This window comes from Clostridia bacterium (genome assembly GCA_034926675.1).
GTDB lineage: Bacteria > Bacillota > DTU025 > DTU025 > DTU025 > JAYFQW01.
Map to the genome: position 1 here is coordinate 1 of JAYFQW010000049.1, position 50,232 is coordinate 50,232.

General features: G+C 60.3%; 38 protein-coding genes, 1 tRNA gene and 1 riboswitch. Of the genes, 2 read left to right on the forward strand and 37 right to left on the reverse strand.

Going from position 1 to position 50,232, the window contains the following annotated elements:
- Positions 1–302 precede the first annotated feature (302 nt).
- From VB144_11790 to VB144_11815, 6 genes are all read right to left on the reverse strand, one after another.
- Complete coding sequence (locus tag VB144_11790; GenBank protein ID MEA4884311.1) at positions 303–626, reverse strand: cyclic-di-AMP receptor; 324 nt, start codon at positions 624–626, stop codon at positions 303–305.
- Position 627: 1 nt separating this feature from the next.
- On the reverse strand, positions 628–1,980 hold the full coding sequence (locus tag VB144_11795; protein MEA4884312.1) for an MFS transporter: 1,353 nt from the start codon (positions 1,978–1,980) through the stop codon (positions 628–630).
- Positions 1,981–2,144: 164 nt separating this feature from the next.
- Positions 2,145–3,071 carry an ABC transporter permease gene (locus tag VB144_11800; GenBank protein ID MEA4884313.1) on the reverse strand — a complete coding sequence of 309 codons (927 nt, stop codon included), beginning with the start codon at positions 3,069–3,071 and terminating at the stop codon, positions 2,145–2,147.
- Entirely contained in the window at positions 3,068–4,144 is a 1,077-nt protein-coding gene (locus VB144_11805) for an ABC transporter permease (GenBank protein ID MEA4884314.1), read from the reverse strand. The genes VB144_11800 and VB144_11805 overlap by 4 nt, the downstream gene beginning before the upstream one ends.
- The gene (locus tag VB144_11810; protein MEA4884315.1) at positions 4,141–5,691 is read right to left on the reverse strand and encodes an ABC transporter ATP-binding protein; all 1,551 of its coding nucleotides are present in this window, start codon (positions 5,689–5,691) and stop codon (positions 4,141–4,143) included. Before VB144_11810 ends, VB144_11805 begins: the two co-directional genes overlap by 4 nt.
- A 68-nt stretch (positions 5,692–5,759) precedes the next feature.
- The gene (locus VB144_11815) at positions 5,760–6,794 is read right to left on the reverse strand and encodes a BMP family ABC transporter substrate-binding protein (protein MEA4884316.1); all 1,035 of its coding nucleotides are present in this window, start codon (positions 6,792–6,794) and stop codon (positions 5,760–5,762) included.
- 192 nt (positions 6,795–6,986) lie between these two features.
- On the opposite strand from VB144_11815, the gene VB144_11820 reads away from it, so the two are divergent.
- The gene (locus VB144_11820; protein ID MEA4884317.1) at positions 6,987–7,250 is read left to right on the forward strand and encodes a DUF2619 domain-containing protein; all 264 of its coding nucleotides are present in this window, start codon (positions 6,987–6,989) and stop codon (positions 7,248–7,250) included.
- Here the strand turns inward: VB144_11820 and VB144_11825 are convergent.
- The 19 genes from VB144_11825 to VB144_11915 form a co-directional block, all read right to left on the reverse strand.
- On the reverse strand, positions 7,228–8,349 hold the full coding sequence (locus tag VB144_11825) for a radical SAM protein (protein MEA4884318.1): 1,122 nt from the start codon (positions 8,347–8,349) through the stop codon (positions 7,228–7,230). The two genes, VB144_11820 and VB144_11825, sit on opposite strands and share 23 nt — an antisense overlap.
- Positions 8,342–9,565 (reverse strand): ABC transporter permease, encoded by a 1,224-nt coding sequence (locus tag VB144_11830; protein ID MEA4884319.1) that lies wholly within the window; start codon positions 9,563–9,565, stop codon positions 8,342–8,344. The genes VB144_11825 and VB144_11830 overlap by 8 nt, the downstream gene beginning before the upstream one ends.
- 16 nt (positions 9,566–9,581) lie before the next feature.
- Positions 9,582–10,805, reverse strand: a complete 1,224-nt coding sequence (locus tag VB144_11835) for an ABC transporter permease (protein ID MEA4884320.1) — start codon at positions 10,803–10,805, stop codon at positions 9,582–9,584.
- Between the two features lie 14 nt (positions 10,806–10,819).
- On the reverse strand, positions 10,820–11,758 hold the full coding sequence (locus tag VB144_11840) for an ABC transporter ATP-binding protein (protein ID MEA4884321.1): 939 nt from the start codon (positions 11,756–11,758) through the stop codon (positions 10,820–10,822).
- Between the two features lies 1 nt (position 11,759).
- Positions 11,760–12,605 carry an FAD-dependent thymidylate synthase gene (locus VB144_11845; GenBank protein ID MEA4884322.1) on the reverse strand — a complete coding sequence of 282 codons (846 nt, stop codon included), beginning with the start codon at positions 12,603–12,605 and terminating at the stop codon, positions 11,760–11,762.
- A gap of 21 nt (positions 12,606–12,626) precedes the next feature.
- Positions 12,627–13,106, reverse strand: a complete 480-nt coding sequence (gene rlmH, locus VB144_11850; protein MEA4884323.1) for a 23S rRNA (pseudouridine(1915)-N(3))-methyltransferase RlmH — start codon at positions 13,104–13,106, stop codon at positions 12,627–12,629.
- A gap of 76 nt (positions 13,107–13,182) precedes the next feature.
- Positions 13,183–14,337, reverse strand: coding sequence for a trypsin-like peptidase domain-containing protein (locus VB144_11855; GenBank protein MEA4884324.1), 1,155 nt, complete (start codon positions 14,335–14,337; stop codon positions 13,183–13,185).
- A 187-nt stretch (positions 14,338–14,524) separates the two neighbouring features.
- Complete coding sequence (gene cobO, locus VB144_11860) at positions 14,525–15,142, reverse strand: cob(I)yrinic acid a,c-diamide adenosyltransferase (GenBank protein MEA4884325.1); 618 nt, start codon at positions 15,140–15,142, stop codon at positions 14,525–14,527.
- Complete coding sequence (locus tag VB144_11865) at positions 15,135–16,037, reverse strand: ABC transporter ATP-binding protein (GenBank protein ID MEA4884326.1); 903 nt, start codon at positions 16,035–16,037, stop codon at positions 15,135–15,137. Before VB144_11865 ends, cobO begins: the two co-directional genes overlap by 8 nt.
- Positions 16,038–16,118: 81 nt before the next feature.
- Positions 16,119–17,195 (reverse strand): iron chelate uptake ABC transporter family permease subunit, encoded by a 1,077-nt coding sequence (locus VB144_11870; protein MEA4884327.1) that lies wholly within the window; start codon positions 17,193–17,195, stop codon positions 16,119–16,121.
- 128 nt (positions 17,196–17,323) lie between these two features.
- Positions 17,324–18,382 (reverse strand): cobalamin-binding protein, encoded by a 1,059-nt coding sequence (locus VB144_11875; GenBank protein ID MEA4884328.1) that lies wholly within the window; start codon positions 18,380–18,382, stop codon positions 17,324–17,326.
- A gap of 188 nt (positions 18,383–18,570) precedes the next feature.
- A riboswitch (cobalamin riboswitch) is annotated at positions 18,571–18,791 on the reverse strand.
- Between the two features lie 23 nt (positions 18,792–18,814).
- Positions 18,815–20,812 (reverse strand): selenocysteine-specific translation elongation factor, encoded by a 1,998-nt coding sequence (gene selB, locus VB144_11880; protein MEA4884329.1) that lies wholly within the window; start codon positions 20,810–20,812, stop codon positions 18,815–18,817.
- Positions 20,809–22,338, reverse strand: coding sequence for an L-seryl-tRNA(Sec) selenium transferase (gene selA, locus VB144_11885; GenBank protein MEA4884330.1), 1,530 nt, complete (start codon positions 22,336–22,338; stop codon positions 20,809–20,811). The genes selB and selA overlap by 4 nt, the downstream gene beginning before the upstream one ends.
- 28 nt (positions 22,339–22,366) lie before the next feature.
- Positions 22,367–23,455, reverse strand: a complete 1,089-nt coding sequence (gene selD / locus VB144_11890) for a selenide, water dikinase SelD (GenBank protein ID MEA4884331.1) — start codon at positions 23,453–23,455, stop codon at positions 22,367–22,369.
- Between the two features lie 28 nt (positions 23,456–23,483).
- A tRNA-Sec gene (locus tag VB144_11895) sits at positions 23,484–23,580 on the reverse strand.
- A gap of 90 nt (positions 23,581–23,670) precedes the next feature.
- A complete protein-coding gene (locus VB144_11900) occupies positions 23,671–24,840 on the reverse strand; it encodes a D-alanyl-D-alanine carboxypeptidase family protein (protein MEA4884332.1) in 1,170 nt (389 codons plus the stop codon).
- Between the two features lie 132 nt (positions 24,841–24,972).
- Entirely contained in the window at positions 24,973–25,407 is a 435-nt protein-coding gene (locus VB144_11905) for an RQC domain-containing protein (GenBank protein ID MEA4884333.1), read from the reverse strand.
- 1,456 nt (positions 25,408–26,863) lie between these two features.
- The gene (locus VB144_11910) at positions 26,864–29,434 is read right to left on the reverse strand and encodes a M28 family peptidase (protein ID MEA4884334.1); all 2,571 of its coding nucleotides are present in this window, start codon (positions 29,432–29,434) and stop codon (positions 26,864–26,866) included.
- Positions 29,431–30,561: a LiaF-related protein gene (locus VB144_11915; GenBank protein MEA4884335.1), complete on the reverse strand. Its 1,131-nt coding sequence runs from the start codon at positions 30,559–30,561 to the stop codon at positions 29,431–29,433. Before VB144_11915 ends, VB144_11910 begins: the two co-directional genes overlap by 4 nt.
- Before the next feature lie 126 nt (positions 30,562–30,687).
- On the opposite strand from VB144_11915, the gene VB144_11920 reads away from it, so the two are divergent.
- Positions 30,688–31,800 (forward strand): PRK06851 family protein, encoded by a 1,113-nt coding sequence (locus VB144_11920; GenBank protein MEA4884336.1) that lies wholly within the window; start codon positions 30,688–30,690, stop codon positions 31,798–31,800.
- A gap of 13 nt (positions 31,801–31,813) precedes the next feature.
- On the opposite strand, the gene VB144_11925 is transcribed toward VB144_11920, so the two are convergent.
- From VB144_11925 to VB144_11980, 12 genes are all read right to left on the reverse strand, one after another.
- Positions 31,814–34,366 carry a DEAD/DEAH box helicase gene (locus VB144_11925; GenBank protein MEA4884337.1) on the reverse strand — a complete coding sequence of 851 codons (2,553 nt, stop codon included), beginning with the start codon at positions 34,364–34,366 and terminating at the stop codon, positions 31,814–31,816.
- 896 nt (positions 34,367–35,262) lie between these two features.
- The gene (locus VB144_11930; protein ID MEA4884338.1) at positions 35,263–35,496 is read right to left on the reverse strand and encodes a MoaD/ThiS family protein; all 234 of its coding nucleotides are present in this window, start codon (positions 35,494–35,496) and stop codon (positions 35,263–35,265) included.
- A gap of 270 nt (positions 35,497–35,766) precedes the next feature.
- Positions 35,767–37,620 carry an aldehyde ferredoxin oxidoreductase family protein gene (locus VB144_11935; GenBank protein MEA4884339.1) on the reverse strand — a complete coding sequence of 618 codons (1,854 nt, stop codon included), beginning with the start codon at positions 37,618–37,620 and terminating at the stop codon, positions 35,767–35,769.
- A gap of 1 nt (position 37,621) precedes the next feature.
- Positions 37,622–38,023, reverse strand: a complete 402-nt coding sequence (locus VB144_11940) for a 4Fe-4S binding protein (GenBank protein ID MEA4884340.1) — start codon at positions 38,021–38,023, stop codon at positions 37,622–37,624.
- A gap of 120 nt (positions 38,024–38,143) precedes the next feature.
- Positions 38,144–39,109: an L-lactate dehydrogenase gene (locus VB144_11945; protein ID MEA4884341.1), complete on the reverse strand. Its 966-nt coding sequence runs from the start codon at positions 39,107–39,109 to the stop codon at positions 38,144–38,146.
- A gap of 297 nt (positions 39,110–39,406) precedes the next feature.
- Positions 39,407–39,781, reverse strand: a complete 375-nt coding sequence (locus VB144_11950) for a hypothetical protein (GenBank protein ID MEA4884342.1) — start codon at positions 39,779–39,781, stop codon at positions 39,407–39,409.
- Positions 39,782–40,001: 220 nt separating this feature from the next.
- On the reverse strand, positions 40,002–41,387 hold the full coding sequence (locus VB144_11955) for a tryptophanase (protein ID MEA4884343.1): 1,386 nt from the start codon (positions 41,385–41,387) through the stop codon (positions 40,002–40,004).
- 106 nt (positions 41,388–41,493) lie between these two features.
- The gene (locus tag VB144_11960) at positions 41,494–42,315 is read right to left on the reverse strand and encodes a hypothetical protein (GenBank protein MEA4884344.1); all 822 of its coding nucleotides are present in this window, start codon (positions 42,313–42,315) and stop codon (positions 41,494–41,496) included.
- Positions 42,316–42,975: 660 nt separating this feature from the next.
- Positions 42,976–43,617, reverse strand: a complete 642-nt coding sequence (locus VB144_11965; protein ID MEA4884345.1) for a hypothetical protein — start codon at positions 43,615–43,617, stop codon at positions 42,976–42,978.
- A 99-nt stretch (positions 43,618–43,716) separates the two neighbouring features.
- Positions 43,717–47,067 carry an Ig-like domain repeat protein gene (locus VB144_11970; protein ID MEA4884346.1) on the reverse strand — a complete coding sequence of 1,117 codons (3,351 nt, stop codon included), beginning with the start codon at positions 47,065–47,067 and terminating at the stop codon, positions 43,717–43,719.
- Between the two features lie 413 nt (positions 47,068–47,480).
- On the reverse strand, positions 47,481–48,134 hold the full coding sequence (locus VB144_11975) for a hypothetical protein (protein MEA4884347.1): 654 nt from the start codon (positions 48,132–48,134) through the stop codon (positions 47,481–47,483).
- A gap of 96 nt (positions 48,135–48,230) precedes the next feature.
- The coding region (locus tag VB144_11980; GenBank protein MEA4884348.1) for a hypothetical protein at positions 48,231–50,232 on the reverse strand (2,002 nt) is incomplete at its 5' end.

Here is a 50,232-nt window from a genome sequence, read left to right on the forward strand (position 1 = left end):
GTCAACCTGGGTCAGAAGCGCCCATCTCCCGCGAAAACCTGGTCGCTCCGCGTCCAGGTTGCACCTGGATACCGTGTGGGGTATGCAACTCTCGCGAATCCGGGAGGCAACTGGGACTCTGTGAAGGACGGGGCCAGATGCCGCCAATTGGGAAAGACGCATATACATTCCCATCCATGGAATAACCCCCTCGGGCTCTGCCCGGGGCACGCATGGAAACGGCACTTCATTCCCTGAATCGCCTGCCCTGAGCAGTTCAGGTGGTGAAGTGCCTGCGTCGTCCCAGGTCTATTTCCGGTCAGTCAGATCCTCTCGAAATGCGCCACATCCACCACGAACACCGTGGCGCCTCCGGCTATCACCTCAATCGGAGGAGCGGCAAGCCCCGGCGACATCGGCATCGGCTGCGGCGTGATCAGCTCCTGCCGCGTGCGGCAGCATCCCCTGATGATACGGAGCACCGACTCGGTCTGGCCATCGTCCACACCAACCAGAAGCGTGGTATTGCCCTTGCGAAGAAATCCCCCAGTCGACGCGAGCTTAGTGTAGCGGTGGCCGGCATCGGCCAGCGAATCCTGAAGAATCTCCGAGTAGTCGTCTCGCACTATAGCGATTACCAGCTGCACGTCAGAGCACCCCCTTAGCTTTTCGGTTCAGCCTCCGCCTGCGCAGAGCAGAAGGCGACACCATGCGATGGAGCTTTCCGAACGTCTCATCTACTCCCACTGCCTTGATGAATATCACGCATCCCAAAATCCTCACCAATGTGGATAGGATGAAGGACGGCATGATGCCCCACCGAGACACCACCGACGTGGCAATGAACGGCGCGATGATGCCCGTCGCGTTTATCAGCATGTTGAACACAGCTATCCCGTTCGCGCTTTCCGTTGGGTTCACATACGCGAGTGTGAGGTTGAACAGGGTGAAAGCAAAACCCGCATTGAAAAAGCCAACCGCGGCCTGCAGCGCGATGAGGTAGCCCGGTGACCGGGATAGGCCGTACATCACAGGAAACAAGGCGTATGCCAGAATCGAAAGCGTGTACACGGCTGCGTCTCCCGCGCGCCTGGCAACCACTCCCCACATAGGGTAGGCCAGCACCGCAGTGAGCCCCCCAGCAAGGGAAAGAGTGCCGATGATGCTGTTGGATAGATGCAACACCCTAACGTGATAGATCGTGTACACCGGAACCGCTATGTTGATGCCTAGGTGCAGAAGCAGTGCACTCGCAGTGAATACACTGAACTTCCGCCCGTGCTCTTTGTCGACAAAGGGCCTCCTGAGCCTGGCCGATAGTGGCAGCCTCACAGAGGCGGCTTCGCTCATCGGCGTCTCCTTCATCAAGGAGAGATAGTGGAGCGAAACCATCGACGTGAGGAACGACACCACAAACAGCGCTGCGTAGTTCGCAGGATACGGAACCCGGTCCAGCAGGATCCCGGCGAGAAGTGATGAAAGCAATGCAACCAGTGAACAGAACATGCTCCTCATGGAGAATACCCGTGCCCGCTCCTCAGCGGGGAACGTCTCTCCCATCAGGGCAGTCCAGGCCACAGCAGTGACCACTGCCGGAATAGTCTGCAAACCTATGGCGGCCACCAGTATTGTGGCCCTGTACTTCGCCCACGGCAGGAATGGCACAAACGCCATGAGGAGATAGAAAACGCGGGTGAATAAGGCGCCCGTAACCGAGGTGCGGAGTTTGCTCCGCCTCCGTTCAACCATCCCCGCCGCTGGAAGATACATTATCGTGTTCACGAGAGCCGGAACCGCGGTGATCATACCGACGACGCCGTTGGTTGCGCCTAAGCTCAGCGCGAACACGGCCAGGAATGGGTTCACCATACCCATCGCCACACTCGCGAACATGCCATCTAGTGTGCTTACCTTGAAGTTCCAGCGCAACCGCCAGCTATGGTCCCGCCGCCGCTCCGGCCCGGCCCCAGTTGCACCAGCCCCTACCACGCCATCCTTCAACTACTTTCCCTCTTTCTCGGGCTAACCCGGGCAAGAGCATTATAGCACCGTACAAGGGGCAGAGGCCAATCCCGCTCCGACGTGATATCCCGCTCCGACGTGATTTCCCGCTCCGACGTGATATCCCGCCCCGCACCTCATTGCCTGTCGACGCCGCGGCCAAGTCACTCCCTCTCGTAGGGCAACCCCAAGGCCTCCGGCGCGCGCGAACTCCTTTTGGATGCTGTTGCCGTCACTATGATGAGCACCGCTATTGTGAACACATAGGGCAGCATCTTGAGGAAGAACGATGATACTCCTGAACCCATCACCTGAATTCTGAAGCCGAGAGCGTCGACCCCTCCGAACAGGTAGGAGCCTATCATTGCTCTCACAGGATCCCACACCGCGAATATCACGAGGGCGACAGCGATCCACCCGCGCCCGGCAGTCATGCTCTCTATCCAGCTCGGAGCGTACGCCATGGAAAGGTACGCTCCTCCCAATCCGGCAAGCATCCCGCCTGCTATCACCGAGACATACCTGATGGCGAAGACATTCACGCCGAGGGCGTCCGCGGTTTGAGGGCTCTCTCCCACCGCCCGAAGATGGAGCCCAGGGCGCGTCCTGTACAGCAGATACCATAGGGCAGGCACGAGTATGAAGGTGAGATACACCATGAGATCGTGGCGGAAGAGAATCGGCCCAAGCACTGGAATGCTTGAGAGCCCCGGTATGGCCACCGCACGGAACTGGGCGGGAAGCGGGACCCCGATCACCGATTTCCCCAGAAACCCACTGACTCCGGTGCCGAACAGGGTCAGGGCCAGGCCTGACACCACCTGGTTCACCCGAAGGGATATGGACATGAACGCGTGTATCAGCCCCATCAACCCTCCGGCTGCCACTGCCGCCATCACTCCAACCCATATGTTCCCAGTTCGGACCGTCGCGAGGAACCCGCTCACCGCCCCCACGAGCATCATGCCCTCCACTCCGAGGTTGAGCACACCCGCCCGCTCGCATACCAGCTCTCCGAGGGCAGCGAACAACACCGGGGTTCCGGAGCTAACCGCTGCTGCCAGAATCGAGATCAACATGCCTCCACTCATTCTTCTGCCTCCGCCTCCGCCTGCCGCACAACTCGCACCCGGTACCGCCCCGCCGCCTCCACGGCTAGGACGAAGAAGAGCATGAGCCCCTGCAGCATGTTCACTGATGCAGCCGATACCCCGATGAACTGAGCGGAGTAGCCACCCACTAGCAGACCACCGAACAGCACCGACACGATGACCACCGCCCATGGGTTCAGCTTGGCAAGCCACGCCACGATGATGGCGGAGTATCCGTATCCGGGTGAGAGTTGCCTGGTCATCCTGCCCGCGATCGCTGAGACCTCCGCCATTCCAGCCAACCCCGCCAGGGCGCCTGCAAGGCACATGACGAGCACGACATTGCGCTCGATGTTCATGCCTGCGTACCGTGCTGCCTTTGGGTTCTCCCCGATAACGGTTATCTCATATCCCCACTTGGTCCTCGACAGGACCACGAAGATGGCTGCGGCCGCCACAAGAGCGAACAGTATGCCCGCGTGCACTCTCGAACCGAACAGCGCGGGCAGACGCGCCGCATCTGAGAAAGGCGCCGAAAGAGGGAAGTTGAGGCTGCCCGGGTCGCGCCACGGCCCATGCACCAGGTACTCAACCCAGTATATCGCCACGTAGTTGAGCATCAGGGTCGTGATGATCTCATTCACACCCAGGTAGGCCCTTGGGATGCCCGGAATAAGAGCCCATATGGCGCCGCCCGCCATTCCCGCCATGGCCATCAGCGGAAGCACCTGCCACGCGGGCGCCTTTGGCATCGACAGAGCAACCGAGGCGGCCGCGAACGCTCCCATGTGAAACTGGCCCTCAGCTCCCACATTCCATAGCAGCATCTTCGCTGCCAGCGCAATTCCCAGTGCGCACAGCATGATCGGGATGGCAGTCACGAATGTCTCTGACACTCCATAAGCGTCGCCGAACGCGCCCCACCACATGGTGGAGTAAACTTTGAGCGGGTTGAGCCCTGAGGCCCACAGAAATGCCGCACCGAAGAGGAGTGAGAGCAGAACCGCGGCAAACGGCGAGAAGAACCGAAATGCCTGCGATGTAGTCTCCCGTTTCTCAACTGCCAGCCTCATCGCGATTCATCACCCTTCTCGTCGGCCTTGGGGGCCACCCCCGCCATCATCAGCCCCATCTCCTCCACATTGATCGCATCCCGCGAGACAGTGCCCATGATGCGCCCTTCATACATAACAGAGATGCGGTCGGCAAGCGCCGCCAACTCCTCAAGGTCCTCAGATATCAGGAGTGTGGCCACTCCTTCGGTTCTCTCGGCGAGGAGTATCTCATGCACCGCCTCAGTGGCGCCAACGTCCAGCCCACGAGTGGGGTGGACCGCCACTACAAGCCTTGGTTTGCATGTCGTCTCTCTGGCGAGCAGCAACCTCTGGGAGTTTCCGCCCGAGAGAAGCCTTACAGCTGTCTTGAGATTCGGCGTCTTGACCCGGAACCTCTTCACCAGCTCGTATGTCCAGGCATTGGCCTGTTTCTCGTCTATCATCGGACCCGAGAACATCTCGTCGCTCCGGTATCGCTTCATGATCGCGTTCTCGGTTATGGCCAAGTTGGCCGCAAGTCCGACGCCGAGCCGGTCCTCCGGGATGTGGCTCACTCCGGCGTCGATAACCTGGCGGGGACTATGGTTCGTCATGTCCTCGCCCTCGATCAGCACATGCCCGCAAGTGGCCTTCCGCAGTCCCGTGATCACCTCTGCCAGTTCCCTCTGGCCGTTTCCTGCAACCCCCGCGATTCCAAGTATCTCTCCCGCCTTGATGCATAGGGTGATCCCGGCGAGGGCCTTCTCGCCCCGATCACCCTCGGCTGTGAGCCCGCGCAGTTCCAGAACGGTCTCTCCCAGCTCCACCTGGGGTCTGTCGTGTTGAGCAGCGAGTTCTCTGCCCACCATCTTGGAGGCAAGCTCCCTTGGGCTAGTGTCAGAAGTGTTGCAGGTGAACGCGTTACGGCCTCCACGGAGAACCGTCACCCTGTCGGATATGCTCATCACCTCGTCGAGCTTGTGGGTGATGAACACGATGGCTTTCCCCGAGGCCGCCATCTTTCGGAGAGTCTCGAAAAGCTCACGAACCTCCTGCGGTGTGAGTACGGCTGTTGGCTCATCCATGATCAGCACTTCCGCGCCGCGATAGAGCGCCTTGAGGATCTCGACCCGCTGCTGTTCGCCCACTGACAATTGCCAGATCTGAGCGCGGGGATCCACGGCAATCCCGTACTCGGCGGAGAATCTGCCGATTTCCTGCTCGATCGGGGCCATGTTGAGTGCAAACCTAGGAGTGGGCATTCCGAGGGTGACATTCTCAGCTACTGTGAAGGTCTGCACCAGCCGGAAATGCTGGTGAACCATGCCGATGCCCATGGCGATTGCGTTTGAAGGCGACCTGAGCTGCACCTTCTCGCCCCGTATGAGAATTTCGCCGGAATCCGGGTGCAGAAGGCCCGTGAGGATGTTCATGAGGGTGCTCTTGCCTGCCCCATTTTCGCCCAGCAACGCATGGATCTCGCCGGGACGGATCGCGAAGCTCACGTGATCGCTTGCGAGCACGCCCGGGAATCTCTTGGTAATGCCTCGCATCTCAATGACATATGGCGCGCAATCCACTTCCATGCCTCCGAATGAACATGGGCGGCCAGCTTCCACTACCGGATGCCGGCCGTCCCATCGTATTGAGCGGTCTACTTAGGCAACACACCGTCAACACCCTCGACGAACCAGTCGAAGCTGAGAAGCTCCGCGTCTGTCATCGTGGTTCCGGCGGGAACCCGCAACTTGCCGAACTGGTCCTTGATTGGGCCGGCGAACGGATGGAACTTGCCAGCCACGATCTCGACCCTCTTGTCGGCGACGAGCTTCTTGAGAGCTTCCGAGACCATCGAACCATATGGCGCCAGATCGACGATGCCGTCCACTACTCCGCCCCAGTATTCTGTTGGCTTCCATGATCCATCCCGGGCTTCCTTCACGCGCCGCACATAGTACGGGCCCCAGTTCCACACAGGACCAGTCAGGATGGCATTCGGGGCGAATTTGCCCATAGGCGAGTTGTAGCTCACGCCGTACTTCCCGCGCTCAGCGGCGGCCTGCATCGGGCCAGGGGTGTCCTGGTGCTGAGCTATCACGTCGGCGCCTGCATCGAGGACAGCCTTGGCAGCTTCCTTCTCAGTGGCAGGATCATACCAGGTGTTGGTCCATACGACCTTCACTTTGGCATTGGGGTTCACATAACGCACCCCGCGGGTGAAGGCGTTGATGCCCCGCACGACCTCCGGGATCGGGAATGCCGCTACGTACCCAAGGATATTGCTCTTGGTCATCTTGCCGGCAACCATGCCAGAGAGGAACCGAGCCTCATAGATGCGGCCGAAGTAGGTCGCAACGTTGGGAGCGGTCTTGAAGCCTGAGCAATGCTCAAAATAGACCTTGGGGAACTGCTTGGCTACGTTCTGAACGTAGTCCATGTAACCGAAACTGGTTGCGAAGATCACTTTGCAGCCCTGCCGCGCCATCTGCGTCATGATCCTCTCCGACTCCGACGTCTCGGGAACTGACTCCACGAACACGGTCTCCACCCAAGGCAGAGCCTTCTCTAGGTACCTGCGCCCTTCATCGTGGGCAAGGGTCCAACCTGCATCTCCCACTGGGCCGATGTACATGAACCCGACTTTGACCTTCTCCTCAGCAGCCATAGAGCTGCCACTGAGAAGGGCCATCCCAGCGAGCAGCGCCACTGCGGCGGCTAGGACTGCAACCTTCCGAAACCTGCTCATCATGATCCCTCCCTGATTCTCATAGTTATGTGGTGTTTAGGACTACCAGTCTATATTCGTCGGGCGCAGGGCATATCCTTCCGGCGCTGTCCGGATGCAGCCAGCGGATGAACAGTCGGCGAAGGGGGAACAGCCGTGAACGAGATCAACGCTGTACGCGGGATGGCTGCACTTCGGGCAGTAGCTGGATCTCTTGAGGTGTTCGCTGCAGTGCTGATGCTTCACTCGGGCTCAGTGATGCATGCGATGAGGATAAACGCGTTTCTGGCACTGGCTGGACCGGCTTTCCTGTTCGCAGTGAGCGCAGTGGGTTTGCTTGGAGCAGCCTCAGGCCTGTCCCCGGCAAAAGTGCTGCTCATAGCATGCGGAGTCGCGCTCATCTACGCTGGGACTCGCTGAGCAGCGCAGCGACCAGCTCACGCCTTCGAAAAAGGGCACAACCGCCAGTCGTTTCGCCGAGCTCTTCGTGGTGGTCGCGTATGGATTTCAGAAACGAAGAATTCAGTGCATCCTTCAGAGACATCCCCCCGAGGCTCGCATCGGAGTACGGCGCGAACGGACACGGTTCCACATCTCCCCCGGAGCTGATGTGCACGAACCCACGGCCTGCCGCAAGGCATCCGCCAGTGGCCTCCTCATCTCCTGGAAAGGCCACGAAAAGCGCGGGCATCCGCGAACGCAGTGATTCGACTCGAGCCATGAGTTCTCCGCGCTGATTGGGGGTGAGCTCCCACTCCTGGGTTCCCTCCTCCACGGGCACGTACTCCACAAAGAAGAAAATGCGGCACCCGCTGGATACGAAATCAGATACGAATTCGTCGCTCGTGATCATGTTTACAGTGTCTCGCCGCACAGTGAGAGAGGCGCCGAAGAAGACCCGCGCCTGCTGAAGTTGTACGGCAGCGCGAGATATCCTCGCCCACACACCGTCGCCCCTCCGGTCGTCGGTAACGTCCTGTCGGCCCTCAACGCTTATCACAGGAACTACGTTCCTAAGCCTCCGCAGGCGATCTGCCATGGCGCCATCGATCAGCACGCCGTTGGTGAACATGGGGAAGATGATCTCTGGATACCGCGCGGCGACATCAAGCAGGCCCTTGCGGACCAGGGGTTCGCCACCTGCAAGCATAACCACGGATATGCCAAGCTCGCGTCCTTCATCAAGCGCCCGAGTGAGCGTGGCGTCGTCCATGTCCCCCTTCTCCGCGCGAGCCTGAGCATGTGCATAGCAGCCCTTGCAGTGAAGATTGCAGCTAGATGTGACGCTTATGATCATGAAGGGCGGAACATGAACGCCCTGTTTCTCCCATCGAGCCCGCGTGTCCTGCGCCCTCCGCTGCCAGTTCATGACCTTCAGCATATACGCTGCCTGGCTCGGGTCCTTAGCGCAGATCCGCGCCGCAGTCCCGAGCAGGCTGATCAGCCCGTCGTTATACGGCGCCAGGTAGTCGAGTTTCTCACCTGCACCCACGTGTGTCACGCTCCCTGCTCTACTCATATTTCACCGCCCGAGCGCCGAAGGCGAGGAACGCCGCGGAGAAACCTAGCAGGATCAGGCAGCTTCGCAGCACCTCCGGGCTAGGTCCGCTCTTCTTCACAATTAGGTCGATTAGAGCCGCCACGGCGTGCCGCTGGGGAAACAGCACGGCCACGCGCTGCACGACCGTGGGCATTATCTCAAACGGCCAGTAGACTCCGGCAAGCATGGACGTTGGCAACAGCACGATATTAGTGAACGTGACAACCTGTGCATGGGTCTTGGCGTATGCTGCAATCAACAGACCAAGGCCAACTGAGGCCAGTATCAGGCTTGTAAGAACCAACCACACCCATACCGGCGAAGAGCCCCACTCCACCCGGAACAGCCATCTGCCTCCCAGCATCAGCACTGCGCACTGCAGCCAACCTATGGAGAGCAACCCCAGGAGCTTCCCGAAAAGCACCACTCCGCTTCCGGTCGGGGTGGAAAGCAGCCTGCCCCAGGTTCCCTGCTTCTTCTCCACCAGTATCTCTCCGGCCCCGATGGCTGCGCCAGCCATGACGAACATGACCAGGAACCCAACTGATGTCTGTTCCAGTGGACGCTGAGGCACACTGGCATTTCTCTTCTCAGCCCCGCCCGACACCGGCATCTCCTCCAGCGCCACAGGCGGGCCGTCGTTCCATGCTGCATCCACCGCCGCTGCTGCATCCGCACTGATTCCCTCCGGCGCCTGCACCGGAAACCCACCGCCAGGGTCAGCCGCCGCATCCGCCGCGGCAACGCTCGATCTGAGCCGCAACACCACCGCTCTCACGGTGGACTCTATCGCGTGTCCTTCCCCGCCCGCCCCCTCTGGAATCACTACAAGCACTGCGCAGGGACGCAGCTCCGAAAGCGCCTCGTGGAACCCGACCGGCGCCACTATCGCTGCATTCGCCTTGTTATCCCGCACCATCTCCAGCGCTGCCTTCTCTGAGGGAACAACCTCCACTCTGATGGATGATGGAAGCAGCTCCGCCAGCCTTCGCGAGGAATCCGACTGGTCAAGATCTGCGAGCGCGACCGGAACGCCCATCGGCGCCGAAGCTGAACCTGGCCCCCAGCTTGGGGCTAGCATCAGCCCCACAAGCCCAGTGAAGAGCAAGGGAAACAGCACAAGATTCACAACGGCAGATCGGTCACGTATGGTGTCAATCAGCATCAGGCGTGCGATTGCAAAGGCCTTGCGCATCCTCTGTGCATCCCCTTCATTCAAGCCTCAACCTTGCAGTTCCGATTCCGAACAGTAAAACCCCAATCGCGGCCAGGGAAATGCAGTTCGAACCTATCTCAGAGAGCCCCGCACCTGCGAAAATCCGTGAGAATCCATCCATCGCCCAGTAGTTCGGCGTCAATTTCGCGAGGGCAATCAGCGCCTTCGGGTAAACCGCTATCGGGATCATGCTCCCGCCCAGAAGCGAGATAACCTGTATCGCGATGGAGCTGATGGTGTTCACACCACGCCGGGATTTCGACACAGTCGATAGAAAAACGCTCAGCCCGGCGCAGCCAAGGATGGTGCACGCTGATAGGGCGAGAAATGCCCAGGGTGCGCTCCCCCACTTCACGCCGTACGCGAGCCTAGTGAAGACCACAAGAACACCCCATTGCGCCGCCCCGATAGCGAAAACGGATACGAGTTTTCCCGCGAGTATCTCGCTCTTCCGGGTTGGAGTGGACATCAGCCGCATCAGAGTGAAGTCATCCCGCTCGTCGAGAAGCGACTTCGCCCCCAGCATCATGCTGAACATGAGGTACATCACACCCATGCCGGCTGAGTAGTATTCGAATGAACTCACGGCCTTTCGGGTGCTAACGGTCCGGGTGACCACCTCAGGCCCAAACGCGCTCATCCTCGCCCACACCGCCCTGCCAGCCTGCGCAGCGAGGGAAGCTGCCCATTCGGGGTCGGGCGCTCTGCCAGCTCCCGCGGCGGCCTTGATCCACTCCTGCGCCACTGCCCCCGTGGCTATCTCCGTGGCAGACACCTGTGTGGCGAAGGATCCGACTACACCGCGCAAAAGTGGCGCGACAACCTGCGAAGCAGGGTCGAACAGAACAGTCAGTGCGGAATCCTGGCCAGTTGTGACCCTAGCCGTGAAGTCCTCCGGTATAATGATAGCCGCTTTCAGCTTGCCTTCGAGAATGCGCGACCTTGCCTCCTCCTCCGTGAGGCGCACCTGCGTGAACATGGCGGAGAGCTCCGGGGCGCCAAGGAACTCATCGAGAAACACCCTTGCCAGTTCCCCTTCGTCCAGGCGCACTATTCCGACATCTGCCTGTATGGCGCCGCCTCTTCCCGAGAACATCGGCCCAAGGGCGAATCCGAGCACAAGGATGATGATCATCGGCTGGACGATCATCATGGCCAGAGCATGCCGGTCCCTGGCGATGTTCCTGATATCCTTGAGGATGATGGCTGCCGCTCTCATGGTAACCTCCTTGGTCAATCCCGCAGGGATTTGCCGGTGAGATGCAGGAACACCGTCTCCAGGTTCGGCTCGCGCACCTCGATTGAAGAGATCGTTGCGCCCAGATCAGCCAGGGAAGTGATGACCTGTGCAAGCACTCGCCTCCCGTGATCTGCCCATACCACCACTTCGCCTGGTGTTTGTGTGAACCTGGATACACCCGCCACTGCCGTGATGCACTCGGATGCATCCGGGGCGCCTTCGGCCACCTTCACCCTGATCATGTCGAGATCCCCAACCAGAAGCCTGAGATCGCTCAGGCGCCCGCAGGCCATGATCTTGCCCAAGTCCATGATGGCTATTCTATCGCAGAGGAACTCGACCTCCTCCATGTAGTGGCTCGTGTACACGATGGACATGCCCTGGTCGTTAAGGGATTTCACGGTTTGCAGAATGTGGTTCCTCGACTGAGGGTCGATGCCCACAGTGGGCTCGTCCAGGATGAGCAGGCGAGGCCTGTGCAGCAGGCCCGCTCCGATGTTCAGGCGCCTCTTCATCCCGCCGGAGAAGGTCGCGACCCGGTCGCCGGCCCGATCCGAAAGGCCCACCGTATCGAGAACCCACGCTGCGCGCTCCGCGAGTTCCGCTCCTTGCAGCCCGTACATGCGGCCCCAGAACGCCAGATTCTCCGCGGCGGTTAGGTACGGGTAGAGCGCGATCTCCTGCGGCACGTACCCGATGGTCCGCCTTACCTCCATGGGCCGCGATTTCACACTCGCGCCAGCGACGCGCGAGTCGCCCGACGTGGGCTGAATCAGGCCTGCGATCATCGATATGGCAGTGGACTTCCCGGCGCCGTTCGGACCCAGAAGCCCGAAACTCTCGCCCTCGCTCACTGAGAATGATACATGATCCACGGCTACGCGATCCCCGAAGGAGCGGCATAGCTCTGATGCCTCAAGAATCGCGGACATCTCAATCCACCTCCGGCTCGCAGCCATGATCTGCGTCGTTCGTCCGTCCGGCCCCTCTCAGAAGAGCCTCAATGGTGGGCGCTTTGCCGCAGCACGCGGCTCCTTCCGGGCAGTAGCCGAAGTCATCGCATGACGCTCCCGCCCGCCAGAATATGTTAGGCGCGATCTCCTTGTATGCGCAGAGCAGACCGTCAAAGAGCCTACGTATCTCCCATTGAGCCCTGTTGCAGCATCTCAAATTGAACATGTGCCTGAGCTGGCGTGCATTTGTGGTGATCACAAATCTGGTCTCAGTCGCATTGGAGAGCCCGAATCGCACATCCTCCGCGGGGAGCTTCGCGACGGACAGTCCATACCGCTGCAGTTCCCGTATCTCATCCTGCAATGCACGGAATCGCTCCAGGAACTCCTGATGCGTCTGAAAGCTTGGCGGGGTCACATACCGAAACCCGTCTTCGCGGACATACCGCTGCGACTGCTGCAGCTGAGCCACATCAGCCGATCCCTGCTCTGGGCAGTTCTCCCACACTCCGGGATCTTTGAACGTCTTGATCAGCCTGTGCCTGTCATTCTGCTGGCTCGATATCCGCGAGTAGCCCTCGACGGCAAAACTCGTGGTCCAGTGCTCCAGGGCGCCCAGATGCCCTGAGCGGATCAGGTTGCGCACGAACTTGCCAACATGATCGTCGTGACCCGAAGCCTTCGCCCAGACCATGTCGTGCATGGCGTCGACGCCAATGGGCTTGTAGCAGAGCTTGGCCATTAGCAGCAACCGTTCTGTGTCGATCTCAGTGCCCATCAATGGGTAGTAGATGATTCTGAATTTGAGGCCCGCTTCCTGCTCCATTCCTTCTATCCCCGCTATTCCTCAGTAGTGGTATGGCTCGTTTCGGATTATTCTGAACGCGCGGTAGATCTGTTCCAGTAAGAACACCCGCATGAGCTGGTGTGGGAATGTCATCTTGGAGAAGCATATCCTGTCGTCTGCCCGGGCCAATGCGAGAGGTCCGAACCCCTGTGGCCCTCCGATGAGAAACGTGAGATCGCTGACTGAGGCAATCCCCAGGTTCTCGATGAAGGCGGCGAACTGCTCGGAGGTCATCTCCCTTCCGGCAAGATCGCAGGCGATCACGCGGGAGTTTGGGCGGATGCGCGCCAGCATCTTCCTGGCCTCCAACGCTTTCAGCTCATCCTTTCGGGCACAACTGTCCGACTCAGTGAAGGGTTCCTCTTGAACAATGCTCATTCCGAGCCGACAGTAGCGTCCGAGGCGGACGGAGTAATCCTCCACCGCCTCGGCTAGATGCCTCTCCTTCACTTTGCCAACTGCAACGATATCCACGCGCACCTGGGAACCTCCATGCGTCCCGTCTTGGGCGCCTCCCGCGCCGCTCCGTCGCGACCTGGAAGCAGCTCGCCTTGACCTACGGAGCCTCGGTAAGCACTACCTTCACATCGCGCTGACGCGCGCTGTAGCGCCCCACAACTGTGAACTTCAGCGTGTCGCCGATTGACGATTTCAGGACCGCTTTCCTCACATCTTCCACTGTGGCGACAGAACTATCGTTGATGGAGACGATAATGTCGTTTGGAGCCAGGCCTGCACGTTCAGCCGGACTGTGCCTCATCACAGATGCGATCAGTAGACCATGGTCCACCGGCAGGCCATACCTGGAAGCGATCTGCCTGTCGATGGGCACGACCTCCGCTACGCCCACGTAGGGCCTCCTAACCTTCCCATACTGGATGATCTGGGATGCCACCTCGCGCGCGGTGTTTATGGGTATCGCGAACCCGATCCCCTGCGCCTGCTGGATAATGGCGGTATTGATCCCAATCACCCGCCCATCCTGCGACACCAAGGCCCCGCCGGAGTTTCCCGGATTGATTGGAGCGTCAGTTTGGATCAGGCCTTCCATCGCAGGTTCCGATTGCCCGCGCTCTAGTGAGCGGTTCAAGGCGCTCACCACTCCCGCGGTCACCGTGTGGTCGAATCCGTATGGGTTTCCTATAGTGATTGCAGGCTCGCCCACAACGAGCTGATCCGAGTTGCCGAGGTCCGCCACAGGCAAACCGGCGCCTTCAACCTTCACCACCGCAATGTCGGTGAATGAGTCGCCGCCCACGATCTTGGCCGGGAACTGCCGGCCATCAGCCAGGACGACGGCGATTTCGGTCGTATCGGCGATCACGTGGTTGTTGGTGAGAATGTACCCAGAGGAGTCGATCACGACTCCAGAGCCAAGGCCTTCTCTCTCCTGCACCATTGGATGAAAGAAGAAGCTGTACACGACCTCTTCCTGCTTAGTCGCGATCTTAACGACCGATGGGCCCACTCGCTCAGCCGCGGTGGCCACTGAGTATGCCTGCGGGGTAAGCCGATCGGAAGGCGTCTGGTCACCCTCCTGCGCAGGCGCCGACCCAATCTCTGAAGGAGGCGCCGCCGGGGACGGAGTGCGCTGTGCGTAAGTGAGGAGCAGCGCTCCGACTACCAGTCCTCCGATTACCGCCCCAGCAAGGGCCGCGAAGAACAAACTGAACCTGCTCGCTCCTGAGCGGTCTCTCCAGTAGTAACTCATGGAACTCCACCTCGATACTGCCCATTCAGTGCTGTGTCAATGATGATGAACGAGCCAGCCCCAGCCCTGGTTCCCCGCCGGCGTCCAGACCCGCGGCCGCTTGCACGGATCAATAATAATTCGCCATTCATCCCGGCAAGACCTTCGGCCTGACGCCATTACTCGTGCATTCCGCACTGATTCGCGATCAGTACTCGATACCGTGCCTGGCCGGAATGCCCTGCTCAAAAGGGTGCTTCACCATCCGCATCTCGGTCACCAGGTCCGCAATGTCGATGAGTGGCTGTGGCATGTTCCTCCCTGTGAGAACCAGTTCCACCCCTCGGGGGCGACGCTCTATGAGCGCCACGGCGTCCTCCACACTGAACAGACCGAATACGACAGCATTCGCTATCTCATCCAGTATTACCAGATCAGCGGAGGCCTCATCCAGCGTTTGCGCGGCCAGATCGTAGGCTTGCCGCGCGAGCTCGATATCGAGCTGGGCGGAACGGCCCTTCCGAATGAAACACTCCCCGCAGCCATCGCAGGTCAGCTCGCCAGTCCTCATCGCCTCAGAGCGCTTACAGCCCCGGCCGAACTGGAATATCTCAAATCCCGGGCCCAGCCTGCGCGCGGTCTGGATCTCCCCGGTGTAACCGGTCCCCTTCATGAACTGTATCATCCGCACCTTGTAGCCATGCCCGAAGGCGCGCATGCCGAGGCCTATGGCAGCGGTGGTTTTTCCTTTGCCGTCTCCTGTGTAGACCTGAATCAGCGCGTTGGGAAAAGCGCCTGCCTTCACGTTCCCGGTGCTGTCAGTCATCTTGCTCACCTCCACGCCTTTCCTTTGCGTGCTCCGCGCGCTCTGCATGGCTCAGAGCCACGCCAACGCCGGAGCCGGAGCCAGAACCAGAGCCGGCACTCGCGCCAGCGGGGCTTCCCGACATCACGAACACCGCGGGCCGGTCCAGTTCAGGCCTGCGGCCAATCACTGCCCTGACTCCGTACACATCAAGGAGGTTCTCCTCAGTGAGAACGTCCCTCGGAACTCCCTCGGCGACAAGCTCCCCGGTGCGCAACATTACGATCCTGTCGCAATAGCGTGCCGCGAGGTTCAGATCGTGAAGAACAGCTATCGTGGTGATTCCGGACCCATGGGCAAGCCCGAGTGCGAGCTCCATCACCTCCACCTGGTAATTCACATCGAGATGCGCGGTGGGCTCATCCAGAAGAAGCGCCTTCGGCTGCTGTGCGAGGGCACGGGCTATGAGAACGCGCTGCCTCTCCCCAGACGAAAGCTCTGTGATTCTCCTCTTCCTGAGGTAGGCAACGCCAGTCTGTTCCATGGCCTGCCTCACGCAAGCCCAGTCCTCGGCTGTTTCCGAAGCGAACGGACGTATGTACGGCGACCGCCCCATCAGGACAATCTCTTCCACAGTGAACGCGAACGCCGTAGATTCCGAAGATGCAACGGCCGCAACCGTCCGAGCGGCCTCCTTGGGAGGCAGCTTCGAGATATCGCGACCGCCGTATGAAACCCAGCCCGAGCGCGGCTTTGCCACTCCGCCAATCACTCTTAGGAGCGTCGACTTCCCAGATCCGTTCGGGCCGACTATCCCGAAAAGCGTGCCTGGAAGCACGGCGAAACTCACCCCGTGCAACACCTCCGGACTCGACCTGCCGTAGGCGTATCGCACATTGTGCAGTTCAACTCTCATGCCCGTCCTCCCTCCTTGCCCGCTCACCGAATCCGGGATAGGCTGCTCAACCTCAATGCCGGCAGGCCCTGATCGGGGCCTTTAGAACACTCCGTCCCTCTTCCTCCTGCGCAGCAGGTAAAAGAAGAACGGCGCTCCTGCAATGGCTGTGATTATCCCCACCGGTATCTCTCGCGGAGGGATCGCCACCCGCGCGATAGTATCAGCCGCCACCATGAACGCAGCGCCGCCCAGGGCGGATACTGGGATCAGGCTCCTGTGGTCCGGGCCTATGAGCATACGCGCGACGTGTGGCACAACGAGGCCGATGAAGCCTATGAGTCCAGACGCGGACACGGCCGCGGCTGTAATGAGGGAACCGATGACAATCGCTGCCTTCTTGAACCTCTCCACATCCAGCCCCATGTATCTCGCAGGCTCTTCGCCCATGGCTATGAGGTTCAGACCCCGTCCCATGGCGGTGAGAGCAGCGATCCCGGCCAGCACGTACGGGGCAGCCATGGCCACATGGGTCCAGCTCTTTGCGGAAAGGCTCCCCATCAGCCACATGACCACCTTGGGGAGATCCTCTCCAGCGATCACCATGAGGAACGACACTACGGCCCACACGAACGAGCCGACCACAACACCCGCCAGCAGAAACGTATCAGTAGACACACGTCCGTCCGCCGCTGCAAGTGCATACACGAATGTGACGGTGACTACTGCGCCGACGAAGGCAAACAGAGGCACACTAGATGAAGGGCCCGCAAGAAACGAGATTCCAGACGACGCCGATAGCAGGATGCCTATGCTTGCTCCCAGTGCGGAACCTGACGACGCTCCGATGATGTATGGGTCGGCCAACGGGTTCCTGAACAGGCCCTGAAAGCATGCTCCTGTCACAGAAAGGCCCGCCCCCACCAGCAAGCCAAGCACGATGCGGGGAAGCCGCACCTCAAGCACGATGATCTCAGCGCTCTCCAGGTCATAGCGTGCTGCAAGCGCGGGGCCAGGCCTGAACAGCGGCCCGACCAGGGGAACCCTGGATCCCAGGATGCGCAGCGCGAGTTCGACCGGGACCCCTGAGGTCCCGGCTGATGCCGCACAGCACACAACCAGAATGACGACGGCTGCAAGCCCGGCGATCCGCGCCCTCCTGATGCGGGACGTTGGCATACGAGTTCACCATCCTCATGGACATCCATAGGCCCGAGAGTTCGGGAGCGCGCCGCCACATCCGCTGCCCCGCCACCGCGCGCGGGGCAGCTTCCAAGCGCAGCGCGCTCCCTCCCGCAGTCCGAATCCTACTTCGCCATCTTCATGCCACGAAGAACATCCCCGTGCAGTATGGCTGCGAGTGCCTCCAGCCCCTCAACAAGGCGTGGGCCTGGCCTCACCAGGATGTCCGGCATCAGCTCGTACACCTGCCCGCTCGCGATGGCGGGCGCCTTTCTCCACTCGCGCCTGGCCATCACCTCGGCCTTGTTGTAGCACGTAAGGATGATGCACTCCGGCTTCGAGGCTATGACCGTCTCCGGTGAGATCTGAGGCCATCCCTGCATCGAGCCTGCTATGTTGCGCCCGCCAGCCTTCGTGATGAGGTCATCCACGAAAGTGCCTGATCCTGCAGTCATCAGTGGGTCGTTCCATATCTCCACAAACACCGGCGGACGCTCATTCGCCGGAAGCGTTGCGAGCTGCCTCTCCACAACCTTCATTCGGGCCTGAAGCCCCTCTACGACCTTGCGCGCGTAGATTCCTTCACCGGCGGCATCGCCGATCAGCTCCATGGCCGAGAATACCTCGTCGATCGTCTTGGGGTTAACAGCCACCACAGTGATCCGCAACTCCCTGAGCTTCTCGATCACAGGCATCTGAAGGTCCGCCACTGCGAACACCACATCCGGCCTCTTGGCCACCACCTGTTCGATGTTGATGTTGTAGTCCCCGATCTTGGCGATCTTCTTCGCAGCCTCCGGGTAATCGCACGCAGTAGTGACCCCAACAAGCTTCTCGCCAAGCCCCAACTTGAACAGGATCTCAGTGTTGCTCGGGGCAAGGCTCACAATCCTCTCCGGCTCGCGCTCTATGCGGACTGATGCCCCAGTGCCATCCACAACGGTGATCGGGAATCTCCCTGCCAATGTCGCTCCTGCGGACCCCGCGGATACTGGCGACCCCACGGATGCCGCGCACCCCGCAGAGGCAGCGCACCCCGCAGAGGCAGCCGCCGCGACCGCCCCAAAAGGCGCACAGATCAGGGTCAAGGCCATTAGGATCGAGAACACGGCCTTAGCGACAGTGCTCCGGTTGGCGCGCATGCGCTTGACTAAGGCGCAGACCAGTGTTTTCTCAGATACCAATACTGACACCCTCCCTCTGAGCCGCACGCACGTCGCCGGCGCACCGGCCGGTTACGACCGGCGCCACGCTGCTGCCCAAATAAAAACACCCTGCTCACCACGGTGAACAGGGGATACTCCGGCGCGGTGCGCCCACATCAAGCTGAGCAACTGCCACGCCCTCCGAATCCCCCTCTGCCCCGAAGGTGGAGACGGCAATTCCGGAGGGCAGGTTTCCTGGCTCCCAGTTCACCATCTGGGCGCGTCTTCCCCGTGCGCGCGCACGAGTGACATACGTTGCACCCAGACTCCCTGGATACAGTGGCGGGACCACGGGCTTAGCAGGGCGGGACCAATGCGAGCCTTCCGCACCCAGCTGCCACTTCCCTTTTGACCCGCAAGAGCGGGCGCCCACCGGCATTCCGCTATTAAGGTGTCGTTGGATTCATACTATCATAATGGGCCACCTGAGCCAAGCACCCGCTCGTCACCGACTCGCCTCGTCACCTTGGACGAATCCAGGCACTCGAGGAGCGCCACTGCGTATTTCCGCGTTGAGCCGCACGCATCTCGGAATTCGGCCGCCGTAAAGGCGCGCCCGCCCGCGCCCAGCTCCTTCACGATGCTCATGGCTCTCTCCAGGGCATCTCGATGAAACAGCAGTTCAGGCCCTACTCGCATCAGCACTCCGGTGTCTATCATATAGTCGAGCACCGATTCGGCTGCCGTCACATCTGCCGAGCCCTGCCCCTGCGCCTGCCCCTGCGCCTGCGCCCGCCCCTGCACAGCGACGGGGGCAGCGATGGCGATGGCCGCCGCCCTTTCCGGAGGCGACATGAGGGCATCCCCATCGGAAAAGGCTGCCTCGAGCCGTTCTGCCAGGCTACGCTGTTGTGCAGTGAGAGTAACCTCGTGCTCAGGCAGGGACACGAGAACTCCGTTGTCGCGCATGAGTCCATCCTCAACAGCACGTGCGAATGCTACCGAGAACGCCTTTCCATCCCAGCCCGGGAAGGCCGCAGTCCTCAGTTGCTCCTTCGGCATCCCGGCCCGTAGCGGCGCCCGGGAGTGGTATCCCCTGAGAGCCTCCTCCATTCGTGCGCAAATGCCGTCCCAGTCGGAACGGGGCATGTACCCCCGTGACGAAGGCGATTCCCCGAAGGCAACCATCCCGCCTGCCGCTACATCCGATTCGAGAATCGCGCGGACCTCCGATTGCTCACGCACCATCTCCCTGGCCACGCTCTCGGCGGAGGCCGGAGCGGAGATTTCGGAAGTGATATGGGACGCAAACAGGCGTGCGAGAGCTGCTTCATCATCACCTGCGAGCACTTCGAACTCTCGGATTGTCGCTTCCTTCATCCTGCGGCGCCTATCAGACGCAGGCGCCAGTATGCGCCCGCCTCCGGCGGTGACAGAGGGAGAGTATGTGCGAATGATAAACCTGTCGCCCCTGGCAGCCACGCCATCCTCTTCAAGCTCCAACTGCACGTACGCCCGCTCTCCGGGAATCGCTTCGGCAGCCCCGATCACCCTGACCCTGCACATGACCTCAGCAGTGCCCATGTGCAACCTCATCCTGGTCCTGTGCTCCACTGGAATCGCAGACGGAAGGAGGTCGAGTTCAGCATCGTACATCCGCGAAGGCGAGAGCATTCCAGGCCGTGCCAGAACCATCCCTCGCTCCACCTGGTCCCGGTCGACTCCTGAGAGGTTCATCGCCACCCGCTGTCCATGCACGGCCTCGTCGGTAGGCGCGTCGTGCACCTGAACCCCTCGGACTCGGACCTCGCGCCGGGCCGGCAGCAGTTCAAGCTTATCCCCTGGCCTCACCGCGCCGCCGACGAGTGTGCCCGTGACCACAGTGCCGTGCCCAGATATGGCGAACACCCGGTCTATTGGAAGGCGCGCGAAACTCCAGCTGTCCGGGTCGGACATGGCTTCGTCAAGCGCTCGGTCGAGCGCCTGCAGGAGGAGGTCCAGTCCCTGCCCTGTGACTGCCGAAACCGGCAGTACGGGCGCACCCGCAAGGCGCGTGTGGGCGAGCCGACCACGCACGTCCTCAATGGCGAGCTCAAGCCAGTCCTCCTCAACAAGATCGCTCTTGGTTATTGCGACCACCCCGTGCCTCACTCCGAGCAACTCCAGTATGTCGAGGTGCTCTTCTGTCTGGGGCATCACGCCTTCATCTGCGGCAACAACCACCAGCGCTACGTCGACTCCTGATGCTCCGGCCAGCATGTTCTTGATGAAACGCTCATGTCCGGGCACATCCACTACCCCCGCCATCCTCCCGGATGGCAGCGTAAGCGGCGCGAAGCCGAGCTCGATGGTCATGCCCCTGTCCTGCTCTTCCCTGAGCCGATCGGTGTTCACTCCAGTGAGCGCCCTAATGAGAGTAGTCTTGCCATGGTCAACGTGGCCGGCAGTCCCGATCACCGCGTGCTTCATGCTCGGATCGCCCTCCCCACTGCGCGGGCAAGGCTCTCGAGGTCGCGGTCGAACAGAGTCCTCATGTGAAGCCTAACCGAGCCCTCCGCCACCCTGGCCACGACTGAAGGGTCGCCCCTCCTGAGCCGCAGCTGGAGTTCAGCCGCGGACATCAGCCTGGGTTTGATCGATAAGCTCACTCCGGGGATCATGACGGTGGGCATAGATCCTCCGCCAACTTCAGACGGGTCATCAATCACTTCGAAGGACGCCGCCTCGCAGCCTCCGCTTCCACCTGGCGCCGCGGCAACTGGAGCGGCTTCAGCTGCGGTGAGCAACTGCCGCTGCACAAGGGAAAGAAGACGGTGGGCCCTCTCCACGAGGGTATTGTGATCAGCGGTGAGCATGGCATGGACTGGGATAGACCGCAGCGCCTCGTCTGGGTCCTCCCATGCGGCTGCCACGGCAGCCAGAGCAATCAGGGTCAGCTTGTCTATCCTGAGGGCTCGAGCCAAAGGGTCCTTAGATATCGTTTCGATGAGGTCAGGCCTGCCCACTATGATGCCTGCCTGAGGGCCTCCGAACAGCTTATCGCCGCTGAACGTCACGATATCCGCACCATCCCGAACCGCCTGCCCAACAGCGGGCTCGGCGCCCTGTGACGGGCAGACTGCGCCGGTCATCAGTCCCGACCCGATATCGTACATCACGGGAACCCCAACTTCAGCTCCTAGCGCTGCCAATTCCGCAATGCTCGCCTCCTCGGTGAACCCAACCACGCGGAAGTTGGACGTATGCACCTTGAGCAGCAGCCCGACGTCGGGATCGATCGCCTTTCGGTAGTCGGAGATCCTGGTGCGGTTCGTAGTCCCCACTTCCACAAGAGCGGCCCCGCTCCGCTCCATTATCTCAGGCACCCTGAAAGACCCGCCTATCTCAACAAGCTCACCCCTGGAGACCACGACCTTTTTCCCTTTCGCAAGGGCATCGAGGCACAGAAGAACTGCGGCCGCGTTGTTGTTGACGACGTAGGCTGCGGGCGCGCCCGTGATCCTGGCCAAGAGCCCGGCGATATGATCCTGCCGTGAGCCGCGCAGGCCAGTGGCGAGGTTGAACTCAAGATCACAGTACCCGATGGCGCACTCCGCGACAGCCGCAGCTGCGTACTCCGGCAGTGGCGCACGCCCGAGGTTCGTGTGCAGGATCACCCCGGTTGCGTTGATCACAGCTCTGGGACCAGGCGCGGCGCACCTGGCCGCAACGGCTGGAAGGTCGGAGAGAACGCGCAGGAGAATCGCTTCCCTGGGGTCCGCAGACTCTGGAGCGTCGGCCCCAACTGTGGAAACCCGGAAGCTCTCCTGGTGCGCATGATGTTCCACGTGCGCATGATGCTCCTCACCGCGGGTGAGAGCTTCCCGCTCCCTCGCGATGAGTTCTCGTGCGGCATCGCGCACCGCCCATCGTGGGAGAGCATCCGACAGTTCCTGTGCGATTTGAGTGGACAGTACGTCGGAGACAGAAGGGATGGCGCGAAGTGAACGCCCCACGACTGCCGCCACCTCCTCCTGCCAGTGATTACAGGGATACCTCGATCAGCGGAGATCGGGCCGGAGAGCCCTCTCCGGTTTCGGTCGGCGCCAGCTCCATCTGGGCAACTGCATGGGCAACGACCGCGCTTGCCAAAGCACCAGACTCTCTGAGCCGCGCAATGAGCTCATCCGCGCTCTCCTGCGCCACCGCTATCAGGAGCCCTCCGGATGTCTGCGGGTCGAAAAGAACGTCCATGCTTTCCTCGGAAACCCCGGGCGCACTAATCCTGGATCGGAAGTGCGCGGCATTCCGCTTGGTTCCGCCTGGCACAAGCCCCATAGCGGCGTATTCAGATGCGCCCTCGATCATGGGCACATCGCCAACACTTACCTTGAATGCTACTCCAGAGGCCAATGCCATCTCGCACATGTGCCCGAGTAAGCCAAACCCCGTGATGTCGGTGCAACCGTGAGCCCCAACTGCCTGCATGGCGGCTGATGCCCCCAAGTTCAGCGCCGACATCACCTCGTAGGCCCGCTTCTCCGTCTCGGGAGAAGCCATGCCCGCACGCATGGCAGTGGAGATCAGCCCAGTGCCGATGGGCTTAGTCAGGATAATGACATCGCCGGGCCTGGCGCCGGAATTGAGCATCACCCTGTCTGGATGGACAAGCCCTGTGACCGCGAGCCCGTACTTGGGCTCCGCATCATCCACTGAGTGCCCTCCCACCAGAAGCGCTCCGGATTCGAAGACCTTGTCCGCCCCTCCCATGAGGATCTCGTGAAGAACATCCATCCCCAGAGAGCACGGATAACACACTATGTTCATTGCCACCAAGGGAACGCCGCCCATGGCGTACACGTCCGACAGAGCGTTCGCCGCAGCCACCTGCCCAAACTCGTACGGGTCATCCAGAATAGGTGTGAAGAAATCCACGGTATGAATGAGCGCAGTGTCGTCGTTGAGTTTGTACACCCCGGCGTCTTCCGACTTGTCGAACCCGGCGATCAGCCTCGGATCCGTGCGGACCCGGAGCCCCTCCACAGCAGCCATTAGGTCACCCGGACCTATCTTGGCCGCTCAGCCGGCTTTGCTCGACATCGAAGTGAGCCTTATCGACTCGCGCTTGTCCATGCCTATCCCCCCGCCGCGGGCATATAAATGGCGGGAGTATGTGGGAATCGAACCCACCGCGGCCAGGCTAGCTGCCCACCACTGGATTTGAAGTCCAGGCGGCCCACCAGGACCAATCTACTCCCGCGAATGCATCCCGTTACTCAAAACACATCACGTGCATTATACCCCAACCAACGAGCTTCGTCGAGATATGGACCGGCGCCCGACGCCGCTCACCGCCCGCCCACCCACGGCGCGCGCCCACGCCGTTTCGCAACGCCCTCAACGGCGTATAAAGGATACGAGCATATCTCCTCGCCGTCATATAGCACCCGAATCCGGCCCAATCCCTGGCCCGCCTGTACAGAGCGGGGCGCCCGCTCCGGAACCTCCGCACGCCACGTGAGCTTTGCGGAATCCGCAATCGCGAGCACGACTTCAACATCTCGAGTTGGAGCAAGGCCAACGGCACTGCCACGGCCACCTGAAACGAGCACCTCTGCCACCGGCTCGCCTCGCTTAGCAATGACGTGTCGAGTGAACCTGGCGAAGCCATATTCGAGCAGCGCTGCGGCATCGGCAAACCTAGCGCCCGACCGGAGCACCACCGCGATAAACTGAAGCCCATTGCGGGTTGCCGAGGCGGCTAGGCAGTGGCCCGCCTGGCTGGTCGTTCCGGTTTTCACCCCGTCCGCCCCGGCCATACTCCACAGAAGCCTGTTGGTGTTGTACACCAGCCTGCTTCCGCCCCCGAGTGGGGATGACCACAGCTCAGGGCAGCCAACGATGTCGGCGAACTTCTTCAGCCTGAAACCGGTCATGCACATGAGGGCGATATCATAGGCGGTAGTGTAGTGGCCTGGCGCTGATAGCCCGTGGGGATTCGCAAAATGGGTGTTCTTGAGGCCCATTGAGTAGGCGCGCACGTTCATCAGGCTGACGAAACTGGAAACCGACCCTGCAATGTGCTCGGCAATAGCTGTAGCCCCGTCATTGCCAGAGCGGAGCATCGTCGCCCGGACCAGCTCTTCGAGCTTGTATGTGGCTCCCGCCGATAGATGCAGGGATGACCCTCCCACCCTGGCGGCCCCGGCGGAAACCTTCACCGTGTCGGAGAGATCGCCACGCTCGATGGCGACAATAGCCGTCATGACCTTGGTTATGCTCGCAGGTTCGCGCACCTCATGCTCGTTTCTGGCGTACAGAATAGTCCCAGTAGTAGCTTCCACTAGTATAGCGGCCTTTGCGCTCACACTCGGACCAGACTGGCATCCATGGTAGTAGACTAGTTCAGGGTAACGCGAGGGATTCTCGTAGGGCGGAGCGAGCGCGGGCTCCGCGGCCCACCAAGCCAACTGTGCTCCGCCAACAACCAGAGCAAGGGAGATCCAAAGCCAGATCAAGGCTCTGGCCTCGCGGCGAAGGCGAGGAACCACACCGTACCCCCCAGTTCCACTCTGAGCTACTCCAATTCGTACTCAGATCTGGATGTAGGTAGAACGGTACGCAGACGGCAAGCCGCAGGCTAGAACACCTCACACATTGGAGCGGCGCGTTTCCATGTCGAACAAGCTGTATTCCGGATTATGGGGGCACTTTCTGCACCTTTCCCGCGCCATGAACATGCGCAGAGCATCAGGCACTTCCACCTCGGGCATGGCGCCGGAGACGATAGCAGAGCGCCCGATCGCCGACACCATGAGCACCGGCCTGCGCCCTCGGGACCTCCGGAGGCAGCCATGTCCTACAAGTTGCTCTATGACCGCCTCGATCTGCGCGATAGTCAGGCGCTGAAATGCTCCGTAATGCCTAACCCGAGCGAGGTCCAGCCTGTTCAGCTCCTTGGATTCGGATCCCTTCAAAAGACGCGCGATTTTCGTTTTGCCAACATAGCATGGGATGGAATCCACGCACTCGAGGACCGTGACGGCGGCCTGCCCGCCATCCATGAGCGAAGACCCGTGATTCACAGAACAACCCTCCCATGGTGTCGCGGTTGAGTTTTGCCCGCGCGAGGAGCACGTCCAGTCCAGGCAACGAAACACTGACCCGGGACCGCATGCGCCTATATATTACCATTGATGGATCTTGTTGTAAACCAAGATTGCGTGTGAACTCTGCAATCGGGTAGTAGGGGGCGCCTAGCCCCTGTTCTCCCACAAAAGCGTACGTACCGTCTGCTCTAGCAGGCACATCCGCAGGAAACGGCTGGTGCAGTTGCGAGGCAAGGAGTCTCTCAGACTCAGCCATCGGGCACGACCCGTCTCATTGCGTCCGCGAATTCACCGAGATCCCCCGCCAGCATGTTCACGGCAGCATGTGAAGGCGTTCAGGATCAAGGGCAGATCCATAGACGTTCTTTCACCCGAAATACTCGGAGCCGGACAAAGCGAGATAGGGATTCAGCAAGCTGCTGCGGGGAGCCGCATAGGGGGCTCCCGGGCTGCGCGCCCGCGCTGCCTGACGAGGCGCGACCGGCGCGACCGAACCTTGGGGCGATGATGTCGACGAGTCCAGCAGTGAGACGAGCTCAATGTCCATGGAATCGACATTGAAACGTCGATCATGTCGATGAAACCAGCATTGAGACCCTCCAAACGCGCGTTCCGGCGAGATTGGCGACACTGCGCGCGAGAGGGCGGGATCATGGCATAATGTGGCGCGGCTGACTCGCAGCTAGACGTGTTTCCGGAAATCGCCCGCGCGCGCTATGGAACCTGCGCGAACCTCGACCGCGGGAGTCGGACCGTCAATGTCGACCAAATGGACACTGACCCAATGGTCAATGTCCATTTGAGTCGCATTGATCGCGCGACAGTGCTGGTTTGGCCGACACTGACAGCCTGCGGGACCAGAATCTTGAGAACCACGGAGCCTCATCAGCGGCCATAAACGGCGTGCGAGACGTTGCCTTACGCGATGCCAAGGCAATGCTCCAGGTACAGATTACCTAACGAGCTCAGGGCTGCAGCGAGAACCGAGCGATTGAACGCCCAATGGTGCTGAACATGGGATAGACTCGCGCCCCGGTTTTGATGCGCCACGACTCCTTCGGCTTGCAGGCTTTGACGCTAGTATCTACACCGATTCTTCGCCGAATTGGTTGAGGGGCTCATCTCCGAATTCCAAGCTGGGAACATTTACATGCGGGATGTGAGATTGAGCACGCGACGATGCCGGTTTGATCGACATTGACCGCCTGCGAGACCGGAATCTCAGGAACCGTAGATTCGTTTCCGCGGCTGTGAGCGACGGGCGAAAGGGCGACGGGTGAATGGGCGGCGGGCGGGATGTTGCCCTCTGCGATGCCAAGCCAATGCTCCAGGCACAGAGTAGAGGACTTCAACGATTCGATGCTTGGGCGTACTCTGGACAAGATCTGGAACAGGCGAGCCGCAGGATTCTTGGATTTGCAGCCCGCGTTCTCTACTGGGCGCGAACAGGCTGAGAAAGGAAGAACCGATTGGATTCGTAGAAATGCTTCGCCGCCCCTGATAGCGCGATTCCGGCGGGATTCCTTAGGAAGCCTCCAGTGGCCTCCACACGCAGCCCGGCGCCCTCAGGCGCCGAGAGCTCCACTTCGACATCAACAGAGCCAGCTTCACCTGCAGTCGCCATCCTCACCCTCGCCTCGCCGTCACTCCTCACCACCTCGTAGGATCTGGAGCACTTGATCACCTGCAGATCCGGCGAGCCTACCACCTCCAGCACAGCCCATTCCATGGCATCTCCCGCGGTGAGCTGCGCCCGAAGCACTGTGCCTGCCATCGTCGCATGTAGCCGCACCGATGGGGCATTGAACCTGAACGGCACAGAGAACCGGGGCCCGCGCGTGCTGATAGTCTCTTGTCGAGGCGCCGCACCGCCTGAAGACATGATCACATTCCTGATGTTGTCGGTGCTTTCGAAAGCGATACGTTCCCCTCCTGAGTCGCCGAGGATCTGTGTCACCCGCACTAGCTGCGGATTTTCAGGGATGTAGCTTGGATAAGCGAACAGGATGCCAGTGGTGATGACGGCGAGCAACCCCACTGGCACAAGCGCTGCGTGGGGATTTGTGCTCCGACTGCTCGCCGAGGAGGACTGGGCGCCCAGACCGTATCTGTACTCCCGCACGATAGATCCGGCAGGCACATCGGAAAGCAGGTCGGCAAAGCTCCGCCTTGAACTCACTTGACGCCTCTGAACGGGGACTATGGCGAGAATTTCAAGTGCATATGGCAGTGCAGCTGCTGCAACCAATAGGCAGAGGATGATGGGGACCCCAAGGATGTCGCTGAGAAATTCCCTGCCCACGCCCATTCCGGCCCTCACCCCCAGCCACACCATTGGCACAGGCGCAGTCCACGCAAGGAACCGCCTTGCGAACCCCTCAGGCAGCTCAAGGGCAATTTCAGTAGCAAGCAGCCCGAGCGCAGGCAGGATGGACCCAACACGAAGGACTGCCAGGAAGAAACCAACGAGCCCCATCTGGAGGATCAAGGAGATCTGAACCATCGGAAGGCGTAGTTCCTCCCGTATGCTCACACCCATTAGCCTTGACACGAGCATAGAGAAGAACAGCCCTGCGGCAACACCTGCAATGGCGAAGGCCCCGGGATAGGCGCTCCAAGGCCGTTCCAGCCCCCGCCAGGCCCCTACCAGCGCAGACGGAAGGAAGAGCGTCCACAGCAAGACCGCAAGGATGACGAACACTGCCAGGGAGGTCGCCATGGCCGACGGAATGCTTGCACCGCGCACACGGGTGAGATCGTCGTACAGAGTCGTGCGGGCCACGGCGACCGACGCCACGCCGAGCAATACCGCAATCGAAGCTGCGACAATGCTGACAGTGTATGGGATCATGACTATCCATCGGAGGAAGCTGAGGACCATGTACGGTCGCTCAGGCCTGCCCAGGAGATCACGGCCGACCGCCCATTCCAGAGCCGCCACAGCCGCCTCTGAGGCCAATGCGACCGAGGCGGGTTCGATGGAGTCGATCGTGTCTCCTAGTAGAGGCACATATGCCTCAGGAGCATACGGCAGGGATGCCTCAGTCGTTATGGTGACAGCGGGAATCCCGGCGGCCAGCAGCGGGGAGTGATCCGCCCGAACCTCTGATAGCACTGCAGTTGTGGGGTCGAAACGGACGTGCGAACCCTGGACGGCGCCTACTGCCCGCATCAGGTCGACGAGATCCACCCGGGCCAGCGCCATTCGCCCTCCCCACGGAATGAGTGCAACCCTGGAGCCCCGGCCAACCGAATCCAGGTTCACCGCAAGCATGATACGGCCGAGTCCGCCCGGCAGTTCCTCAGGGTGCTCGACCAAGGACTTCGAACCAGAGCGGCCCATTCCCGTAGCGCCAAATGCCGCGAACACGACCCTATCCGAGAGGGGGGATCCCGCCAGAACCCTGGCGCACTCGAGCATGGCGGCCAGACCAGAAGCATTGTCGTTCGCACCCTTCGATTCCGGCAAGTCAGTGTCCAATGATGCACAGATGAGCACCGCGCCAGCGTCGCTGCTCAAGTTCGAACCAGAGGCTGGACCGGCGGCCGTTGCCTCTGGCATTGCCTCCGCTGCTGCCTCTGACGTTGCCGCTGACATTGCCTCCGCCTCTAGCGTCGCCGCTGACATCGCCGCTGACATCGCCGCCACCACATTGACCGATGATGCCGACACATCTCCCACGGTGCGGACGAAACTCACCTTTCGCGCCTCGTACCCGTACTCCGCCAACTTCGCAGCCACGTAGTCGGCAGCGGCCTCCTCAGAGGCGCTGCCCGCTGGACGCGGGCCTATGCGGGACGCGATCTCACGCACATGGGCTATTGCAGCAGCAGCGCTCGCCATCGGAACAGATGACTGCCGTGCAAGGGCCTTTGGCATCACTGCAAGATGATACGCAAACAAGGCCGTCAACACCAGGAAGACGGCCAAGGCTGCGCCACGACGGCGCGCCGACCAGCGCTCCGTTCTATGCCTAGAGTCCCCGATCGGAGGAGGGATCAATGGATGCACTCCACCTCTATCTTGCCAGGACCAACATCAGCCACTACGTCGAGCCGGGCTCGAGCAGTCCTGTAGTTCGGCGATTCCCAGGTGTCTTCGGCGCCTATGTTCCGCTGGCTCCGCTTCTCGCCATCCACCCAGAGGCTCCCGGTTCCTATGCTGGCCCGGATTCTGAGCCCGAGGCTCTCTGGAACGACAATACTCAGCTTGCCGGTTCCCACGTTCACGTCTGCGGTAATGTCGTGATCGATCGAAGAGCCGGAGAAGTCAAGATTCGCCGAGCCTGCGCCCAGCTCGCCCGACACACGTGTGAGCTTTGAGTTGCCGATGCCCGCAATGCGGATGGTTCCAGCCCCGACATGGAAATCGAGCTCTCCAGCCCCGCGGCTGCTCCCCCAGCCCCAGATCAAGCTGGCTGACTGCGGAGGAGTCGCGAACTCCATCTTCGCCTCGCCGCCTCCGATTGTTATCGATATGCTGCGGGCGGCCAGTTTCTCAAGCACAGCATCGATTCTGCCGGCGCCCACCTCCAGTAGCAGGGATGTGGGAATCTCAGGACGTCCAAGGGTTATCCGGTGCTGTTCCCTACCACGCGAGATGAATGGAACAAACCATAGTCCCTCACGATCAGTTTGGTACTCCATCGTGAGGCGACCACCAGACTGCGTGGTCCGTAGCTGCGGAGCCCGTCCTGACACGGAGTAGTCCGCCACAGCATCAAGGAGGTTTCCCCCGTTCGCAGTGGACAGGAACAGATCCCCTGCGCCCAGCCGCACCTTGAGCTCTGTTTCTGAAGGCTTGTAGTCATCGTATGCGACGCTGAACTCCTTGTGGTGCGGGAGAACCCCGCCGTCGGAACGCGAGTAACGCATAGCCTCAGGCGCCACGTACGATACCGCTGAGACAACAAGGGCAATAGCCAACACGGCAATGAGAATCCCCGCAAGTGCGCTCCCGCGCCCGAACATGATGGAGACTCCCCACAGTATCACAAGCACAGGCCAGTATTTCCACAGTGACGCCCACGCAGACCACGCCAAGAGACCAGTAGTGTTCAGAAGAAGAACCACACCCACCAGGATCAGGATGATAGCGCCTGTGTAGTCCCCGACTCTCCTACCGCTCACAGCTCTCGCCTCCCTCTCTGAACCATGCAGATTCGCTCTGGTGTCGGAATTTCCTCCAGGCCGCAGACTCCCATTCGCCCCTTTGCATACAGTAATGACGACCCGATCTAGGCAGGAGGCGATACCATGAGTTCGCACGCGCTTGTAAGGCAGATGTTCGCCGGCGGCAATACGTCAGTTGGCTTCCATTCCTTCTACAACTATATCATAGGTCATGATGCCGCGAGAGTGATAGTGATCAAGGGCGGACCGGGGGTAGGAAAGTCGACGCTGATGAAATACGTGGGAGAGAACATGCTGTCCCGAGGTTACGACGTGGAGCTGTTTCACTGCTCGTCTGATCCGGAATCCCTCGACGGGGTGGTGTTTCCGGGAATCGGCGTTGCCCTGATTGATGGCACTGCTCCCCACATTGTTGATCCGGTGTTTCCTGGCGCTGTGGACGAAATACTGTATATGGGCGAGTACTGGGACGAATCTGCCATGCGGGCGGCCAGAAACCAGATCGTAGCATGCACGAAAGACGTGTCGCGCCTCTTCCAGCGCGCGTACCGATTCCTGCGCACCGCAAGCGATGTTCTGGATGACTGGAGTGAGGCAAACGCCGAGGGACTCGACCACGGCGCCGCCAACAAGGTGGCAGATACGGTAATCGGCGACATCATAGGCACTGCTAATGTGGCGGATAGGCCAGGCGCCGAGCGTCACCTGTTCGCCTCAGCCATCACTCCCGCGGGGTTCGTCAACCACCTCGAGACTGTGGTCGCAGCATGCTCCCGGCGGTATGTTGTCGAGGGCGGGCCTGGGTCAGGCAAATCACGGCTCATCACCCATGCCGCCAACCGCGCCTTGGAGTGCGGATTCGATGTAGAGCTCTTCCATTGCTCACTGAATCCCGCAAGCTTGGAGCACCTGATCATACCCGCCCTGGGGGTAGCGGTGATAACCTCAGTTGAGCCCCACCAGTGGACCATTGGAAACGATGATACGCTAGTGGACATGGCCCAATGCCTGGATCCTGCAGTAGTTGAGCGAAATGAGAAGATCATCGAATACGACCGGAAACTGATGAACGAAGCCATGGGAAGGGCCATCTTCTTCCTCAACCAGGCCCGGGAGATGCACGACTTCCTCGAGTCGTTCTACGTTCCCAACATCGACTTCGACGCCGTTCGCGCCCTTCGCCACCGCACGCTGGAGCGAATCCTCCGTTTCGCTGAGGAGACTCCCCGCGACTAGGGAATCACCTCGACTAAAGAATCACCTCGACTACATCCCGGTCAATCCGCTTCATGGTCTCGGTGATCTTGTCGGTCAAAGCGGGGTCGTCCTTGCAGGCCGCACGAACCTGCCGGAGCAGGTCGATCCCGCGCCTGAAAGCCGACACCACATCTCCCTCGGCGTAGTTTGAACCCCTCAATAGCCCGGCGAAGTCGGCGCCCTGGCTCCACTTGTAGGCAAGGGGGGCAAGCCCAGTGAAGAACCTAATGGCGCTCGCTCCGGTGTAGCTCTCCTCCACAAGTTCGATCTGCGCCGCTATATCCCTGATCCGATCCACATCGAAAGGCACGCCCTTAGCCGGGAACTCTCCACGCCTGGGCTCGTAGTCGATGCACACCGCTAATGCAGCAATCTGATCCTCGTCGTAGTCGTGGAACACCCCGGAGAATACGAGCTCCGTAACAAGGAGCTCCTGCGTGTGGATCTCCCTGGCGATCTCGCCTCTGGGCAGGAGCCTTCCATTCTGGATGTACCCAAGCCTCTCAAGCAGCGCCTGCTTGCGCTTGAAGTCGTGGACGAACCGTTCCTCGCTCCCGAGCCGGCGCATTCTCTCGTAGAGGCTTTCCATCCTCCCAACGATCACGCCCCTCCTGGCCAGAAGCCTTCGGCAGGCCCGCTTCTCTCCAGTGGAGCACTCCTTCGAGGTGAGGGCGCCCAGTTCCGCGCGGAGCGAGTCCATGTCCGCCTTGATACTCGCTCGCCTCTCCTTGCTTCGTCGGCGCTTCGCTACCCTTTTCAGCTGAAGCCGAAGCTCTGCGAGTTTCGTGTTGAGGCCAGTTGCGTACAGGGGACAGCCAGGCTGATTCAGGGTCTCGCATGCACGCCCCACGATCTCAGTCTCGAGTTCTCTGGCGCTTGCAAGCCCAGCCTCGATCTCCCGCTTCTGAGCACTTGTTTGGTAACTTGCAAAGTTCTGCTTGAGCACCTTTCGGATCTCGTCAGCGGACCGTGTGGCGATAAGGTTGACCACCGTGTTGTATGACACGGTGAACCTGCTAACCAAGGGCTCTACACTCCGCTCATCGGTGCTAGGGAACTCCTCCGGGTGAAAGTAGTTCAGGTCGACCAGTATGTACACGTACCCCTCCAGGTCGATCCCTCGCCTGCCAGCTCGCCCGGCCATCTGGAAGTACTCCTGCGCGGTCATAGGCTGGAAATCCACGCCGTTGAACTTGCGGACCGAGTCGAAGCAGACGGACTTCACCGGAAAGTTGATCCCCACCGCGAATGTCTCAGTGGCGTACAGCACACTGATCAGCCTGCGCTCGAACAGATCCTCGACTATCTCCTTGAGGACAGGCAGCAGGCCAGCATGGTGATAGGCTATCCCACGCTGAAGAATCCTTCTCATCTGTTTCACGCTGGGCATTGAGTCGATGCCCATTCCGTCGATTCGGTCGTCGAAGTAGTTGAGTATCTCGCGGCGCTCAGACGGCGAAAGGTAATCGATGGACCGCGCAAGCTCGTCAGCCTTCTCCTCACATTGCCTGCGGCTGAACACGAAATACAAGCAAGGGAGCCTTCGCTGTTCCGTGAGGCTAGCCACGAGATCGAGATGGGTCGTTGGGGCATACCGCGAGCCCTCGGAAGCCCAGAGCTCGTCAGCCTCCTCCAGCTCCTTGTCGCGCCTGGCTTTGAACTCCTTGAGCTCCTCCAAAGTGCATGCGCCTCTGGCAACGTCGTACACGAATTGCCTCAGAGGCACAACACGCTTGAAGTGACGGACCACGGCGACCTCGTGGCCCTTTATGTCCTGAATCCAGAAGGCCAGTTCGTCAGCGTTTGGAATAGTCGCCGAGAGCCCAAGGAGCCGCATGGATTCGGGCATGAATATGATGGACTCTTCCCAGACAGTTCCCCGCTCTTCATCTGCCAGATAGTGAACCTCGTCGAAAATGACATGGGACACGCCTTCGAGCCCCTCGGGGCTCAGGTGAAGCATGTTCCGGAATATCTCCGTGGTCATGATCAGGATCTGGGCACCGGAGTTGATAGTGACATCTCCGGTGATGATCCCCACATTCTCCGCCCCGAGCAGGCGCTTAAACTCCTTGAACTTCTGGTTGCTTAGGGCCTTGATCGGCGCAGTGTATATCACCCGATGGCCGAGTTTGAACATGCGCTCGATGAGGTAATCGGCGACGAGGGTCTTTCCGACTCCAGTAGGCGCCGATACCAGGACCGACCTGCCAGCCTCCAGATGCTTGATGGCCTCTCTTTGGAATGGGTCCAGCTGAAAGCCTCGGTATTCCAAAGGGATGCCATCCGACAGCTGAACGGCGACTGGATCGAATAGTGGGCCAGTCGCGGCCTGCGCGCCCAGTTCCTCCAGTCGCGAAGCTGGAGCGACAGATGCGGTCCCCTTCAGAACCTCACCTGCAGGCAGGGGATAAACGTCTCTAGAGGCGCGCCCTGCACGCCCTGCTGCAGTGGCCCTTGCCCCGCTGGGCGCCTCCTGAGGTCTCCTGGCCCGCCTCCTGCCGTGTGGTCGTCTCCTGTGGTCGCGTTTTTCGGTCTGCTCCATATATGTACCCCACCCAAGCCGCATTCAGTATTCGGAAGCACCCGACCACCGCGATGAGCGGGCGGGAGCGACGAGCCTCTACACCAAGCATGGACAGCCGCCATCCTGAGTATACAGGTTATCGTGTGTGCGGACAATCAGCCAGGGTAATCCGGTAATCCCCGGGTGATCGAGCGGTCGGCCGGGAGAACAAGCCAAGGTGGTAGGCCAAGGCGGTAGGCCAAGGCGATCAGCCAAGGCGATCAGCCAGGGCGATGCCGTTGCCCCCCTGCGCCGTCCCACGACGGCGGGCTTGGAACGGATGAATGACCTCCGCCCATGGTCAGAAGCGCCCGAGAGCCAAGTCATGATGAATAAGACCAGCCCCGCCATCGCACTGCGTAGGTTGCACTGGAAGCAGCATATCAGCGCAGAGCTACATACGAAGGGGGCCAGCAAACATGAATGGTATCACAGAGCTCGTCGGCTTGGATGTGTCCGAGGTAGGCGGCGCTGGCGCGCCGCGATTCCTTTATGTCCAGCTATGTCCAGCTACGTGCGTTGTGGCCACAGCGGGCATTCCTGCACGGCAATCCACTGGCGGGATTCAATCGCGCCTCGATGGCGCGGGCCATGAAACGGGGCGGAGTTTCCCATTTATGAGCGTGGACCGCCAGAAAACCCTCACGAATGAGAATCTCTGCCCGCCGTTTCACTCAAAAATGAGAATCTCGGCGCCACCGCCCGCGGGCGCCGAGTATGGGTCTTGGCATTCCTCAGTTCGGGAGGGCAAGGGATCCTGAGAGCGCAGAATTACTGCAGTGGAATAGCGCAATAGGACAATTGCGCAAAGCACTACGGCGCTATGACGCATAGGCGCGTACAGAGAGGACGCAGGGCCGCCGGCCAGCTCGCGCCTACCCTCCCGCCACCGGGGTAATGAGGAGAAGCGCCTCTCCGTCGGTAAGCACATGGGTCTTCGGCACCGGCACACCGTCCGCCACTACACTCATGACCAGCTCCGGCTTGATGCCGAGGGCCGTGAACATGTCGAGCACGGTCGCATCGGGAGAGAACTCATAGACGAAATCCTCTCTCTGGCCGGGGAAGTACTCCCTCGCATGTCCGTGCACCTTCACCTTGACCTGCATCCTGAACCGATCTCCAATCATCTATCAATCACACGAACGACTGACCGCGGTTTCGACTGGCCGCGGTTTCAACCGGCCGCGGTTTCGACTGGCCGCGACTGCTGCCAGCCACAGCCGCGACCAGCTGTTACTGCTACTGATCACGGTTGCGATCTAGGCCCAGCTGCACAGCGAGCCGCACGGCAAATCGCACGGCAAATCGCACGGCAGACCGTGCAGTAAACCGTACAGCAAACCTCGCGACAGACCGGCAATGAGCCGCGCCCTCGCCTACTTGAGCAGGCCTTTTGCCTCCAGATCTCTGACACAGCCATCGAGCCCAAGCTTCTCCAGGGTTTCGCGGGTGGGCATTCCATTGGAATCCCAGCCTCGGAGGGCATAGTACTCGTCGAGCATGGCATCGAGCTTGTCTTTGGGGATGACTTTACCCTTGGCCGGCCCGGTAGGCACCTCTTCCTCATAGAACCTGGCTGGCGGGTAATCCCACGACCTGCCAAAGCCCGGAATCTCCAAGAACGCGCGAGTCCTCGTGAGGTTCCATACCCTATCTGCCGCCTGATAGAGCTCATCCACAGTTATTTTCCGCCCGGTCACTGCAGCGAACATCACCGGGTAGTGGTCGTATTCAAACCCGATTTCAACCCACTGAAGCCTGCAGGTTCCGAGCAAGTCGAAGGATGGACGGATTCTCTGAAGCTCAATCACCTTCTCCGCCTTGCCCTCGGTGATGTCCCGGCCCTTGGCCACGTCGTACGTGATGGCCCAGGCGCGGCTGTGGTGCGCACCGATGTCTGCGGTCATATAGGAAAGCATCATTGCCGGCGCCCACCGCGCCTCGTAACCAGTCCACTCAAGGCCTTTCACGTGTATCGCGAACTTCTCGGATCCCTGGCCTATCTTACGAGATGCCGCCTTGACGCCATCTGCCAGGAGATCGCCGATGCCCTTCCGGAACGCAATGAGATTGGCGAGATACTCGAACGACTCGATATCTCCCCACTTCACCGCTCTCCCGAGCTGCTCCTCTGTGAGCAGGCCCTTTTCCGCGCATTCCATGACGAACGCGATCACATTCCCGCCGGAAATGGTGTCGAGGCCGAGTTCGTCGCACACCCAGTTGGCGTAGGCGACTTCCTCGATCGTTTTGAGCATGCAGTTTCCGCCCACCAATGCGACGGTTTCGTACTCCGGCCCCTCCACATACACTTGCTTGTCGCCCACCTTGGTGAGGCAGTATTTCCCGCACGGAGTGGGGCAACAGAAACAGCCCTTGTCGGTAACTAGTATCCTGTCCTTCATGGCCTGCCCGCCGATGTCTTCATGTCCTTCGAAGTAAGTGGTCCAGAAGTTCTTGGTTGGGAATGCGCCAACCTCATTCACCCATGGAGTAACGCCTGGAGTTCCCAGGGGAGTCCACTCCTTGAAGCCAGGCTTCTCGAAGCAAGCGTGGAACATCTTCTTCCCCTGCTCATACACGCCATCCGGGTCGGATAGGGGCACGGAGTTGGAGCCCCGCACGCACACTGCCTTGACTCTCTTCGATCCTAGCACGGCGCCTATCCCACACCGCGCGGCCTGCCTTCCAAAATCGTGGGACACACAGGCGAAGCCGACCTTGTTCTCGCCAGCGGGACCGATGATGGCGATCTGGAAGTCCTCGCCGAGATCGTCCTTGAGCATTTTCTCTGCAGCGAAAGAACCCTTGCCCCAGTATTTGGAGCCATCGCGCACTTCAGCCTTGCCGTTGTCGATTACTACTATCGAAGGGCGATCCGCCATGCCTTCGATGACGATCGCGTCATATCCAGCGTACTTCACCTCAGCTGAGAAGTGCCCGCCCATGTTTGCATCGCCGAGTATGCCAGTAGCAGGGGACTTCGCGCCGAATTGGACCTTTCCGCTTGCAGGCATGAACACGCCGGAGAGAGGGCCAGGGGCTATGACGACCTTGTTCTCCGGCCCTAGCGGGTCCGCTCCCACCGGAACCTCATCATAGAGGATCTTGTGGACGAACCCACGTCCGCCTATGTAATCGTTGGCCATCCCGGGGTCGGTCGGCTGCGTGCTCGATGTGCGATTTGTGAGATTCACCCTGAGGATCTTGCCCATGTAGCCCCCTTGCACTCTACCTTCCCCCTTCCCCGGAATCGGCGTCATATATCGCTCCTCGTGGGCACATCTCAACACATGCGCCGCACAGTATGCACTTGGACGGGACGGCCTCGCCCTCACTGGCGACCATCACTCCGTAAGGGCACTCATCAACGCAGGTCATGCATCCGATACACGTTTCCGAATCGATACGGTATACCCCGTCCACGAGGGCAATGGCCTCAACTGGACAGACTTCGGCGCATCGTCCGCACTGAGTGCAGTACTTAACCTCGTACTTTCCAGGCGCGGGGAAATGGGGCACGATCTTGAGAAGCCCCTTCTTCGGGTTGTTCTCTCGAAGTACTTCAAGAGAGCACGCAACCTGGCACACTCTGCACCCAGAGCACAGATCGTGTTTGGCCGCAAGCCTCATATGGCGACGCCTCCTTCCGACTGCGCATCCGTGAGTTATTACGACAGAAGCGACGCAATACCTTCATGTTCCATGCGCGCACCCGGAGTGGAGGCCGAGCATGCATGCGACACTAGCTCATCAGAGAAGCCCCGCCTCCTTGGCTGCGTCAGCAAGAATCCGCGCCGATTCCACGAACCCTGCCTGCTCCGAAGGCGCCAGTGGTATCTCAAGCTGCCTATCCACGCCTCCCCTATTGATCACGGCCGGTATGGAGAGGCACACATCATGAACACCACAGTACCCGTCTATCAGGCACGAGACTGTCATCACCGCATTCTCGTCTCTGAGAATCGCCCGAGTTATAGCGGTCATTGCGAGGGCGACGGCGTAGTAGGTGGCGCCCTTCCGCTGGATGATGGCGTAAGCTGCCCCTCGCACCTGCTCGAAGATGGCGTCTCTCACCTCCCGCCCACACCCCTTGCCGCACACTGGACAGTATTGATCTAGGTTGAGGCCCACTATGTTGGCTGTGCTCCACACAGGCACCTCCGAATCCCCGTGCTCCCCCACTATATAGGCGTGCACATTGGCCGGAGCGACGCCGCAATGGACACTGAGCAGGTGACGAAATCTCGCGCTATCCAGGAGGGTCCCCGAGCCCACCACTCTTGCAGCGGGAAATCCGGAGAGCTTCATTGCAGCATAGGTCATGATGTCAACAGGATTAGTAACTACCAAAAGCACTGCGTCAGGGCTCCACCTGGCCACCTCAGGCGCCACAGAGCGAAATACACTCAAATTCCGTTTCACGAGAGCCAGGCGCGGCTCACCCGGCTGCTGCGCGACTCCGGCCGTTAGCACGACGAGGTCGGAATGAGCTGTTGCCTCCCATCCGCCGCTCGCCACGACCACAGGGGGAACGAACGATTCCCCGTGGGAGAGGTCCATCGCCTCGCCCTCCGCTCTCCCTTCCCTCGCGTCAACCAGGACAATCTCCGAGGCAAGGCCGCTTATCATCAGCGTGTATGCGAATGTTGATCCAACAAGGCCAGTGCCCACCACTGATACCTTGGTGCGACGCCTTCCAGAAGCGCGATAGCGCATGCGCTACTCCTCCCATCCAGCCCTATGCGTAGTCTTCGTAGTATGCGCAGCATGAACTGAAGAAAGGATGTCGATTGCGAGGCGTAAACCGGGCAGAGACACGAAAACCAGGCAGAGACACGAAAAAACGCCCGCCCGGGAACGCATTCCCGAGCAGGCGCTTCATAGCGCTGGCCAACAGCATTCCAGCAGCATTTTTGCAGCACCCGAAAGCACCTTGAAGACACTCTGAAGGCTCCTGCGGTCGCTCTGCCAGCCGGTCCGTTCAAGCCCAGCCGAACTTCGACCCGATCCGGCCTATTTGCCTCCGCCCCCAGTGTCCAGCTTCGCCAGGTATACATCCGGCGCCACCACGTTGGCCCCTTTCTGACGAAGCTCCACGGTGATCTGGACTTTCCCGTAGTTCTCCTTGGAGAACTGAACGGTGTACTTGTCGCGCCTCAGCGGCGGGCTGAACCACAGCCCTTCAAGGCTAGTAGGGCAGTCAGCCGTGTATTTTGGATCCGATGCAGACGTAATCGTAACCTGAACACCGGGAATGGCGACTCTGTCAGACCCGGATAGCTCATATACCGCACCGCTCACACTCGCCGATCCGAGGAAGTAGAGTGTGCACCCTCCGGCCAGAAGGCATAGAGAGAGCACGGAAACTGCCAACAGCACACGCTTCATGCGCGCACCCCCGTTCCTCACGAAATCATAACGCATATGGGCATTTTCGACAGATACCGCTGAGTCTCCTGCATCGAGCGTAAGGCTATGCCGCAGCTGAGCGACCAATGGGCCACGAAACACGCGACAAGTGCCCGGGGGCGTATCCATCGCTAGCCTGGAGCGTATCTGGCGCATGTCTGGCTGGGCGCTCCGTCAGGCGAGCGATTCCGGCAGTAGCTCAGGCCAGCTTCTCAAACTCAGCCGTGAAATGCCTGAGCACCGGCGCCTGATAGGTGATCCTGAGCCCCTTGACCAAGTCACGCCGGGCGAGTATGCCCTCAAACGCGGCCGCGACGCGCTGCATATGCCTATCGGTGTAGACTCTCCTTGGCACGGCCAGCCTCACGAGCTCTAGCTGCGGGTATATTGGCTCTCCAGTGTTTGGGTCGGTCCGCCCGAACGCGCATGTTCCCAGTTCCACCCCGCGAATCCCGCCCTCGATGTAGAGCTCCACAGTGAGGGCCTGCGCCGGGAACTCCGCCTGCGGGATGTGGGGCAGGACCTCCTTGGCATCCACATACACCCCATGCCCTCCTGGCGGGGTTATGACCGGGACTCCCGCATCAATCAGCAGCTCAGCAAGGTAGGCGACTTGCCCGGTTCTATCCTCGAGGTAGTCTTCATTAAGGACCTCTGAAAGCCCCGCTGCCAGAGCCTCCATATCGCGCCCGGCAAGCCCTCCGTAGGTGGCGAACCCCTCGAACGGTATGACCCACTGCAGAGCGCGCCTGTATAGATCGCGATCCCGAAACGCAAGGAATCCGCCCATGTTCACAAGGCCGTCTTTCTTTGCGCTCATCATGCACCCATCACCGTATGAGAACATCTCCCGTGCTATCTCGATGATGCTCTTGTCGGCATAGCCAGGTTCGCGGGTCTTGATGAAGTAGGCATTTTCCGCGAAGCGGGCGCAATCGAAGATCATCAGCACTCCGTGCCTGTGGGCAATGGCGCTCGCGGACCTGATGTTATCCATCGACACCGGCTGCCCGCCATTGCTGTTGCATGTGATTGTCATGATAACGAATGGCACGACGCTTCCGCTGTGAACTGCGAGTTCGCGATCCAGGGCGTCGAGGTCGATGTTTCCCTTGAAAGGCTCATCGCTCTCGATTACGTAACCCTCAGGCCTCAGGAGGTTCACCGGCTCCGCGCCTCGGAGGAGGATGTGACCTTCAGTGGTATCGAAATGCATGTTCCCGAGCACTCGCTGCCCTGCCTTCACAAGCGTCGTCATGAGCACATGCTCGGCCCCTCGGCCCTGATGGGTCGGGGCCACAAACTCGTATCCTGTGATGCTGCGCACCGCATCTCGGAGCTTGAAGAAGCTCTTGCTGCCGGCGTACGCCTCATCGCCAAGCATCATCGCAGCCCACTGCGAATCGCTCATGGCCGATGTGCCGGAATCAGTGAGGAGATCGATGTACACGTCCTCCGATCTGAGGTTGAACACATTGTAGCCCGCCTCAAGGATGCTCTGGACCCTCTCTTCCCTCGTGGTCATCTTGATGGGCTCGACCATCTTGATCCGGTACGGCTCTGCGTAAGAGTCTCTAGACCTCAACACAATGCCCCCCTGTTCATCCGCATATCGGGCGCCGGCGGACCACGCCCCGCCCGCCCTGGGCGGCGCCGGTCTCTCCGGTGATTCCGAGTTCTCGCGGCCACCGTCAGATGTTTACTTCGGTCTCACTCGGGGCAGTCCCTGCATCGGGCTGACCGCCCGCACGAGTCTGCGCATTCTTTCTTTCCTTTTCCCGAAGCCTTCGGCAAATGAGTATGTACTGCTGGCAGAGGGTTATGAGCATCCTAACGTACGGGCCTGATTCATCGATCTCTCTGAGTGGGAGAAGGTCGCCAATCTTCTCGCGCATTCCCTCAATCGTGAGGTCTGCCTCGGTTATCACGATGAGGGTCACGTTGTTCTTCACGCTCAGGCTGACCTTAATGTGGTCTCTGATCTGCTGCTCTCGCAGGGCATCTTCCTTTGGGAACATCGAGGTTGTCTCGTAGTGCTGGCGGCCATTGAACTCGAACGCCACCTTTGGCTCCAAGTACTGCCGATCATATTCGAGCGGACGATTGGTGTGGATGCTATCAAGGTGAGCAGGACGAGCGTTTTCAATGAACTCGCAGTCCGCAACCAACAGATCCAGAATGGACTTCATCAGGAATTCGCCGACGCGGGGCGTCACCTCACGCTCGGCCTTGAGCCGGGCCGCCATCATCGACTGGACATGATGGGGAATGGCGGCAACTGCGGTCTTCCGACCGGATTTCGTGCGCGTAGTGATCCACCCTGCTTTGGCAAGCGATAGGCATTCGCTGCGCACCTTGCTTCTTCTGATGCCCGAGATCCGACTGAGCTCGCTAATGGAGCCTGGTTTCTTGGCGGATATGATCTGGTACAGATGATTCGCGTCTCGGCTGATTATGGTGTCATCAAGCAGCTGATCCATCACGAAGAGCTTGAGTTTTCCTGCAATTGGCATTGATGACGCCTCCACTCATATTGTCTCCCATATTATGCCATACAGTGCTGCAAAGTGCAATCCCTTGGGAGTGGGAGAAGTTGGGGAGACGGCAGGAATGAGATGCATACCAGTCCAATCCCTTGGGTGGAGACAATCGAAACGGGGGGTATGCCAAGCAAGCTGGTTCAGAATTGCCCAGCTGTGTGATCAACATGGACGAAAATGCCCCAGCTTGCCGCAGAAAGAGGGTGCCGTACCGACCCACGCCATCGCAGGACAGATCATCTGGGTCAGAATCAACCCACCTGAGGGCGCCGCCTGGTCCGCATCAGCCTATCCGAGGACCACACCTGATCAGTATCCGCCCACCTGAAGACTTCTTCAGCTCCTTGCTACGCCCACGATACCCGCCAGAGTATAGCCCAAGACTCCAAATGCCATCGATGTGGGCATAATCCGTCCAGGTTTCGCTAAGGCCTGAGCGCAAACCGTCCAGTTTCCACCAAGACCTGGGCGCAAACCGTCCAGTTCGTCATACTCGCTCGCCGTTCGGGGCTTTCACCCCTTAGCCAACGATCATGCCGGGCGCACCCAACACGAGGCGAGGCGGGCACAATGCCCGCCTCGCCTCTGCACGCGCTGCTAGATCTCAGTCATACGCCTCTAGGGCTTGCTTTCTCACCAGCCAGTGTAGGTTCCGAACCCAAATCCTCCTGCGGACATGCCAGCCATTCCGGCGCTGGAAGCTCTGGCCCTGTATTCGCATCTGCCGAACTTGATAGTCATGGACTCCATTTTCCAGCCAGCCGTGGTCTTGACCATGCCGACACTGATGAATCCGCTGTCGGACCGCCATTCGGGGATGCTAGTTGTCTTCTCGTACACCTCGAAGGATCCCGTCGCCTCCGCCGTCGACCCGACGATGGTCGCCACTGCCCATCCGTTGATACTATCCATGACGCCAGGCACATCCATGGCAGCGGCAGAGCCGTCGATATCCAGCCTGATGACATAGCCCTTGGTCATCCGAAGCAGGGCCTGTTCATCTATGTCAATGCTGATCTCGCTACGAAGCCGGGCAAGGTCCTTTGTCTCAGTGCTCATTCCTTCCTTAATCGTAAGCCTGAAGCCAGCGGCCATGACGCCGTCTCCTGCCATGGCATCCATCTCGTATGCTTCCACCCCACGCACCCAGCTGTTGAGGGCGGCCATCACTTGCACTCTCTCCTGCGCCCCATCTATTGGCGTCTGGAGCGTACACCCGGAAAGCAGGGCGGTCATAAGTGAAAGCAAAACCAGGGCCCAGGTTCTCTTTGCCATTCCAGCTCCCACCTTTGCAGGCATTGTCAGATGCCCCCACAGCGCTCACTCAAGCGTGCGCACGCCCGTGAAAGTTGCCGGGATCCGGTGCGTCGACCGCTACAGGTGGATCCGACCGAATCCAAACCCGGTGCGCCCCGGGACGATAATGTAGGTTCTTCTTGCGGTCTCACCACCCACGCTCACCACGAGAGTCAAGGTCGGGCCACCCGCAAACACCGTTTCATCGATCAGGACACATCGCCTCGTCCGGCCCATCGTCACCACGTGCGCGGCGTCAAGCTCGACGGCGTTGACCGTCACACTGATCCTGGCGTCTACAAGGCCGATTACCTCGATCTCTATCGTGGATACCTCGTTGATCCTGTATGATCCTTCCGGCGGCGAGAGCACGCGCACCGCAAGCCCAACGACGGTTACGTCCGGGAAGACGGCGTCTGGTCCGATGGCGCCCGCCCGGTCTTCGGCTCTGACTCTGAGAATGTGATCGCCGGCATCTACCGTTCTCACAAGCGCGGCATCTGTCGTCCAGGTTCTGCTCGCCCAGTCGTCGAAGGTGAACCAGTATCCCTTCACGCCGGTCCCAACGTCCGTTGCAGACCACTCCCACGTAACAGTGGAGCTGTTCGTCATGACGACGGACGCGGGCGACACCACTGTGACCTCAGGACCGATCGTATCGACCACGACGTATCCAGGTTGGGATTTCCCGCTCTCATTGCCGGGTTTGTCTACCGCAGCGATTCGAATGTAGTGAGAGCCCTCGGAAAGATCAAAACTGGGAGTCCATGCTGCTGCCGACTGGGTCACGCCCAAAGCGACAGCCGCACCGTCGAGGAACACCCGGTACCCGGCAGCGCCATCAACCTCTTCCCAGTCCCACGTCGGCCTGGGATTGCAGGTTGACGTTGTCGTAGTGGGCGTTCCGGGCACTGCGGGAGGGGTTGTATCGACGGCAAACCGGCAACTGGGATCGGCGATGCTCACCCATCCCGACGTGTTGCCGGCAACGTCCCTCGCGCGTATGCGCACCTCATACTCCCCGTCCGCCAGCGGGGTCGTCTTCCATGCAATAGTGCCGCTTAACGGCACATCGGCGGGCGCAGGAGGCGGAGCGTCGTCAACGTCCTCGTCGTCGATGTCGATGAACGTGTTCACCACGTCCCAGGAAGGGCTTCCGAACCGCCTGATCTTCACCTCGTACCCATCAACACCGGATTGGGCTTGGCCCGGGCGCTGATCAGTGGAATGCGTCCAGACCAACGTGGGCATTGTGCTGGCAATGCGCCTGCCTGTGCCCAACCCGGCGACATCCGGCGCTCCAGGATCGCTTGGGGCGTCGCCATCGAATGTGAAGGGCGGATCAAACCATGCGGAACCGTTCTCCACCATATCCCATGCCCTTATCCAGGCGCCATAGGACACGCCTGACCGAAACGGGAGTTCGTTGCCGACTGTGCACCAGTCACTGCCCGTTCCAGTGGGCATCACAGGCCACCGACTGCCGCCCGAAGGCGCCTCCCATAACTTGGACCCGGTCGGAATCGTGTCGCCCGGGCTCTTCGTCCACACCTGAAGCTCATACCCATGAAGCCCGGACCCGGACACTCCGTCTGTGCTGCTCGGATCTGTTGAAGCATCCCACGAAACAAGAGGTGCGCGGCTATTCGTGAACCGGGCTCCATTGGCGGTGTTGATGTTTCCAACAGCTGCTTCGCCAAAAGCAGAAGGAGGAGAGCTGTCGACCACAAAGACCAGACGGCCGCTGCTCGTGCTGCTTATCGAGGCCTCATTGCCTGCGTCATCCACCGCTTCAACCTTCACGTAGTAATCGCCATCGGGCATTACAGCATTAGGCCACCATTCCGCAGCCCACTCACCGCTGTTTGCGGTGGGTCTGAGCCCGAACGCAGTATCGCCAACAACTTCGCTTTGCATGCCGCTGTCCGCGTACACGCGGACCCTAAAATGCCCCCGAAGTGGGTCCGTTGCGTCGTTGAGCCCGGACCCTCCAGGGTTGTCGATCACAGTCACTTTGACCTTAGGCTGTGTTGCTGCTGTGTAGACGACTCCACCGTTCTCATACACAGGGCCCTCGATCTGCCAGCTACGGAGCCCGGGGGCTACGGTGTCGAGCAGGAACCCCCAGCTCGAGGGGATCGCAGGGTATGCTGACGTGTTGCCGATCCTGTCCTGAGCGCTTACACTCAGGACGTATGCGCCATCAGCCGATATCGGCCTGTCGGGTACGAAGGTCGACTTCGATGACGCATCATCCCATGTAGGTTGGCCGATCACCGCAACACCAGCCGGCCCTGTCATGGTCCAGATAACGCTGTTGGGCGCCAATCTCGCGCCTGAGTCGCTGATTATGATGCTAGGCGCAATGCTAGTGTTGTTCGTCTCAAGGCCGCTCACGGGCTTAGGGTCGGAGAACACCGGTCCATGCCTGTCGACGTTGAACCGGAACGTCTTCTCGTCCGATGTGTTAGGCTTCGAATCTGACACTCCGACTCGCAGCCAGTGGGCGCCCTCGGATGGATTAGCTACCGTGATTCTGATCCTTCCTCCCGTGTAGCTAGAGCTGATCGCACCGCCGCCCAGATCAGACGCGACTGTGATCGAAGCCGAGTTAATGCCGCTGCTAGGGGCAGCATCCCGCACACCCACGCTGACCACGCAGTTGGCATCTGATAACCAACAGTTATCGAGCGGGTCCCACGTCATCTCATCGATGACGGGCTTGACTGTATCGTCAACGACAAAATCAACCGCTTCCGAAGCGTCATTGCCCGATCTGTCGGAAGCGACCAGCCGCAGCGTGTGAGGACCGTAGGCCAGGTCGTCGAGCACAATGGTGGCTGTGCCTGTCGTTTGGTTGTAGCTCCTCGACGTAATTGTGCCGCCCCCCGAAAGGCTTGGCGCTATCGCGCTTACGCCCGCGGTAGGGTCAGCTATCTGAACAGTAAACACCTGGTGAGTCCGGTTCGGCAGCGTTGTTCCAGAGACCGGAGTCCATCCGCTGATCACGGGGGCAGTCTTGTCCATGCAGACTGCTCTGACCTGTACTGCATCCGTAGATGGCGAGCCCGGGGGGCCAAGCCGTGCACTTGCATGCGCATCCATCCAGCCCTCTGCCGCCCCGCTGATGTCCACTACTGACGTGAACGTGACATGCCCGGATGCGCCGACGGTCTGCGGGCCCGCGGTCGCGATCGGCGAACTGCCTACAGATGAGTCGAGGTAGACGACATCCCCGGGGTTCGCTGCAACAGTGACGGCCATGGCAGCCGTCGTTGTTCCCGCCTTCGCATACTGTGGCGCCCCGGTTGTGGGAGAGTCAATCTGGACACTCGCTATGCTAGCCACGGCATAGCCCGCACCGGCCAAGGACGCTGCAAACAGCGCCACAGTGATCGCCGCAGCCAGTCTGCGCCAGGATGGTTTCATTGGCCCGTCTCCCCTCACGTGGATTGACAACCACGATTACGCACCTTGAACCGAACCCTATCGTGCGTCGGTTGATCGACTTGGAGGGCTCAGTCGGCAGATGTCCGTTCATTACAGGAAATACTGGAGATATACGCCACATCTCAGCCAAATGCTTTGATATGCTCGGAATTATCCGGGAATGGTGGATCAGGCAGCCAATCGACAATCTCCCAAATTGCCTGCTAAACCCGCAGCTGAATTCTCCATCGTCCGCAAATCTCATCTGGAAAGCCCGCATCCCCGCCGGCTGCCATGCGCAATATAGGCAAAGGCGGGCACGACACCCGCGCCCGCCTTTGCTGTGATTCGCATGTTTTGGCAGCTCTGGAGCCCGGCCTCAGGAAGTCCCCGCTTCCCCTACCGGCCCTCAGCTACCAGCCAGTGTAGGTTCCGAACCCGAATCCAGTGGGCTCAGAAGATCCGGTTCCGTCCAGGCCAATTGAGGCATGTGGGTAGTTCCCGGACCCGTACTTCAGCAGCATGGATTCCATCTTCCAGGCGTTCGGAAGCCTGATCAGGTTGATCTTGATGGATCCGCTGTCGGAGCGCCAGTACGGAGCGTAAGGGCCGCCGACGGTTCCATTATACGTCTCGTACACCTCGAAGAATCCAGTGACCTCCGCCTTCCGCGCGTCAATGGACACGATGGTCCAGGCGTTCACGATGTCGTCCACTTCGTGCTTATCCACACCGCCATCTACTGCTCCGTCGATATCGAGACGGATCTTGTACCCTCTATCCCTTCGGAAAAATGCCTGGTTCAGTTCATCTTCCTTCAGTTCCTCTAGGAGTCTCCCCAGAGTCTTGCATGTTCCCCCTATGTTGAGCCTGAATGCTGGAGCCATGATGCCCGTTCCTGCCATGGCATTGACATCGTACTCTTCGACTCCAGCCACCCAGCCGTTAAGAGCGGTTATCACAGCTTGCCTCTCCAGCGCTTCGTTGAACGGCGGCTGGACCACGCACCCAGCGAGGACCACCGTCATCAGAATGAGCGCTGCGAGGTATGCTGACCTCTTGGCCATTCTGGCTTACCCTCCTTTGCGGGCCTGCCCGCGCTGTCTTCCCAGGGCCGAGCGAAGGCGCACGCGCCCCCGCCCGGCTTGCCGTCGTTCAGCTAGTTACCAGGGGCGCAGGCGGCCGAATCCGAAGCCACTGCGCTCTGAGAGCACTTGGTAGTCGAAGGATCTCGTGATCTCGCCGATCTTGACCGTAATCGTCATCGGGCCGGGCTCCATCACCGCATCGTCAAGCAGGATGTAGAACTTGGCGATGGCTGGCGTGTTGGTGATCGTCACGATGCGCCAGTCGTGCTCAAGCGGTTCGGCGCCCATGAGCACCTCAACAGGCGCATCATATAGGCCCACGACGCTGAAGGCTATCGTGGACACCTCGTTGATGGGATGCTCGCCAGGCGCTGGCATCGCATCGTAGATCATCACGTTCACGAGGTTGACTGAAGGCGCCACGGTTTCGGCGCTCTCGTTTCCGATTCCGTCTACGCCCTTGACCACCAGGACATTGTCTGCAAGCCGGAGCGACTTGCATGTGTAGCTGGATTCGGTCGTCCACGACCACGCTCCGCCGTTCAGCCTCACCCAGTAACCCTGGACTCCTGCGCCATCGTCAGTCCCCGACCACTTCCACGTGAACGTGGCTATGTTAGTGCTAACTTGCTGTGTCGGAGTCGTCACCGAGACGGACGGGCCGGTGCGGTCAACCGTTGTGGAGACCTCTTCAGACCACTCAGAGACATTGCCCAATGCATCGTAGGCTCTGACCCGCCCTCTGACGGACCGTCCATCTCCGACCTCCGAGATGTCCACAGTCTTGCTCTGAACCGCGATTCGCTCAGGCTCAGTCCAGTTCGCTTCACCGACGGTGCTGCAGGTGAAATCGTATCCCACTACATCGCCTACTGAGGACCAAGAGAATGTCACTCTGTTCTCGCTGGTGTGCGTCGGCAGCGGCGACATCTCCGGGACTGGGGGCGCGGTTCGGTCGACCAGCACACTGCCTGCAGCCGACCTGGCAGACTCGTTGCCCAGAGTATCAATGGCCGTGATCTGCAAGTAGTGAGTGCCTTCAGTCAGGTTGGTTGACTGGTAACTCAGATCCGTGACGAAGCCCTTGTCGGACTTATCCTCGTACACGCGGTACTTCGCCGCGCCATCCACCGCAGTCCATGCCCAGATCGTCCTGAGTGCATTGGTGGGACTTGCAGTTGTTGGGACGTCTGGAACCGCAGGCGCTGTCGTATCCACTGTGAAGGTCAGCGAACCGGAGTATGTGCTCCAGTTGCCCAGGCCGTCGCCTGCTTTCACCCTCACAGTGTGCACGCCGTCGGCCAGGCCCTCGGTGAACTCGTAGGATGTCCCGGTCGTGCTCATCCAGCCTTGTCCGTCGATCTCAACCGTGTACCCTACGGCATCGACCACGGAGTTCCACTTCACCTTGGGCGTGCCGTCGGTGGTATACAGAATCCCGTCGATGAGCGTGCCGGCAGGCTCAGTGAGATCCAAGCCGGCGGGCGATGCAGGCGCCACCGTGTCGACAAACACGGAGCCAGCGACGGACCAGTTGCCTGCGTTTCCTAGGGCATCTGTGGCCCTGACCCGCAGGTATCTGGTGACGCCGTTGCCAGTGAACTCCGTGACGTATGTGGCAGCGTTGCCTACGTCTATGAGGTCGCCCCAGGTCTCGCCATCCGCGGATATCTGCATCTGGAACGTTTTCGCATCCTCGACATAGTCCCACTGCCAGTGCTGCGTGGGTTTGATCGTCGGATTCTCGTCGGCCTTCGGCGCATGAGGCGCCACAGGACCGGTGAGGTCGATCACCACATGGCCAGTGGCGGAGACGTCGCTCTCGTTTCCTAGCGCGTCGATAGCCGTCACCTGCAGGTGGTGCGCACCTTCAGCAAGTCCGACCGTGGTGTAGGTCGGCACTTCCACGTTGGCGATGAAGCCGTCGTCAAGGTATACGTTGTAGCTCACCGCGTCCGCCCCGGAAGAAACCCACACCCATACAGGCGAGGTGTTTCTCGTCGGGCTTGCCGTGGTCGGGATGCCCGGTATCGCGGGAGGCGTCGTGTCGATGGTCACAGCCGCGAACGCGACCTCC

Bases quoted from the DNA above. Each gene is read 5' to 3' on its own strand.
- VB144_11800 (MEA4884313.1), bottom strand. From the start codon at position 3,071: ATGAGTGGAGGCATGTTGATCTCGATTCTGGCAGCAGCGGTTAGCTCC.
- VB144_11925 (MEA4884337.1), bottom strand. From the start codon at position 34,366: ATGGAGCAGACCGAAAAACGCGACCACAGGAGACGACCACACGGCAGG.
- VB144_11965 (MEA4884345.1), bottom strand. From the start codon at position 43,617: ATGGCAAAGAGAACCTGGGCCCTGGTTTTGCTTTCACTTATGACCGCC.
- VB144_11865 (MEA4884326.1), bottom strand. From the start codon at position 16,037: ATGAGAGTTGAACTGCACAATGTGCGATACGCCTACGGCAGGTCGAGT.
- VB144_11825 (MEA4884318.1), bottom strand. From the start codon at position 8,349: ATGAGTAGAGCAGGGAGCGTGACACACGTGGGTGCAGGTGAGAAACTC.
- VB144_11920 (MEA4884336.1), top strand. From the start codon at position 30,688: ATGAGTTCGCACGCGCTTGTAAGGCAGATGTTCGCCGGCGGCAATACG.
- VB144_11845 (MEA4884322.1), bottom strand. From the start codon at position 12,605: ATGGAGCAGGAAGCGGGCCTCAAATTCAGAATCATCTACTACCCATTG.
- VB144_11940 (MEA4884340.1), bottom strand. From the start codon at position 38,023: ATGAGGCTTGCGGCCAAACACGATCTGTGCTCTGGGTGCAGAGTGTGC.
- VB144_11815 (MEA4884316.1), bottom strand. From the start codon at position 6,794: ATGGCCCTTCTCAGTGGCAGCTCTATGGCTGCTGAGGAGAAGGTCAAA.
- cobO (MEA4884325.1), bottom strand. From the start codon at position 15,142: ATGACTGACAGCACCGGGAACGTGAAGGCAGGCGCTTTTCCCAACGCG.
- VB144_11870 (MEA4884327.1), bottom strand. From the start codon at position 17,195: ATGCCAACGTCCCGCATCAGGAGGGCGCGGATCGCCGGGCTTGCAGCC.
- VB144_11835 (MEA4884320.1), bottom strand. From the start codon at position 10,805: ATGAGAGCGGCAGCCATCATCCTCAAGGATATCAGGAACATCGCCAGG.
- VB144_11810 (MEA4884315.1), bottom strand. From the start codon at position 5,691: ATGGAAGTGGATTGCGCGCCATATGTCATTGAGATGCGAGGCATTACC.
- VB144_11975 (MEA4884347.1), bottom strand. From the start codon at position 48,134: ATGGCCAAGAGGTCAGCATACCTCGCAGCGCTCATTCTGATGACGGTG.
- VB144_11930 (MEA4884338.1), bottom strand. From the start codon at position 35,496: ATGCAGGTCAAGGTGAAGGTGCACGGACATGCGAGGGAGTACTTCCCC.
- VB144_11950 (MEA4884342.1), bottom strand. From the start codon at position 39,781: ATGAAGCGTGTGCTGTTGGCAGTTTCCGTGCTCTCTCTATGCCTTCTG.
- VB144_11960 (MEA4884344.1), bottom strand. From the start codon at position 42,315: ATGCCAATTGCAGGAAAACTCAAGCTCTTCGTGATGGATCAGCTGCTT.
- VB144_11945 (MEA4884341.1), bottom strand. From the start codon at position 39,109: ATGCGCTATCGCGCTTCTGGAAGGCGTCGCACCAAGGTATCAGTGGTG.
- VB144_11970 (MEA4884346.1), bottom strand. From the start codon at position 47,067: ATGAAACCATCCTGGCGCAGACTGGCTGCGGCGATCACTGTGGCGCTG.
- VB144_11805 (MEA4884314.1), bottom strand. From the start codon at position 4,144: ATGAGGCTGGCAGTTGAGAAACGGGAGACTACATCGCAGGCATTTCGG.
- selB (MEA4884329.1), bottom strand. From the start codon at position 20,812: ATGAAGCACGCGGTGATCGGGACTGCCGGCCACGTTGACCATGGCAAG.
- VB144_11830 (MEA4884319.1), bottom strand. From the start codon at position 9,565: ATGCGCAAGGCCTTTGCAATCGCACGCCTGATGCTGATTGACACCATA.
- VB144_11840 (MEA4884321.1), bottom strand. From the start codon at position 11,758: ATGTCCGCGATTCTTGAGGCATCAGAGCTATGCCGCTCCTTCGGGGAT.
- VB144_11855 (MEA4884324.1), bottom strand. From the start codon at position 14,337: ATGAGTTACTACTGGAGAGACCGCTCAGGAGCGAGCAGGTTCAGTTTG.